57 protein-coding genes (2 of these 57 only partly in view) are annotated in these 54,692 nt (G+C 75.7%); 33 read left to right on the top strand and 24 right to left on the bottom strand.

Annotated features, from left to right (window positions below):
• Window positions 1-50: the end of a DUF2243 domain-containing protein gene (locus tag ACFQH9_RS07385; RefSeq protein ID WP_379565152.1), read on the top strand. Its footprint begins 469 nt before the window's first position; the window shows 50 of its 519 coding nt (coding positions 470-519); its start codon lies off the left edge, out of view; its stop codon occupies window positions 48-50.
• Window positions 47-1,081, top strand: a complete 1,035-nt coding sequence (locus ACFQH9_RS07380) for a cytochrome c oxidase assembly protein (RefSeq protein ID WP_379565151.1) — start codon at window positions 47-49, stop codon at window positions 1,079-1,081. Before ACFQH9_RS07385 ends, ACFQH9_RS07380 begins: the two co-directional genes overlap by 4 nt.
• Window positions 1,082-1,158: 77 nt before the next feature.
• On the opposite strand, the gene ACFQH9_RS07375 is transcribed toward ACFQH9_RS07380, so the two are convergent.
• The 5 genes from ACFQH9_RS07375 to ACFQH9_RS07355 all read right to left on the bottom strand — a co-directional run bounded on the left by ACFQH9_RS07375 (window position 1,159) and on the right by ACFQH9_RS07355 (window position 3,540).
• Window positions 1,159-1,377 carry an STAS domain-containing protein gene (locus ACFQH9_RS07375; protein WP_379565150.1) on the bottom strand — a complete coding sequence of 73 codons (219 nt, stop codon included), beginning with the start codon at window positions 1,375-1,377 and terminating at the stop codon, window positions 1,159-1,161.
• A 64-nt stretch (window positions 1,378-1,441) separates the two neighbouring features.
• Window positions 1,442-1,873, bottom strand: a complete 432-nt coding sequence (locus ACFQH9_RS07370; RefSeq protein WP_379565149.1) for a pyridoxamine 5'-phosphate oxidase family protein — start codon at window positions 1,871-1,873, stop codon at window positions 1,442-1,444.
• Between the two features lie 73 nt (window positions 1,874-1,946).
• Entirely contained in the window at window positions 1,947-2,966 is a 1,020-nt protein-coding gene (locus ACFQH9_RS07365; RefSeq protein ID WP_379565148.1) for an NAD(P)/FAD-dependent oxidoreductase, read from the bottom strand.
• Window positions 2,967-3,098: 132 nt separating this feature from the next.
• The gene (locus tag ACFQH9_RS07360; protein WP_379565147.1) at window positions 3,099-3,356 is read right to left on the bottom strand and encodes a hypothetical protein; all 258 of its coding nucleotides are present in this window, start codon (window positions 3,354-3,356) and stop codon (window positions 3,099-3,101) included.
• A gap of 16 nt (window positions 3,357-3,372) precedes the next feature.
• Window positions 3,373-3,540, bottom strand: coding sequence for a hypothetical protein (locus ACFQH9_RS07355; protein ID WP_379565146.1), 168 nt, complete (start codon window positions 3,538-3,540; stop codon window positions 3,373-3,375).
• Between the two features lie 218 nt (window positions 3,541-3,758).
• On the opposite strand from ACFQH9_RS07355, the gene ACFQH9_RS07350 reads away from it, so the two are divergent.
• Window positions 3,759-4,145, top strand: coding sequence for an STAS domain-containing protein (locus tag ACFQH9_RS07350; RefSeq protein ID WP_379565145.1), 387 nt, complete (start codon window positions 3,759-3,761; stop codon window positions 4,143-4,145).
• 143 nt (window positions 4,146-4,288) lie between these two features.
• The gene (locus ACFQH9_RS07345) at window positions 4,289-4,630 is read left to right on the top strand and encodes a hypothetical protein (protein ID WP_379565144.1); all 342 of its coding nucleotides are present in this window, start codon (window positions 4,289-4,291) and stop codon (window positions 4,628-4,630) included.
• Window positions 4,631-4,766: 136 nt separating this feature from the next.
• Here ACFQH9_RS07345 and nrfD read toward each other — a convergent pair whose 3' ends face one another.
• From nrfD to fdh, 3 genes are read right to left on the bottom strand one after another with little or no spacing between them, the layout of a single operon-like run.
• A complete protein-coding gene (nrfD, locus tag ACFQH9_RS07340) occupies window positions 4,767-5,828 on the bottom strand; it encodes an NrfD/PsrC family molybdoenzyme membrane anchor subunit (RefSeq protein WP_379565143.1) in 1,062 nt (353 codons plus the stop codon).
• On the bottom strand, window positions 5,825-6,868 hold the full coding sequence (locus tag ACFQH9_RS07335; RefSeq protein ID WP_379565206.1) for a 4Fe-4S dicluster domain-containing protein: 1,044 nt from the start codon (window positions 6,866-6,868) through the stop codon (window positions 5,825-5,827). The genes nrfD and ACFQH9_RS07335 overlap by 4 nt, the downstream gene beginning before the upstream one ends.
• Window positions 6,862-10,179, bottom strand: a complete 3,318-nt coding sequence (gene fdh, locus ACFQH9_RS07330) for a formate dehydrogenase (protein WP_379565142.1) — start codon at window positions 10,177-10,179, stop codon at window positions 6,862-6,864. Before fdh ends, ACFQH9_RS07335 begins: the two co-directional genes overlap by 7 nt.
• Before the next feature lie 208 nt (window positions 10,180-10,387).
• Here fdh and ACFQH9_RS07325 point away from each other — a divergent pair, with 208 nt between their 5' ends.
• The 6 genes from ACFQH9_RS07325 to ACFQH9_RS07300 all read left to right on the top strand — a co-directional run bounded on the left by ACFQH9_RS07325 (window position 10,388) and on the right by ACFQH9_RS07300 (window position 14,970).
• Window positions 10,388-11,212: a hypothetical protein gene (locus ACFQH9_RS07325; RefSeq protein ID WP_379565141.1), complete on the top strand. Its 825-nt coding sequence runs from the start codon at window positions 10,388-10,390 to the stop codon at window positions 11,210-11,212.
• Window positions 11,213-11,373: 161 nt separating this feature from the next.
• Entirely contained in the window at window positions 11,374-11,796 is a 423-nt protein-coding gene (locus ACFQH9_RS07320; RefSeq protein ID WP_379565140.1) for a phage holin family protein, read from the top strand.
• A gap of 9 nt (window positions 11,797-11,805) precedes the next feature.
• Entirely contained in the window at window positions 11,806-12,558 is a 753-nt protein-coding gene (locus ACFQH9_RS07315) for a DUF3618 domain-containing protein (RefSeq protein ID WP_379565139.1), read from the top strand.
• A gap of 105 nt (window positions 12,559-12,663) precedes the next feature.
• A complete protein-coding gene (locus ACFQH9_RS07310; protein WP_379565138.1) occupies window positions 12,664-13,980 on the top strand; it encodes an MFS transporter in 1,317 nt (438 codons plus the stop codon).
• Window positions 13,981-14,030: 50 nt separating this feature from the next.
• Entirely contained in the window at window positions 14,031-14,666 is a 636-nt protein-coding gene (locus ACFQH9_RS07305; protein ID WP_379565137.1) for a DUF2231 domain-containing protein, read from the top strand.
• Between the two features lie 37 nt (window positions 14,667-14,703).
• Window positions 14,704-14,970 carry a DUF6158 family protein gene (locus tag ACFQH9_RS07300; RefSeq protein ID WP_379565136.1) on the top strand — a complete coding sequence of 89 codons (267 nt, stop codon included), beginning with the start codon at window positions 14,704-14,706 and terminating at the stop codon, window positions 14,968-14,970.
• A 21-nt stretch (window positions 14,971-14,991) separates the two neighbouring features.
• Here the strand turns inward: ACFQH9_RS07300 and ACFQH9_RS07295 are convergent, their stop codons facing one another.
• Window positions 14,992-15,762 carry a hypothetical protein gene (locus ACFQH9_RS07295; RefSeq protein WP_379565135.1) on the bottom strand — a complete coding sequence of 257 codons (771 nt, stop codon included), beginning with the start codon at window positions 15,760-15,762 and terminating at the stop codon, window positions 14,992-14,994.
• A 34-nt stretch (window positions 15,763-15,796) separates the two neighbouring features.
• Here ACFQH9_RS07295 and ACFQH9_RS07290 point away from each other — a divergent pair, with 34 nt between their 5' ends.
• Window positions 15,797-16,081, top strand: a complete 285-nt coding sequence (locus ACFQH9_RS07290) for a sigma-70 family RNA polymerase sigma factor (protein WP_379565134.1) — start codon at window positions 15,797-15,799, stop codon at window positions 16,079-16,081.
• Window positions 16,082-16,201: 120 nt separating this feature from the next.
• The gene (locus tag ACFQH9_RS07285; RefSeq protein ID WP_379565133.1) at window positions 16,202-16,696 is read left to right on the top strand and encodes a DUF4383 domain-containing protein; all 495 of its coding nucleotides are present in this window, start codon (window positions 16,202-16,204) and stop codon (window positions 16,694-16,696) included.
• 98 nt (window positions 16,697-16,794) lie between these two features.
• On the opposite strand, the gene ACFQH9_RS07280 is transcribed toward ACFQH9_RS07285, so the two are convergent.
• The 3 genes from ACFQH9_RS07280 to ACFQH9_RS07270 form a co-directional block, all read right to left on the bottom strand.
• Window positions 16,795-17,481, bottom strand: a complete 687-nt coding sequence (locus ACFQH9_RS07280) for a hypothetical protein (RefSeq protein ID WP_379565132.1) — start codon at window positions 17,479-17,481, stop codon at window positions 16,795-16,797.
• Between the two features lie 379 nt (window positions 17,482-17,860).
• Window positions 17,861-18,430, bottom strand: a complete 570-nt coding sequence (locus tag ACFQH9_RS07275) for a hypothetical protein (protein WP_379565131.1) — start codon at window positions 18,428-18,430, stop codon at window positions 17,861-17,863.
• A gap of 224 nt (window positions 18,431-18,654) precedes the next feature.
• Window positions 18,655-18,882, bottom strand: a complete 228-nt coding sequence (locus tag ACFQH9_RS07270; protein ID WP_379565130.1) for a hypothetical protein — start codon at window positions 18,880-18,882, stop codon at window positions 18,655-18,657.
• Between the two features lie 103 nt (window positions 18,883-18,985).
• On the opposite strand from ACFQH9_RS07270, the gene ACFQH9_RS07265 reads away from it, so the two are divergent.
• Both ACFQH9_RS07265 and ACFQH9_RS07260 read left to right on the top strand, forming a co-directional pair.
• Entirely contained in the window at window positions 18,986-19,747 is a 762-nt protein-coding gene (locus ACFQH9_RS07265; protein ID WP_379565129.1) for a helix-turn-helix transcriptional regulator, read from the top strand.
• A gap of 185 nt (window positions 19,748-19,932) precedes the next feature.
• A complete protein-coding gene (locus ACFQH9_RS07260) occupies window positions 19,933-20,154 on the top strand; it encodes a hypothetical protein (protein WP_379565128.1) in 222 nt (73 codons plus the stop codon).
• An 11-nt stretch (window positions 20,155-20,165) separates the two neighbouring features.
• Here ACFQH9_RS07260 and ACFQH9_RS07255 read toward each other — a convergent pair whose 3' ends face one another.
• Window positions 20,166-20,504 carry a DUF3140 domain-containing protein gene (locus ACFQH9_RS07255; RefSeq protein WP_379565127.1) on the bottom strand — a complete coding sequence of 113 codons (339 nt, stop codon included), beginning with the start codon at window positions 20,502-20,504 and terminating at the stop codon, window positions 20,166-20,168.
• A gap of 74 nt (window positions 20,505-20,578) precedes the next feature.
• Here ACFQH9_RS07255 and ACFQH9_RS07250 point away from each other — a divergent pair, with 74 nt between their 5' ends.
• Entirely contained in the window at window positions 20,579-21,958 is a 1,380-nt protein-coding gene (locus ACFQH9_RS07250; RefSeq protein WP_379565126.1) for an MFS transporter, read from the top strand.
• Window positions 21,959-21,980: 22 nt separating this feature from the next.
• Here the strand turns inward: ACFQH9_RS07250 and ACFQH9_RS07245 are convergent, their stop codons facing one another.
• From ACFQH9_RS07245 to ACFQH9_RS07235, 3 genes are all read right to left on the bottom strand, one after another.
• Complete coding sequence (locus ACFQH9_RS07245) at window positions 21,981-22,481, bottom strand: class I SAM-dependent methyltransferase (RefSeq protein ID WP_379565125.1); 501 nt, start codon at window positions 22,479-22,481, stop codon at window positions 21,981-21,983.
• A gap of 1,364 nt (window positions 22,482-23,845) precedes the next feature.
• A complete protein-coding gene (locus tag ACFQH9_RS07240; protein ID WP_379565124.1) occupies window positions 23,846-23,986 on the bottom strand; it encodes a hypothetical protein in 141 nt (46 codons plus the stop codon).
• Between the two features lie 57 nt (window positions 23,987-24,043).
• Window positions 24,044-25,513, bottom strand: a complete 1,470-nt coding sequence (locus ACFQH9_RS07235) for a protein adenylyltransferase SelO (RefSeq protein WP_379565123.1) — start codon at window positions 25,511-25,513, stop codon at window positions 24,044-24,046.
• Between the two features lie 199 nt (window positions 25,514-25,712).
• On the opposite strand from ACFQH9_RS07235, the gene ACFQH9_RS07230 reads away from it, so the two are divergent.
• Complete coding sequence (locus ACFQH9_RS07230; RefSeq protein WP_379565122.1) at window positions 25,713-28,643, top strand: AfsR/SARP family transcriptional regulator; 2,931 nt, start codon at window positions 25,713-25,715, stop codon at window positions 28,641-28,643.
• Window positions 28,644-28,816: 173 nt separating this feature from the next.
• Entirely contained in the window at window positions 28,817-29,392 is a 576-nt protein-coding gene (locus ACFQH9_RS07225; RefSeq protein ID WP_379565121.1) for a GNAT family N-acetyltransferase, read from the top strand.
• A gap of 435 nt (window positions 29,393-29,827) precedes the next feature.
• Here ACFQH9_RS07225 and ACFQH9_RS07220 read toward each other — a convergent pair whose 3' ends face one another.
• A complete protein-coding gene (locus ACFQH9_RS07220) occupies window positions 29,828-30,841 on the bottom strand; it encodes a methyltransferase (protein WP_379565120.1) in 1,014 nt (337 codons plus the stop codon).
• A gap of 144 nt (window positions 30,842-30,985) precedes the next feature.
• On the opposite strand from ACFQH9_RS07220, the gene ACFQH9_RS07215 reads away from it, so the two are divergent.
• Together ACFQH9_RS07215 and ACFQH9_RS07210 are read left to right on the top strand one after the other, a co-directional pair.
• Entirely contained in the window at window positions 30,986-32,128 is a 1,143-nt protein-coding gene (locus ACFQH9_RS07215; RefSeq protein WP_379565119.1) for a helix-turn-helix transcriptional regulator, read from the top strand.
• 164 nt (window positions 32,129-32,292) lie between these two features.
• A complete protein-coding gene (locus ACFQH9_RS07210; protein WP_379565118.1) occupies window positions 32,293-33,765 on the top strand; it encodes an MFS transporter in 1,473 nt (490 codons plus the stop codon).
• 80 nt (window positions 33,766-33,845) lie between these two features.
• Here the strand turns inward: ACFQH9_RS07210 and ACFQH9_RS07205 are convergent, their stop codons facing one another.
• A complete protein-coding gene (locus ACFQH9_RS07205; RefSeq protein ID WP_379565117.1) occupies window positions 33,846-34,538 on the bottom strand; it encodes a VOC family protein in 693 nt (230 codons plus the stop codon).
• A gap of 247 nt (window positions 34,539-34,785) precedes the next feature.
• On the opposite strand from ACFQH9_RS07205, the gene ACFQH9_RS07200 reads away from it, so the two are divergent.
• Window positions 34,786-35,181, top strand: coding sequence for a YccF domain-containing protein (locus ACFQH9_RS07200; RefSeq protein ID WP_379565116.1), 396 nt, complete (start codon window positions 34,786-34,788; stop codon window positions 35,179-35,181).
• A 64-nt stretch (window positions 35,182-35,245) separates the two neighbouring features.
• Window positions 35,246-36,436: a DUF3500 domain-containing protein gene (locus ACFQH9_RS07195; RefSeq protein ID WP_379565115.1), complete on the top strand. Its 1,191-nt coding sequence runs from the start codon at window positions 35,246-35,248 to the stop codon at window positions 36,434-36,436.
• On the opposite strand, the gene ACFQH9_RS07190 is transcribed toward ACFQH9_RS07195, so the two are convergent.
• The gene (locus ACFQH9_RS07190; RefSeq protein ID WP_379565114.1) at window positions 36,420-36,782 is read right to left on the bottom strand and encodes a hypothetical protein; all 363 of its coding nucleotides are present in this window, start codon (window positions 36,780-36,782) and stop codon (window positions 36,420-36,422) included. The two genes, ACFQH9_RS07195 and ACFQH9_RS07190, sit on opposite strands and share 17 nt — an antisense overlap.
• 261 nt (window positions 36,783-37,043) lie before the next feature.
• Here ACFQH9_RS07190 and ACFQH9_RS07185 point away from each other — a divergent pair, with 261 nt between their 5' ends.
• Window positions 37,044-38,408: an amidase family protein gene (locus tag ACFQH9_RS07185; protein WP_379565113.1), complete on the top strand. Its 1,365-nt coding sequence runs from the start codon at window positions 37,044-37,046 to the stop codon at window positions 38,406-38,408.
• Between the two features lie 22 nt (window positions 38,409-38,430).
• Here the strand turns inward: ACFQH9_RS07185 and ACFQH9_RS07180 are convergent, their stop codons facing one another.
• Complete coding sequence (locus ACFQH9_RS07180; RefSeq protein WP_379565112.1) at window positions 38,431-38,616, bottom strand: hypothetical protein; 186 nt, start codon at window positions 38,614-38,616, stop codon at window positions 38,431-38,433.
• 272 nt (window positions 38,617-38,888) lie between these two features.
• Between ACFQH9_RS07180 and ACFQH9_RS07175 the strand changes: the two genes are divergently transcribed.
• From ACFQH9_RS07175 to ACFQH9_RS07125, 11 genes are all read left to right on the top strand, one after another.
• On the top strand, window positions 38,889-40,727 hold the full coding sequence (locus ACFQH9_RS07175; RefSeq protein WP_379565111.1) for a GAF domain-containing SpoIIE family protein phosphatase: 1,839 nt from the start codon (window positions 38,889-38,891) through the stop codon (window positions 40,725-40,727).
• Window positions 40,724-41,044 (top strand): STAS domain-containing protein, encoded by a 321-nt coding sequence (locus ACFQH9_RS07170; RefSeq protein ID WP_379565110.1) that lies wholly within the window; start codon window positions 40,724-40,726, stop codon window positions 41,042-41,044. Before ACFQH9_RS07175 ends, ACFQH9_RS07170 begins: the two co-directional genes overlap by 4 nt.
• 28 nt (window positions 41,045-41,072) lie before the next feature.
• The gene (locus ACFQH9_RS07165; protein WP_379565109.1) at window positions 41,073-41,942 is read left to right on the top strand and encodes a tryptophan 2,3-dioxygenase; all 870 of its coding nucleotides are present in this window, start codon (window positions 41,073-41,075) and stop codon (window positions 41,940-41,942) included.
• Between the two features lie 4 nt (window positions 41,943-41,946).
• Window positions 41,947-42,957, top strand: coding sequence for an amidohydrolase family protein (locus ACFQH9_RS07160; protein WP_379565108.1), 1,011 nt, complete (start codon window positions 41,947-41,949; stop codon window positions 42,955-42,957).
• Window positions 42,954-44,306 (top strand): kynureninase, encoded by a 1,353-nt coding sequence (gene kynU / locus ACFQH9_RS07155; protein WP_379565107.1) that lies wholly within the window; start codon window positions 42,954-42,956, stop codon window positions 44,304-44,306. The genes ACFQH9_RS07160 and kynU overlap by 4 nt, the downstream gene beginning before the upstream one ends.
• On the top strand, window positions 44,299-45,633 hold the full coding sequence (locus ACFQH9_RS07150) for an FAD-dependent oxidoreductase (RefSeq protein WP_379565106.1): 1,335 nt from the start codon (window positions 44,299-44,301) through the stop codon (window positions 45,631-45,633). The genes kynU and ACFQH9_RS07150 overlap by 8 nt, the downstream gene beginning before the upstream one ends.
• On the top strand, window positions 45,630-46,070 hold the full coding sequence (locus ACFQH9_RS07145) for a RidA family protein (protein ID WP_379565105.1): 441 nt from the start codon (window positions 45,630-45,632) through the stop codon (window positions 46,068-46,070). The genes ACFQH9_RS07150 and ACFQH9_RS07145 overlap by 4 nt, the downstream gene beginning before the upstream one ends.
• Window positions 46,067-46,657: a 3-hydroxyanthranilate 3,4-dioxygenase gene (gene nbaC, locus ACFQH9_RS07140; RefSeq protein ID WP_379565104.1), complete on the top strand. Its 591-nt coding sequence runs from the start codon at window positions 46,067-46,069 to the stop codon at window positions 46,655-46,657. The genes ACFQH9_RS07145 and nbaC overlap by 4 nt, the downstream gene beginning before the upstream one ends.
• A gap of 128 nt (window positions 46,658-46,785) precedes the next feature.
• The gene (locus ACFQH9_RS07135; RefSeq protein WP_379565103.1) at window positions 46,786-47,289 is read left to right on the top strand and encodes a hypothetical protein; all 504 of its coding nucleotides are present in this window, start codon (window positions 46,786-46,788) and stop codon (window positions 47,287-47,289) included.
• Between the two features lie 66 nt (window positions 47,290-47,355).
• Window positions 47,356-48,129 (top strand): bestrophin-like domain, encoded by a 774-nt coding sequence (locus ACFQH9_RS07130; protein ID WP_379565102.1) that lies wholly within the window; start codon window positions 47,356-47,358, stop codon window positions 48,127-48,129.
• Window positions 48,130-48,272: 143 nt separating this feature from the next.
• Entirely contained in the window at window positions 48,273-49,130 is an 858-nt protein-coding gene (locus ACFQH9_RS07125; RefSeq protein WP_379565101.1) for a universal stress protein, read from the top strand.
• Between the two features lie 6 nt (window positions 49,131-49,136).
• Here the strand turns inward: ACFQH9_RS07125 and ACFQH9_RS07120 are convergent, their stop codons facing one another.
• The 4 genes in view from ACFQH9_RS07120 to fdhF are tightly spaced (at most 13 nt apart) and all read right to left on the bottom strand, a layout consistent with a single transcriptional unit that may run on beyond the window.
• A complete protein-coding gene (locus tag ACFQH9_RS07120; RefSeq protein ID WP_379565100.1) occupies window positions 49,137-51,065 on the bottom strand; it encodes a molybdopterin biosynthesis protein in 1,929 nt (642 codons plus the stop codon).
• A 13-nt stretch (window positions 51,066-51,078) separates the two neighbouring features.
• Window positions 51,079-52,311, bottom strand: coding sequence for a molybdopterin molybdotransferase MoeA (locus tag ACFQH9_RS07115; RefSeq protein ID WP_379565099.1), 1,233 nt, complete (start codon window positions 52,309-52,311; stop codon window positions 51,079-51,081).
• On the bottom strand, window positions 52,308-54,068 hold the full coding sequence (locus ACFQH9_RS07110; RefSeq protein WP_379565098.1) for an NAD(P)H-dependent oxidoreductase subunit E: 1,761 nt from the start codon (window positions 54,066-54,068) through the stop codon (window positions 52,308-52,310). Before ACFQH9_RS07110 ends, ACFQH9_RS07115 begins: the two co-directional genes overlap by 4 nt.
• On the bottom strand, window positions 54,065-54,692 hold the end of the coding sequence (fdhF, locus tag ACFQH9_RS07105) for a formate dehydrogenase subunit alpha (RefSeq protein WP_379565097.1). It continues 2,315 nt past the right edge of the window; 628 of the gene's 2,943 nt are visible here — the last part of the coding sequence; its start codon lies beyond the right edge, outside the window; its stop codon occupies window positions 54,065-54,067. The genes ACFQH9_RS07110 and fdhF overlap by 4 nt, the downstream gene beginning before the upstream one ends.

Here is a 54,692-nt window from a genome sequence, read left to right as displayed (position 1 = left end):
TGGTCGTGGGCGTCGTGCTGCTGGCCCGCACCCGCGAGCGGCGCGCGTGACCGGGCACGGGCTCGTGGGGCCGGTCCCCGCGGGCCTGCTCGCCGCCGTCGCCGCGGCCGGCTACCTGGCGGCCGTCCTCGGGCGCCCGTGGCCGCCGACGAGGACGGCGAGCTGGCTCGCCGGGACCGCGGCCGCCGCGGCCGGCGCGCCGCTGACCGCGCACCCCGACCTGCGCGTGCACGTGCTCGGGCACCTCCTGCTCGGCATGCTCGCGCCGCTGCTGCTGGTGCGGGCGGCCCCGGTCACGCTCGCGCTCCGGACGCTTCCGCTGTCCCACGCCCGTGCGCTGGCCCGCGCGCTGCGCCGCGCCCCGGTGCGCGTGCTCACCCATCCGGTCGTCGCCGGGCTGCTCGACGTCGGCGGCCTGTGGGTCCTCCTCCGGTCCGGGGTGCACGCGACCGGTGGCCCGGCCGTGCACACCCTCGTCGCGGTCCACATGCTGCTGGCCGGCACGCTGTTCGCCGCCTCGCTCGTCGGTCCGGACCCGGCGCCGCACCGGGCCCGCCTCGGCGTCCGCGCGGCGGTGCTGGTCGCGGCCGTGGCCGCGCACGACGTCCTGGCGAAGACGGTCCTCGCCGACCCGCCGCCCGGGCTGCCCGCCGAGCAGGCCCGGGCGGGCGCGGAGCTGCTGTACTACGGCGGCCTGCCGGTGGAGCTGGCGCTGATGGTGCTGCTCGGCGTGGAGTGGTACGCGCGGGACCGGCGGGCCGCGCTCAGGCCTGCACGAGCCGCCAGCTCGTCGTCCCCCTGCCGCTCCTCGGGCAGCCCGGTCCGGCCGCCCAGCGGGCCGGCGCCCGGCGCAGCCCGACCAGCCGCTCCGCCGTCGCCCAGATCCGGGCGTGGAAGTCGCCGTCGCCGTCGCCCGGGGATCCGGGTATCCGGTCCCCGCCGTCGCGGGTCCGCCTCGTGCCGGACCGCCTCCGGCGTGCTGCACGTGGATCAGGGCGACGTCGTCGTCGTGCGCGTCACCGGTCAGCGCCGCGACGAGGCCGTCGCAGGCCGCGCCGGTGAGCGGCCGGGGCCGGCGTAGACCAGGCCGTCGTCGGGCGTGTGCACGGCGGAGAAGCGTCAGCAGGGCGTCGACCCCGGGTCCGCGGTCCGTCGGCCTCATCCCGTGAGCAGGGCGTCGTCGAGGGTGGGCCGGATGTCGAGCTCGTCCGTGAGCCGGGTCAGCTCGAGCGGGCGCAGGACGAGCCGACCGCCGGCGACGACGCGGACCGGCACCTGCCCGCGCAGCTGCCGGTTGGCGCGGACGAGCTCCGCCAGGCCGGCCGAGGCCGGGAACGTCACCTCGGTCAGGTCGACGACCAGCATCGCCGGGCGCACGGCAGGACCGCGAGGCCCGGTTCGGCGGACCGTGGGGCGGCGCGGACGCGCGGCGCGGTCCCGGTCAGCGCGCGACCAGTCGACGCCCGGTGAGGCGGGCGAGCGGGATGCTGATCGTGTGCCCGGTCCGGCTCGGAGGCCACGGCACGCGCAGCAGCCGGACCAGCGAGGCGAGGCGCGCGCGGTCGGTGACCTCGTAGGCCTCACCGATGCCGAGCACGCTCCAGCCGGTGTGGTCGCCGGCGTCGATCCGGTCCACCTGGAAGGCGACGACCGCGCCGCGGGTCGCGGCGACCAGGGTCGGCCCGCCCGCGGAACGGAAGACGATCTCCTCGCCGTCGAGCACGTAGGTGACCGGGTGGGCGGCGGGCATCGCGCCCTCGGTGTAGATCACCCGCCCGAGGTCGGCGGTCGCGAGCAGCCGCAGGCACTCGGCCCGGTCGATCTCCACGAGATCGGCCCGGCCCTCGGACACGGCCGTGGAGGACTCCGACACGGCCCGAATTCTCGTTCCCGACCGATCGTGCGGCAGGGGCCGAAAGCCCCTACTTGGTCAGGAGTGACTGCCGTCACAGGCCGTGCCGACGGTCCCCCGCCACCACCATCGCGACGCGCTCCTCGGACACCGCCGAGAAGGGGTCGCGGTACGCGGCGACGGCCTGCCGGGTCTCCTCGGCGATCAGGTCGGCGTTGATCTGCGCGGCCGCCCACGCGCTCGCCGCCGCGGCCGCCCCGACCTGCGCCGTCGGGTCGGTGACGTTGCCGGCCGCCCACACGCCCGGCACGTCGGTCCGGCCCGCGGCGTCGGTCCGGAGGTGCTCCCCCGCGCCGCTCGGGTGCTCGACGGTCCGCAGCCCGAGCGAGCCGAGGAAGCCCGCCCGCGCCACCATCCGCGACGCGACGGCCACGGCCTCGCGCGCCACGGTCCGGCCGTCGGCCAGGCGCACCCCGACCAACCGGTCGTCGACCACGACGAGGGACTCCACCGCCCCCTCGACGACGGTCACGCCGCGGGCCGCCAGCGCCTCCGCGGCCTCCCCCGCCGGCGGGGTCGACGTGTGGGTGAAGAAGGTGACGTCCGCGCTCCACTGCCGGAACAGCTGGGCCTGGTGCAGCGACATCGGCCCGCTCGCCAGCACGCCGATGGCGCGGTCGCGGACCTCCCAGCCGTGGCAGTAGGGGCAGTGCACGACGTCGCGGCCCCACCGCTCCCGCAGCCCCCGGACGTCGGGCAGCTCGTCGACCAGCCCGGTCGTCACGAGCAGCCGGCGGGCGCGGGTCGCGCGGCCGTCGCGCAGGACGACGCGGAACCCGTCGCCCTCGCGGACGACGTCGGCGACCTCGCCGCCCACGACCTCCCCGCCGTACCCGCGGACCTCCGCCCGGCCGCGCTCCAGCAGCTCCGCCGGGGGCATCCCCTCCCGCCCCAGCAGGCCGTGCACCCCCGACGCCGGCGCGTTGCGGGGCTCACCGCCGTCGATCACCGCGACGGACCGCCGCGCCCTCGCCAGCATCAGCGCGCCGTTCAGGCCCGCCGCACCCCCGCCGACCACCACCACGTCGTAGCCCGGTCCCAGCTTCTCGGTCACCTCGACCACCTCCGGCACCGACACTGCGCCGAGCCGGCACGCGATGGCAAACTTCCTTGCCAACCCAGCAACAGCCTCTCCGACCCACTCGCGGGAGCCCGGGGCGCGACTCGCGGGTAGCGGTGCGGGCGGTCAGCCGGTTGCGGCGAGTGCAGGGTGTGGGGTGGCGGGGAGGTGTTCGCCCGGGCAGCGCTGGACCCGGAGGCGGCGGCGGTAGCCGTAGCGGTTGTGCGGGAAGGGACGACCCCGCTCGTCGAGCACCTTCACCTGCCCGCAGCCCCTGCAGCGCCCGTACCCGACGGGCGAGTGCGCGGCCCCGGGGGACCTCCCCTCCCACGACTCCACCTGCGGAAACGCCTCCTCGCGCGAGATCCCGTCGTCCTGCCTCACGTCCTGCATCGTCACGTCAGGCATCGACACCGTCCCCGTGCAGCGACTCGAGGGCCCGGAGGATGTCGGGGTCGACCAGCGGTGTGGCGGACCGGTCGGTACGGGCCGGCGCGGCGGACGTCGCGGCGCGGGCCGGCGCGGTCGCGGTGGCCGAGGACGGGACGGAACTCAGGTCGGTGGGCATCTCGAACCTCCGATGAGGACGTGCGGTGACCAGCGGGCAGGGACCGGTGCTCACGGTCCTCCACCCGGCAGTCTGCATATCTACATCGTGCGCTATAGATATGCGCGCCGCAAGTGCCAGAGCGACGGCAGCGGACCAGCTCCGGGCGCGGCCGCCGACCGAGGCATGAACGACCCCGGTCGAGGGAATCCGACGGCAGGGACGAGGGAGGGGTTCGAGTGAGTGTGGTTGCCGCGCCCAGCCGGCCGGGCCGGTTGGCCATCTCCGGCCCACGGCCGGACGTGCACGTGATCGCCGTGGAGGGGGTGCTCGACCCGGTCGTCAGCACGCGGCTGCTGCGGCTGGTCGATGCGCGGATCCGGCTGCGCCGCCTCGGCACCGCCTCGACGACGCACATCGTCCTCGACCTGACCGACGTCGACTCGGCGACGACCTCCGCCGTCGAGACGCTCTCCCGCGCCGCGGACCTCGCCCGGCGGAACGGACTGGGCCTGCATCTGGTCGGGTTCGAGGCCGTCGCACGGCACCTTCCCCTGCCGGCACGACAGCTGGTCGGCCGGATGAGCCGCTACCCGGATCTCGACGCCGCGCTGGGGGCGCTGTGACCGCCCCGGCCGTTCCCGCCGTCGTCCCACCGTTACCCGCGGCGCGGCCGACCGGTCGCGTGCGTCGGCACACGCCGGTCAGATCGGGCACCCGAGGCCGCGTCCGGCACCACGTTCGACCCCGTGCGACCGGGGCGATCGAGGTGAGCTGCTGCGGCGCCGCCGTCCTGGTCCTGTGCCACGACGACCTCGGCGGCGGCCGCGAGCTCGCCGAGCGGGTCCGGCCCCGTCTCGTACCCCCGACGGCGGTGCTCGTGCTGGACCTGCACGGCCTGCGCCGCCTGCGTCCGGCGGCCGGACAGGTCCTCGCCGAGCTCGCGCATCGAGCGCGCCGCGCCGCGATCGCGGTGCGCGTCCTCGGCGACGACGAGCGCGTGCTCGCCGCCGTCCGCGCGGCCTGCGCCCACCCCGCCCTCGCGGACACGGTGGACATCAGGAACACGACCACGCCCGCCCCGCCCCCGCGCGCACCCCTGGAGCCGTGACTCTCCGAGCCACCGCACCGGAGCACTGTGGATCCATGACGCGAGGAGCGAGCACCTCAGACCGCGGTGTGGATCCCTCACGCAGGACCCGAAGACCTCGCAGCGCGTTGTGGATCCCCAACGCGGGAGCGCCGGGTCAGGTGGTCTTCGCCCCGTTCTTCGCGTCCAGCCGCTCACGCTGCGGCACCACGACGTACTTCGGGTCCTTGGTGGACGCCACCCCGGCCTCGAAGACCCCGAAGCGCTGCAGGGCACTGCCCGCGAGCAGCGCCAGGCCGGAGGCGGCGGCGCCGGCCCGGCTGCGGTGGGCGACGAGCAGGGTCCCGGCGAGGCCCGCCACGGTCAGCGCCTCGGAGGCGCGCCGCAGCCGACCGACGTGGCCCTCCCGGTACACCTCGCCGACCAGCCCGAGCCGGTGCTCCATCACCCGGGACGCGACGAGCTCCCCCGCCGCCCCGACCGCCGCGAACGCCCGCGCCGGTCCCGCCTCGGCGACCGGCGCGCAGAGCATGCCGAAGCCGCCACCGCTGGCCGCCGCGGACCCGACGAAGACGAACGGCAGCTCGTCGCGCACCTCGCTCCACCCGGGGACGGCGGTGTGCGACAACAGGACCGCGGTGTAGGACGCGACGCCGGGCGCCGTCGCCGCCGCGCTCACCCCGAGCGGTCGCGCGAGCCGCCGCAGCAGGCGGGCGGGCCAGGTGCCACGCCACCGCGCAGGCACCATCTCGGACACCGCGGCCGCGCCCGCGCCCGCGCCGAAGGCGCTGAGGATCCACGTGCCCACGCTCATCGGCGAGGTCGGCTTGAACACCCGCAGCATGTGGTGGAACCGCGCGGGCCGGCCCAGGTCGGAGACCAGGAAGTACAGGCTGGCCAGCAGCGCGCCCAGCGCACCGAGCCGGCTCGAGCGCCGCAGCGCGGGCCGGTTCGTCAGGTCCGCCCCCGCCGCGACGACCGACGAGCCCGCGGCCAGCCCGCCGCAGAACAGGTAGGCGGCGATCTTCCACTCCCACACCGGCGCCTTGAGCACCGGGCGCCCGTAGTAGGAGCGGAACTCCGCCTCGGGGACGACGGTCGGCTCGCCTCCACCGCCGCGCCCGCGCCGGCCCCGGCGCAACCCCTGGAACATGTGCGCCGAGCGCGCGGCGGAGCCGCCGGCGTCGCTGGGCAGCTCGGCGGGTTCGGGGCTCGTCACCGGCGTCCACCGCCCAGGAACGCGGCCACCCCGGCCAGCGCGAACGCCGCCGCGGCGGCCCCCGCGCGCCGCCACATCGACGGCGCGTACCGGGTGGGGACCTGCGGGTCCGGCGGCAGGCCGTAGACCTCGGGCTCGTCGAGCAGGAGGAAGAAGGCGCCGTCGCCGCCGACCCCGTCCTCGGGGTCCCGGCCGTACAGCCGCGCCTCGGACACCCCGAGCCCGTGCAGCTGGGCGAGCCTGCGGTCGGCGCGCTCGCGCAGCTCGTCGAGCTCGCCGAACTGGATCGAATCCGTCGGGCACGCCTTGGCGCAGGCGGGTTCGAGGCCGTCGCCCAGCCGGTCGTAGCAGAGCGTGCACTTGTTGGCGCGCCCGTCGTGCTCGCGCCGGTCGATCACGCCGTAGGGGCAGCCGGACACGCAGTACCCGCAGCCGTTGCAGATGTCCTGCTGCACGACGACCGTGCCGAACTCGGTGCGGAACAACGCGCCGGTGGGGCAGACGTCGAGGCAGCCGGCGTGCGTGCAGTGCTTGCAGACGTCCGACGCCATCAGCCACCGGAAGTCCGTCCGGCTCTCGGCCCCGGTGCGGTCGCCCGGGCGGGAGAAGGCGGGCATGCCCAGCTCCTGCGGTTCCGGGCGCCCGGGCGGGAGCGGGGTGGTGCCCAGCTCCGACCCGCCGCGGGGCGCTGCCTGCAGCCGCGGCTCGACCGCGCCCGCGGTCTCCGGGATCCCGCTCGGCCCGGTCGGCAGGCCCGCGAAGCCCGGGTCCTGCCGGCCCGTCGCCCGCGGCTGCTCGACGAACGCGACGTGCCGCCACGAGTTCGCCCCGAGCATCCCGGTGTTGTCGAAGGACATCCCGAGCAGATCCAGGCCGTCCTCCGGGACGGCGTTCCACTCCTTGCAGGCGACCTCGCAGGCCTTGCAACCGATGCACACGGAGGTGTCGGTGAAGAACCCGACGCGCGGCGGGTGGTCGAGGTGGCCCGCGTCGCCCGCCACGTCGTCGAGCGGCCCGGACAGCCGGTTGCGGCTCACGATCCCTCCTCGGTGTGCGCCACGCCGTGCGCCGTGGCGATCCGGGTGTTCGTCGCCGCGGTGATCCCCGCGGCGGCCCGCACCTCGGCGAGCAACGCGCGCAGCGCCGGTCCGCGCGGGCGCGGGCCGGGCCGGACGTCGCAGGTCGCGACCTTGCTCTCCTGGATGAACACGTTGGAGTCCTCGACGACGCCGAACAGGTCGTTGACGACGTCGCCGGACACCAGCCCGGTGTGGCCGAAGTGGTAGGGCAGCCACACCTGGTGCACCACCCGACCGTCGATCCGCAGCGGCGCGAGCCGGTCGGTGACCACCACCCGGGCCTGCACCGCCGCGCGGCTCGTGACGACGTGGGCGTCGCCGAGGTGCGTGAGCCCCCGCTCGCGGGCGAGCTCCGGGGACACCTCCACGAACAGGGCGGGCTGCAGCTCCGACAGGTAGGACAGCTGCCGGCTCATCCCGCCGGCCGTGTGGTGCTCGGTCAGCCGCGCCGCGGTGAGGACGTACGGGAACACCTCGGACCCGCGCTCGGGCGGCGCGGGGTTCGACGGGTTGTCCGGCCGGCCGTACACCTTGCGCGTCGGGTTGCCCTGCTGCCGGTACAGCGGGTTGCGCACCGGCGACTCGTGCGGCTCGTAGTGCGTCGGCAGCGGCCCGTCGAGCAGCCCGTGCGGCGCGAACAGCCAGGCCTTGCCGTCGGGCTGCATGATGAACGGGTCGTCGCCGCACAGGGCCTCCGGTCCCGTGGTGCCCTTCGGGGGCCGGTGCCCGGGCGGGGTGGTGCGCGGGAAGTCCGGGACGTCGTCCCCGGTCCACTCCCCCTTCGCCTCGTCCCACCACACGAGCTTCTTGCGCTCGCTCCACGGCCGGCCCTCGGGGTCCGCCGAGGCCCGGTTGTAGAGGACCCGCCGGTTCAGCGGCCAGGTCCAGCCCCACTCCGTCTCGTAGGACTCCTGCTCGGTGTGCGGCTTGCGCCGCGCCGCCTGGTTGACGCCGTCGGCGTAGACCCCGCTGTAGATCCAGCACCCGCAGGAGGTGCTCCCGTCGGCCTTGAGGCCGAGGTAGCCCGGCAGCAGCTCACCGGTGGTGAGGTCGTGGCCGTTGATCCGGCGCAGCACGTCGTCGGCGGAGGGCTCGGCCCACGGGACCGGGGCGGTGGGAGAGGTCTCGGTCGCGTAGTCCCACGCCAGCCTCTGCACCGGAAGGTCGCGCTCGTCCGTGGAGTCCGCCAGCCGCTCCCGCACCAGCCGGCCCAGGTGGTAGGCGAACCACAGCTCGGAGCGCCGGTCGCCGGTCGGCTCGACGGCCTTGGTGCGCCACTGCAGCATCCGCTGCGTCTGGGTGAACGTGCCCTCCTTCTCCACGTGCGAGGCCGCGGGCATGAGGAACACCTCGGTGCGGCACCGCTCGGGCACGATCTCACCGGTCTCGATCTCCGGCGAGTCCTTCCAGAAGGTCGCCGTCTCGATCTCGTTGAGGTCCCGCACCACCAGCCAGTCCAGGTTCGCCAGCCCGAGCCGCTGCAGCTTGCCGTGCGCGGAGCCGACGGCCGGGTTCTGGCCCATGACGAGGTAGCCGAACACCTTCCCGTCGATCATGTCCATGACCGTGCGGTAGGTGCCGTGGTCGCCGTCGATCCGCGGCAGCCAGTCGAAGCCGAAGTCGTTCTCCGGGGTGGCCGCGTCGCCGAAGTACTCCTTGAGCAGCGAGACCATGTACGCGTCGACCGCGTAGCCGTAGCCCTTGTGCCCGCCGGTCCGCTGGTCGGCCACCCACGTGTCCAGGTCCGTGTGCGTGACGTCCGGCATCGCCAGGTAGCCCGGCAGCAGGTTGAACAGCGTCGGGATGTCCGTGGACCCCTGGATGCTCGCATGCCCGCGCAGCGCGAACACCCCGCCGCCGGGGCGCCCGATGTTGCCGAGCAGCAGCTGGAGGATCGCGCCCGTCCGGATGTACTGCGCGCCGACGCTGTGCTGGGTCCAGCCCACGCTGTAGACGAGGGCCGTGGTCCGCTCGCGGTTCGAGTTGGCCGTCCACGCGCGACAGACCTCGAGGAACTGGTCCTGCGGCGTGCCGCACACCCGTTCGACCATCTCCGGCGTGTAGCGGGCGAAGTGCCGCCTGAGGACCTGGTACACGCAGCGGGGGTGCTGCAGCGTCGGGTCCTTCGTGATCTCGTCGGCCGCGCCCGCGACGCCCGCGCCGCTGGCCCCGGCCTGCATCGGCTCGGTCTGCTCCTTCGCCTCGGCCGAGTTCCCCTGCGGTGTGCTCTCGGCGGGCTCGGCACCCTCGTAGTACCAGCTGCCGCGGTCGTAGGTGCCGGTCTGCGGGTCGTAGCCGGAGAACAGCCCGTCGAGCTCCTCGGTGTCGGCGAAGTCCTCGCGGACCAGGAACGACGCGTTGGTGTAGGCCGCGACGTACTCACGGAAGTCCAGGTCGTTGTCCAGGACGTACCGGATGACGCCGCCCAGGAAGGCGATGTCCGAGCCGGCCCGGATCGGGACGTAGGTGTCCGCGACCGCGCTGGTCCGGGTGAACCGCGGGTCGACGTGGATCACGCGGGCGCCGCGGCCCTTCGCCTCCATCACCCACTGGAACCCGACCGGATGGGCCTCGGCCATGTTCGAGCCGATGATGACGATGCAGTCGGAGTTCGCGAGGTCCTGCTGGTAGTCCGTCGCGCCGCCGCGACCGAAGGAGGTCCCCAGACCGGGAACCGTGGCGGAGTGTCAAATACGGGCCTGGTTCTCGATCTGGATCGCGCCCATCGCCGTGAACAGCTTCTTGAGGAGGTAGTTCTCCTCGTTGTCCAGGGTGGCCCCGCCGAGGGCGGCCAGGCCGGTGGTGCGGTTGAGCCGCCGGCCCTCGCGGTCGACGTCCTGCCAGCCGCGTTCCCGCGCCGCGACCACCCGGTCGGCGATCATCTCCATCGCCTCGTACAGGTCCAGCTCGGTCCACTCGGTGGCGTACGGGGCGCGGTAGCGGACCTTGTCCAGGCGCTGCTCGCCGGTCACGAGTTGCAGGCTCGCCGAGCCCTTCGGGCACAGCCGGCCGCGGGAGATGGGCGAGTCGGGGTCGCCCTCGATCTGCACGACCTTCTCGTCGCGCACGTAGACCTTCTGCGCGCAGCCGACCGCGCAGAAGGGACACACGGACCCCGCCACCCGATCGGCCGAGGCCGTGCGGGGACGCAGGCCGACGTGCCTCGGCGACTGCGCGGCCGCGCCCCGCCCGAGCGGGTCGCTGCCGGTGAGCTGCCGGTACACCGGCCACGAGTCGAGGCCGATCGACCCCAGCCACGTCCGCACGCCCATGCGGCCCCCTTCTCTCGTCGTCGCATCGGTACCCGCGGCGAACCCGCCGAAACCGTCGCGTCGATCTTCCTCACCCGTCCCGACCGTCACCGTCGGCGGTGTCGCACTGCGCCATTCGGGTGGTTCGGGCCGGCGGCCCGCCCTTCGTGTGTCCACACCGGCCGCCCGGGTATCGCCGACGGCATCTGTCGACCGGAAGGAGCAGGCAGTGAGCGAGAGTACGAGAGAGACCGTGCGGGCCGAAGGGGCCGACGTCGGACGGACCGCCGCGGAGGCGGGCGGCCAGGTCGCCGGGACGGCCGCGGACCAGGCCCGGAACGTCGCGGGCGAGGCCCGCAAGCAGGCGAAGGACCTCGTCGGCGAGGCGCGGGGCCGGTTGCAGCAGCAGGCCGGGTCGACCCAGCGGCAGGCCGCGGACGGGGTACGCGGGGTCGCCGACCAGCTGCGTCAGATGGCGGGTTCCGGGGACGGCGGCCCGGTCGCCGACCTCGCCCACGAGGCCGCGGACCGGGCGGAGCGCCTGGCGTCGTGGCTGCAGGAGCGCGAGCCGGGCGACCTGGTCGAGGAGGTCCGGCGGGTGGCCCGGCGCCGACCCGGGGCCTTCCTGGCCGGGGCCGCCCTCGCGGGTGTCCTGGTCGGGCGCCTGACGCGCGGTGTGGTCGACCACGAGCGGGACACCTCCGGGTCGCAGCCGGGCCTGCCGGCCGACCGCGGCGTCGGTCAGGGTCTTCCGCCCGGCTACGGGGTCGCCGGGGAGGGGCTGCCCGGCGCACCGCCGGTCCCGCCCCCGCCGGTGTCGCCGGGGCCGACCTCCACCCCGCCCGTGCCGCCGGGACCGGGCACGATCGGGCAGGGCGGACCGCCGAACGCCCCCACCCCGCCGGCGGGCGGACCCGTGGTGCCCCCGCCGCACCCGGCCCCGGAGGGCGGGCCGGCGCACGCACCCCGGCCGGGCTCGACGACCGTCGGCGAGTACGTCGACGAGCTGGGCCGGCGCGGTGATCCGCGAGTGACCGACCAGGACGTCCGATGACGGCGCCCGGCGGCCCGCCGCCCGGCCGGCACTCGGCTCCGGACCTCGGGCGGTTCGACCAGGCCGCGCCGCCCGTCGCGCCGCCATCCACCGCACCGCCACCCACCGCACCGCCACCCACCGCACCGCCACCCACCGCGGCACCGCCGGCCGCTCCGCCGATGCCGGACCCGACCGCGGTGGGCGGACCCAGCGGTGACCCGCCCGACGTCTCCGGCGTCTCGGTCGGTGACCTGATGGGCCGGGTCTCGCGGGACCTCTCCACCCTGATGCGCCAGGAGCTCGCGCTCGCCCAGGCCGAGCTGAAGCAGGAGGCCCGCAAGGCGGGCAAGGCGGCGGGCGGGTTCGGCGCCGCCGGCTTCGCCGGCTACATGGTGCTGCTGTTCCTGTCGGTCGCCCTGTGGGCCGGGCTGAGCAACGTGATGGACAGCGGCTGGGCCGCGCTGATCGTCGCCGCTGTCTGGGCGGTGATCGCGGCGGTCGCCTTCGTGATCGGCCGGAACAACGCCCGGCGCACCCATCCCACCCCGGAACGCACCGTCGACACCCTCAAGCAGGTTCCCGACGCCCTCAAGGGCCGATAGGAGGACCCGATGACCACCCCCTACGGCACACCCGCCGATCCCACGCCGTACGGCACCGACGACCCGGACGCGATCCGCCGCCAGATCGAGCAGACCCAGAACCGGCTCAGCGGCGACGTCGACGCCCTGACCGAGAAGGTCACGCCCGGCCGCGTCGTGCAGCGCCGGGTCGACCGCGTCCGCGGCCGGGTGTCCGGCTGGCGCGACGCCGTCACGGGCAGCGACCCCGCCGGGTCCGCCCGCGACACCGCCCACCAGGCGGCCGGCGCGGCCCGCTCGCTGGCCGGCGAGGCCTCCGACCGCGCGAGCGCAGTGGCCGACCGCGCGAGCGCGATGACCGACACGGTGTCCGACAAGGCCTCGGACGCGGCGTCGACGATCGCCGACACCGCCCGCGACGCCCCGCAGATGGTGCGCCGCCAGGCCCGCGGCAACCCGCTGGCCGCCGGCCTGATCGCCTTCGGCGCCGGCTGGCTGGTGTCCTCCCTGCTCCCGGCCAGCCGCAAGGAGCAGGAGCTCGCCGGCCAGGCCAAGGACCGGGCGATGGAGGTCGGGCGCCCGCTGGCCCAACAGGCCGCCGAGAAGGCCAGGGAGGTCGGCGAGGACCTGCGCGAGCCGGCCCAGCAGGCCGTGCAGTCGGTCAAGGAGACGGCCGAGGACGCCGCCTCCACCGTGGCCGACGAGGGCCGGTCGGCCGCCGAGCAGGTCCAGGACCGCGCCCAGGACGCCGCCGGCACCGTCAAGGAGCAGGCCCGGCCGTGAGTCCGGGCCCGGGGCGGGTGACTCCGGGCGCGGTGGCGACCCCGGGCGGGGATGAGCACGGCCCCGCCCGGGTACCGCCCCTCCGGTGATCGGATCGGAGGCGACGTGACGCGGGTGGACGAGGGCGGACGGCGGCGCGGTGTGCTGCGCCGGATGACCCTGGCGACGGCCTGGGGCGAGGGCCTCGACGGCTACGACCTCGGTGTGCTGAGCGTCGTCCTCCCGCTGATCACCACGAGCCTCGGGCTCTCCCCGCTGTGGGAGGGCCTGGTCGCGGCCTCGGCGCTCGTCGGCATCTTCGTCGGGGCGCCGCTGGCCGGCCGGCTGACCGACCGCCTCGGCCGGCGCCGGATGTTCGTGCTCGACATCGCCGCCTTCGTGGTGCTGGGCGTGCTGCAGGCGGTGGTGACCGAGCCGTGGCAGCTGTTCGTCGTCCGGCTCCTGCTCGGCGCGGCCATCGGGGCCGAGTACGCGATCGGCGCGGCGATGCTCGCCGAGCTCGCGCCCTCGCGCGGTCGCGGCCGGCGGCTCTCGGGGCTGCTGGTCTCCTGGTACGTCGGGTTCCTGGTCTCGGTCGTGACCGCGTACCTGCTGGTGGACCTCGCCGGGCTGAACTGGCGGTGGGTGCTCGCGACGAGCGCCGTGCCCGCCCTCGTCGTCCTCGCCCTGCGCGTCGGGCTCCCCGAGTCGCCCCGCTGGCTCGTGCGGCACGGCCGCGTCGACGAGGCCCGCGAGATCGTGGAACGCCAGCTGGGCCCGGAGGCGTTCGCGGCCGAGGAGTACGCCGCCGAGGACCACGGCACCGACCGGCTCCGGCTCTTCCGCGGCGAGCTCGGTCGCCGGACGGTGTTCGTGTGCGTGTTCTGGGCGTGCAACGTCGCGCCCTACTTCGCGATCTTCACCTTCGCCCCGCAGGTCTTCACCGCGCTGCAGCTCTCGGACGAGCGGGCGAGCACGATCGCGGTCAACGCCCTGGCCGCGGTGGGGGCCGTGGTGGGCATGCTGAGCATCGAGCGGGTCGGCAGGCGCCGGCAGCTGATCGTGCCCTTCTGGATCATGGCGGTCAGCCTGGTCGTCGTCGGGCTGTGGAGCGGGGGCCCGGCCGCGCTGGTCGCGGCGTGCTTCGCCGTGTTCGCCTTCTTCAACGCGCTGCAGGGCAACCTGACCGCCGTCTACCCCATCGAGGTGTTCCCGACGGACGTCCGCTCGACCGGCGTCGGCATCGGGTCGGCCGCCAGCCGGGTCGGCGCCGCCGTGGGCACCTTCCTGCTCCCGGTCGGCATCACCGTCATCGGCGTGGGGCCGTGCATGCTGATCGGCGCCGCGGTGTGCGTGGCGGGTGCCGTCGTGTCGCACCGGCTGGCCCCGGAGACCACCGGCCGCACCCTCACGCGCACCGGCGGGGTCGGCTCGGTGGCGTGAGCGGAGGGTGCGGAGGCATGCCGCGCCGCCCGTCCGGGTAGGCCGCCGGTATGACCGCCGCACCGATCGTCCGGGCGCTGCGCGCCGCCGAATCCGTCCGGACCGGGGAGGAGGCCGCCGCGGCCGCCCAGCGCGGCGTGCGCCGGTTCCTCGCCGGCAGCCGGCTCGACGGGGCGCTGCGCGGCTCGTGGCTCGGCCATCCCGTGCACCCGTTGCTCGTGACGGTGCCCATCGGGGCGTGGGCGTCGGCCGCGCTGCTCGACGCCGTGGGGGGACAGGAGGAGGCGGCCCGCCGCGTCGTGGGCGCCGCCCTGGTCAGCCTGCTGCCGACGGCGGTGACCGGGCTCGCCGACTGGAGCGGGCTCGACGAGCGCCGCCGCCGGGTCGGGCTGCTCCACGCGGCCGGGAACGTGGTGTCCGGCGCCTTCCTCGGCGCCTCCTACGCGGCCCGCCGGCGCGGCCGGCACCGGACCGGGGCACTGTTGTCGCTGGTCGGCGCGCTGCCACTGGGGGTGTCCGGCGCGCTGGGCGGGCACCTGTCGTACGCCCAGGGGTCGGGCGTCGGGCGGTGGCCGGAGGCGTCCGCCGACGCCGGCGGGACCGAGCGGGACATCGTCGAGCCCGCCGCCGCTCCCCTGGACACGGGCGCCATCCCGGGCAGCGGACCGGAGGCGAACCCGACCTGAGCCGCATGTCCGCCGCCGCCGTGGGTAGCTGCGGGACATGACCGATCGATCCCACGGCGTCCCCCCGGCCGAGCTCGACGACGACGACCTGCGCCGGGAGATGACCCACCTGCACGAGACGCGCCACGACACCGTCCTCGGCGGCTCCGAGGACGCCCTCGAGGCGCACACCCGACGGATGCTGGAGCTCGAGGCGGAGTTCCTGCGCCGCTTCCCCGCCGAGGGTGCGCCCGACCCGCGACGCACCCGCGCCGGCAGCCGCGAGGAGGCCGGCCAGGCGGTCCCGGGCAGCGCGTCCGGCTGATCCCCCCGCCGCGCTGCGCCGTCACCCCAGCAGGTGGCGGCGCAGCGCCGGCAGCTGCCGGGTCTCGACGTCGTGCTCCCAGGCCGCGGCGACGTCCTCGGGCCGGTCGTCGCGCAGCAACCGGCCGAGGGTGTTGGTGTCCTTCCACGGCTCGGCCCGCGACCGCAGCGAGAGCACGAGCGTGACCCGGTGCCCGTCGGTGAGCAGCTCCGCGGTGTGCAGCAGCATCCGCCCCTGCAGCAGCACCGCCGACCCGACCCGCTGCGGCACGGCCACCAGCTCCGACGCCGGCAGCTCGCCCTGTGCCGCCCGCACCGCCCCGACGTCCGCCGGGCCCCGGTAGACGAGCGTGCTCCCGCCGTCCTGGCTGCCGTCGGCGTACAGCGGGACCAGCTCCACGAACGCCGGGCCGTCGCGGTGCAGGGCGATCGGCGGCTGCCCGGGACGGTAGAAGTTCACGCCCGAGCACGAGGTCGGGATCGGGTAGGGCTCCAGCTCCACCCCGGCGAACTCGCTCAGCCGGTCGAGCCGCTCCCGGTCGTGCACCATCTCCCGCACCTCGGGCACCCGGTCCTGCACCCGCCGCAGGTGGTCGAGCCCCAGGTGCCGCTCACCCGCCGGGGTCTCCGCCGCCGTCTGCGCGTGCAGCTCCCGGGCGTGGGCGAGCACCGCCGCCAGCCCCGCGTCGTCGTAGTCGGGGTGGTACCGGGCGAAGGCGAGGTCCGTGGCGGCCTCGGGCCCGCCGTCGCCGCCCGTCACCTCGGTCAGCGTCCGTCTCTCCAGCAGCTGCATCGGCGTCCCCCTGCCCGTCGCCCCCGGTCCCCCGGTGTGGGCCCGGCTGCCCGCGTCGGTCGCCGCGAAACCCCGCTCCGCCCGGTTCGGCGAGGCCGATCCCGACCTGGCACGGATCGAGGCGCGGAGCAGCGTGTGGCCGCTGCTGGAGCTGCTGCCCGAACGCGAGCGGCGGATCGTGCTGCTGCGGTTCTTCGGCAACAAGACCCGGTCCGAGATCGGCGAGCTGGTCGGGCGCTCCCAGATGCACGTCTCGCGGCTGCTCGCCCGGGCGCTCGCCACGCTCCCGCAGCGGCTGTCCGACGAGCCCGACCGGTGAGCGGTCGGCGCGCGGCCGACCCGGGTGGCCGGTGCGTCGCGGCATGGCGGGCGGTGCGCGGGGTACGCGACGACCGCAGGGTGCCGCGCACCCGCGCTCGTCGTCGCGAGGAGGAAGCCCATGTCCGACCGGTCAGCGGAGCAGGGTCCGGGGCACGCCCCCTTCCCGTGGGTGCAGCTGGGGGCACTGGTCCTCGGGGCCCTGCTGATGCTCTACGGGATGGTCGGGTTCTGGCCGGCCTTCTCGCCGCCCGGGCCCGACGGCCGGCAGTCGACGCTGCTCGGCCTCGAGGTCAACCCGCTGCGCAGTGCCCTGACCCTGGCCCTCGGCGTGATCGGGATGGTGTGCGCGACGCGGATGTCCTCCGCCCGCGGGTACGGGTGGCTGCTCGCCGTGGTGAGCGCCGTGTTCGTGGTGTTCGGGATCCTGGGCATCGCCGACCCCGCCGTCGACTGGCTGGGCATGAACGTCCCGTCCACCGTGGTCGCCGGGGTCTTCGTCCTGCTGGGTCTCGTCCTCGCGCTCGGTCCGGTGCGCCGCTCCTTCCCGGGCGGGAACCGCTACGAGCCCGCGGTCCACGGCGAGCCGGCCGACCGGGAGCGCAAGGGTCGCTGAGCGACCGGGCCCGGGGCCGTCCGCCATCCGGCACGGACCGTCCGCCACCCGGCAAGGACCGGCCCCGCCCGTCCGTCGGATCCGTCCGCGCCGCCCGGTCAGGGCGCCCGGACGAGGTCCGCGGCCGCCGCGTGCCGGCCGCTGCGCGAGCCCCGGTAGGCCCGCGCGCGCAGGTCGGCGAGCAGCGGCACCGGGTGCAGCCCCGGGAGCTGGTGCAGCACCGGGTCGAAGGCCACCGGGCCGGTCCGCTCCTCGCCGAGGACCAGGGTGGCCACGGCCCGGCGGTCGGCCGTGCCGATGCCGGCCGCGCCGACCGGCGCCTCCACCAGCCGGTAGCGCAGCGGGCGCGCCCGCACGGCGTCCGGCACCAGCCGCGGGTCCGCCGGCGGGTCCGGCTCCCGCGGCTCCGGCTCCACCAGCAGCCGCATCCGGCCCGCGGCGGTGTCGTACGGCAGCAGGGTGCTGTAGGTGGCCGTCCGCCAGCCCCGGGCCGGGGCGAGCAGCGTCCCGCCCGCGGCCGAGGTGGTGAACAGCAGGTCCAGGGCCTCGCGCGAGCCGTCCGGCTCGACGCGCACGGCCACGCCGAGGAGGTCGGGCAGGTCGCGCGGTGTGCCCGCGCCCTTCGACAGCCGCACGAGCACCCGGTGCGGACCGGGGCCGAGGGCCTGTGCGACGGCCGACCCGCCGTCGTCGACCAGCAGTTCGCCGCCGAGCAGCACGCCGCGGGGATGGAACGCAGGAGCTCGTCGCACCCGGGCGAGGGCGCGGAACACCGTCCGGATCACTCCGGGAGCGTGCCCGAACCCGAGCGTGGGAAACCGGCGTTCCCGCCCGTCGTGGCGTGGTGCCTGCAGACCCGGGCGCACCGCTCCCTCGGCGCCGTCGTGGGGACGTCGCCAGGGCCGCGGCGGTGACGGTCGCGCTCGTCCTGGTGCCGCGGGGGGTTGTGGTCACGGTGCACGGCGGGATCGGCGGGGTGCTGGCGACCGTCGCCCTGGCCGCCGTGCCCGCCGCCGTACCGAGCGTGGTCGTGCCGTGCCGCAGGCGCGCGGTCCTCCCCGACCCCGGGCTGAGGCCGGGCGCCGCCGGGGGGCGTCCGGAGCGGGTCCGGCCACGGCGGTGTCCGGGGCCGGCCCGACCCGGACGCCTCCGACTCACTCAGCCTCAGCCGCCGAGGCCGAGCACCTGGGCGGGACGGGCCAGCAGACCCGGCAGCTGCTGGCTGGGCCGCTGCTGCTCGCCGTGCACCGCGTTCACGACCACCAGGCCGGCGGTGAGGGCGGGGACCAGCCACTGGCAGACGCGCAGCCGGCGCTGGATCGCGCTCGTCCGTTCCTCGGTCTCCGGGGCGGGCTCGGTGGAGCCCTCGACGGGCTGGCCCTCGGCGGCCTGCAGCTTCTTGCCGAGCATCCCGCTGTAGGCCGTGACGGCCAGCGCCGCCAGGGTCAGGCCGCTCATCGCGGCGCTCGACGAGGCGACCCCCTTCTGCGCCACGATCCGGCTCTTGTTGCCCCAGCCGACGCCGACCTGCCCGACGACGTGGGTGCCGATGGCGGCGAGGTTCACCGGGCGCCAGCGCGCCCAGCCGGCGTTGGCGATGCGGAGCCGCTCCCGCGGGTCGGAGACGTGGGCCGCGGCCCCGTTGACGGCGACGGCCCCGGCGAGGCTGCCGCCGAACCAGGCGGCGAGGCCGATCTCGTGCAGGGTGCGGAAGACGGTGTTGCGCTGGGTCATCGGGATCGCTCCGGGGGTGGGAACCAGGTCCCCGCCCGGCTACCCGGCCCGGCGGTCCTCACACGGCGTCCGGCGGCGAGCGGGCCCGCCGCCGGGAGCCGACGGGTCAGGAGCGCAGGTCGGTCCAGGAGTGCTGGTCGGTCCAGGAGCGCAGGTCGGTCCAGGAGCGCAGGTCGGTCCAGGAGCGCGTCGGGCCAGGAGCGCGTCGGGCCAGGAGCGCCTTCTCAGGTGTCCACGCTTCCCGGGCCCGCGCCGCTCACGCTGCCGGGCCCGCCGGCGTCGGGGTCGGGGCCCTCCCCCGCGTCGCTCTGCGGGCCCTCGCCCGCGAGGATCTCGTCGCCGTGCAGGATCTCCTCGCCCCGCAGCACGGGGTCCTGGCCCCTGTCCTGTGCCCTGTCCTGGCCCCTCTCCTCGTCCCGGTCCTCGTCCGCCGGATCCTCGGGTCGCGTCATGGGCACGGCCTACCCGCTGTCCCTGGGGACAACCGGCGGAGGACCGCCGCCGCACCGCCGAACGGCCCTGTCGGCACCTCCGCCCGCCCCCGATCCTGGCGGGATGCCGAACCCGGGCCCGTGGCTCGACCTCGCGGCCGAGACGCTCCACGACCCGGCTCCCCGGTTCCCGGTGGAGCGCGTCGCGGCACAGCTCCTGGAGTCGTTCGAGCTCGTCGGCTGCTCCTTCAACGACCGCCCGCCCGCGCCCGGCGTGCTGCGCCTGTGGCCCGACGGCGGGTTCTTCGGCGGGCTGGACCGCGAGATCCGCGAGTGGACGGCCGCCTACGGCGCCTGGGAGCACCCGCTGCTGCGCTACTACTCGGCCACGGACGACCCGGAACCGGTGCACCTGGCCGACGTGCCGGAGCGGTTCGCGGACCGGCGGGTCCGCGGGGCCTGGCACGAGTTCGCGGGCCCGGGCGGCTTCGCCCACCAGATCCTGCTCCCCCTGGGGACGCCCCACGCGCACCATCGCGCCTTCTCGATCGTCCGCGCCGATCCCTTCACCCCGCAGGAGCAGGACTTCGCGCGGACGGTGTGGCGGCTCCTCGGTGGACTCGACCGGCAGGCCGCGGCGCTGGCCCGGGCGCGGTGCGAGGTCGCGACGCAGGTGCGGCTGACCCCGCGGCAGACGGCGGTCCTGGTCCTGGTGGCCGGCGGCCTCACCGCGGCGACGGTCGCCCGCCGGCTCGCGATCACCGAGCGCACCGTGCACAAGCACCTCGAGGCGGTCTACCACCGGATCGGCGTGCACGACCGCCTGTCGGCCGTGCTCTGGGCCCAGCGGTCCGGGTTGCTCGGCGGCGTCGGACCCGCGGACTGAGCGGACCCTCCTCCGGACAGGGACGCGCGCCACGGGCGGAGCGGTCGACGGAACCGGTCAGGAATCGAGAAGCTTCCGGCCCGCGGTCGCTCGTAGCGTCGGCGCCGTCACGTTCCCACGAACCCCGGCCGGACGGTCCCGACCTGCAGCGCGCAGGGATCGCCCGGACCGGCGAGGAGGCCCCGATGAACCCGCACAGCCCGCTCCGCCGGATCCACCGCTGGACGTCCCTCGTCTTCACGGCGACCGTCGTCGTCTGCTTCGTCGCGCTGACCGGGGCCCTGCCCGAGTGGGTCTTCTACGTGCCGCTGCTCCCGCTCGCCGTGCTGCTCGTCAGCGGTCTCGTCCTGTTCGTGCTGCCGTACACGCGCCGCGCCCGCCCGGCGGGCGACCGCACCGCGGCCTGAGGAGTCCCCCCTCAGCTCGCCACCGGCTTGAGCGGGTCGTGGCCGAGGCGCATGAGCTTGCGCCGCCAGGCCGCCTGGCCGGCCGTCGGCTCCAGGTCGTCGCGACGCTGGGACAGGACCCGGTCGACCACGCGGCGCATGCAGTCCGCGTCCTCGGGGGTGAGGTCCACGCGACGCTTGCGGAGGATCGCCAGCACCTCGCGGCCGGTCGGGGTGCCGGCCTGGTCGGGCTCCACCTCCGCGTCGACATCCGCGGAGTCGGCCCGCAGCCAGTCCTCCAGCTCCCGGGACGTCATGTTCACGACCCGGTGGAACTCGTCCCAGAGGGTGTCGTCGACGTGTTCGGCCATGTCCCGGGTCTACCCGCCGAGGCCCGGCTCACACGACCCCCGGCCGCCCGCACCGCCCGGCTACGGTTCCGCGGGTGGTACTGCAGCGGGGCCTGGCGTTGCTCGTGGCCGGGGCGTTCTTCATGGAGATCCTCGACGGCACCGTGATCGCCCCGGCGGCCCCGCACCTCGCGGCGGACCTCGGGGTGGCCCCGGTCGACGTCAACGTGGCGATCACCGCGTACGTGCTCACCCTCGGCGTCCTCATCCCGGTCAGCGGCTGGCTGGCGGACCGGTTCGGCGCGCGCCGGGTGTTCTGCACGGCGCTGGCGGTGTTCGTGCTGGCCTCCGCGGCGTGCGCGCTGGCCCCGACCCTGACCGCCCTCACCGCCGCGCGGGTGGCCCAGGGCGCGGGCGGGGCGATGATGGTGCCCGTCGGGCGGCTGGTCGTGCTGCGGACGACGGCGAAGACGGACCTCGTCCGGGCCATCGCCTACCTGACCTGGCCGGCCCTGCTCGCCCCGGTGCTCGCCCCGGTCGTCGGCGGGGTGCTGGCCGAGTACGCCTCCTGGCGGTGGATCTTCGTGATCAACGTACCGCTCGGGCTGGCCGCGCTGGCCGTGGCGCTGCGGATCGTGCCCGGCCTGCGGGCCGACACCCCTCCCCCGCTCGACCGGGCCGGGTTCGCCCTCACCGCGGTCGGCGTCGCGGCGCTGATCGCCGGACTGGAGGGGCTCGGCTCGGGGTTCTCGCCCGCGACGGCCGCCGCCCTGGTCGTCGCGGCCGGCGGCCTCGCGCTGGCCGTGCGGCACCTGCTGCGTGCCAGGCACCCCCTCGTCGACCTGCGGATCCTGCGGGTGGCGACCTACCGCGTGACGGCCGCGAGCGGGTCGGTGTACCGGGCGGTGATCACCGCGATCCCCTTCCTGCTGCCCCTGCTCTTCCAGGTCGGGTTCGGCTGGTCGGCGGCGCGGGCGGGCGCGGTGGTGATCGCGCTGTTCGTCGGCAACGTGGCGATCAAGCCCGCGACGACCCCGCTGATGCGCCGCTTCGGCATCCGGACCGTGCTGCTCGGCTCGATCGCGGTGGGCGCGGCCTGCCTGGTCGCGATGGCGTTCCTGCAGCCCACCACGCCGCTGCCGCTGCTGCTCGCCCTGCTGCTGGTCAGCGGGACCGCGCGGTCCATCGGGTTCACCGCCTACAACAGCGTCGCGTTCGCGGACGTCGACGCTCCGCGCATGACCCACGCCAACACGCTGCTGTCCACCCTGCAGGAGCTGGGCGCGGGCCTCGGCGTCGCGGTGGGTGCCCTGCTCGTGCGGCTCGGGCAGGCGGTGGGCGGCGTGCCCGCCGCGGCCGGCGCCGCCGGACCCTACCGCGTCGCGTTCGTGCTGCTCGCGGTACTGCTCGCGCTCCCCGCGGTGACGGCGCTGCGGCTCGCCCGGACCGCGGGCGACGCCGTCACCGGCCACTGATCTGCCCCCGGTCCGCGCCGGGTCAGGGTCGCCGGGCCGACACGGCGAGGCCGGCCGGCTCGACCCGCACGACGACGTCGGCGAAGCCCGCCGCCCGGAGGGCGCCGCCGACGGCGGTGGTGATCCGCTCCGGCGGCTGCGGACCCGCGGGCCCGAAGCAGACGTGCAGGCGCCCGCCGCTGCGGAGCGCGGAGTGCAGGACGGCGAGCTCCGCGGCGGGTGAGCGCGTCCAGAACACGTTGACGTTCACCGAGAACGCGCCGTCGAACTCCCCGGTCGGGAGGTCGAGCGCAGCCAGCTCGGCGGTGCGCACCTCGAGCAGGCCGGCCGCCACGTGGGCCGCGTTGCGCCGGAGCGTGCGCTGCGCGGCGACCGCCGACCGGTCGACGGCGAGCAGCCGCGCGCCGCGCCGGCACACCAGGTCCGCGGCCACGCCCGGGCCCGGTCCGATCTCGAGGACCCGCTCGCCGGGCCGGGGGTCCAGCAGGTCGACGGCCCAGGCGACGCGCTCGGGAACCGACACACCGGACATCCTTCCCGACGCCGCGGGCAGGTGTTCTCGGCGCAGGGCTGCAGCGGTGGCTCGGCCGTGACCCGCGGGGCCGTGGCGAGCGCCTCGGCGACCGTGGTGAGGACCTGCGCGAAGTCCGTCGGGAAGGTCAGCGGATCGACGCCCGGCGGAGCCGAACCGGCGCCATCGGGGCGTGGACCGCGGTGAGGCCCGAGCCCAGCGGCAAGATCGATAATCGTGGACGTGGACGGTCGGATTCCCGCCGTTCCGCTCACGGGCGGCTGATCACGGCGGGGCGGGCGGGCCCGGGATGATCGTCCGCGCCGCGACCCGAGCCCGGCGACAAGATCACTCGTCCTGGACGGGGACGGTCGGATTTCGACCGTTCCGCTCCACGACGGGTGATCATGGCGCGGGCCTGCCGGATAATCGCCGGTGCCGTCACGCGAGCTCGGCCTCAAGATCAGTCGTCTTGGACGCGGACGGTCGGATTTCGACCGTTCCGCTCCGCGACGGGCGATCATGACCGCCCTGGCGAACGGCCCGCCATGACCGAGCTCGGCGGCAAGATCAGCCATCCTGGACGGAAACGGTCGAATTCCGACCGTTCCGCTCCACGACGGGTGATCATGGCCGTCTGGCGAGAGGGGCGGGCCATGATCCGAGCCTGGCGCCACGATCAGTCGTCCCGGACGCGGACGGTCGGATTCCGACCGATCCGCTCCACGACGGGTGATCATGGCCGGCCGGCGGGAGGGGGCGGGCCGCGACCCGAGCCCAGCGACAAGATCACTTGTCCTGGACGGGGACGGTCGGATTTCGACCGTTCCGCTCCGCGACGGGTGATCATGGCCGGCCGGCGGGAGGGGGCGGGCCGCGACCCGAGCCCAGCGGCAAGATCACTCGTCCTGGACGCGGACGGTCGGATTTCGACCGTTCCGCTCCGCGACGGGTGATCATGGCCGGCCGGCGAGAGGGGCGGGCCGCGACCCGAGCCCAGCGGCAAGATCACTCGTCCTGGACGCGGACGGTCGGATTTCGACCGTTCCGCTCCGCGACGGGTGATCATGACCGGGGGAAGTCGCGCTGCGCCGAACAGGCGGCTTCTGCTCCTCCACGAGCCGGGGAACGTCGGCCGTGCGGCGCGGCAGCCGCACGGCTACCGGTTGCCCGGATCACGACGCCGGGTACGGAACCGCCATGGTGCCCGCGCCGACAGCATGATCGCCGGAATTGGAGCACACCCCGCGTCCAGCGCGGATCCCGCTCCACTCCCGGCGATCATGGCCCCGCCGGGTCGGAACGGCGGCCAGGCTCCGGCGGCCGCCGCGCCGGACCGAACTCAGCGCCGGACCAGACTCAGCGCCGGACCGGACTCAGCGCCGGCGCATCCGCGTGAGCATGTCGCGCGCCCGCTGGCGGTTGCGCGGGTCGGCGGCGAGACGCCGGCCCTGGTCGGTGAGCCGGCGACCGTTGGGACTCTGCAGGAAACGCTTGACCTTCTCGACGATCGGCATGGGACCCGGGTACCCGGTGACGCGGGAACCACGCACCAGGGGCGAAACCGGGCGGGCTCAGGTGCCGCAGAAGGTCCGGAAGGAGCCGAAGCTCGGCGGGGCCGGGAGGGCATAGGCCTCCAGGCCGGGGCGCTCCTCGAACGGGCGGGCGAGCACCTCGAGCAGCCGGTCCAGCGGAGCGCGGTCGCCCGCCACGGCGGCCGCCAGCGCCTCGTCGACCAGGTGGTTGCGCGGCACGTAGACGGGGTTGACCCGGTTCATCGCCGCGGCGGTCTCGGGTCCGGGACGGGCCGGCAGCACGGCCCGCCACCGCTCCGCCCAGGCGTCGAAACCCTCCCCGACCAGGGCCCGCGCCGGCTCCGGGTCGCCGGCCGCCGCACGCGACAGGGCCCGGAAGAAGGAGGTGAAGTCCGCCTTCTGCTCCTCCAGCAGCGCCATCAGGTCGTCGACGAGCGCCGCGTCCTCCCCCACGCCGTCGTCCAGCCCGAGCTTGGCGTGCATCCCGGCGCGCCAGTGCCGGTCGTAGCGGTCGGCGAAGGACAGCAGCACGTCCGTGGCGGCCTTGATCGCGGCGTCGGTGTCCTCGTCGAGGAGCGGGAGCAGGGCCTCGGCGAACCGGGCCAGGTTCCACTGCGCGATCCCGGGCTGGTTGCCGTAGGCGTAGCGGCCGCCGTGGTCGATCGAGCTGAACACGGTGGCGGGGTCGTAGGCGTCCATGAACGCGCACGGCCCGTAGTCGATGGTCTCGCCCGAGATCGTCATGTTGTCGGTGTTCATCACGCCGTGCACGAACCCGACGTGCATCCACCGCGCGAGCAGCGCGGCCTGCGCCTCGACCACGCCGGTGTAGAGGGCGAGGTACGGGTTGTCGGCCTCGGCCGCGGCCGGGTGGTGGCGGGCGATGGCGTGGTCGGCGAGCCGGCGCAGCAGGTCGGTGTCCCGGGTGGCGGCCGCGAACTGGAAGGTGCCGACGCGGATGTGGCTCGCCGCGACGCGGGTCAGCACCGCCCCGGGCTCCATCCGCTCCCGCACGACCTGCTCCCCGGTCGCGACGACGGCGAGTGCGCGCGTGGTCGGGATGCCGAGCGCGTGCATCGCCTCGCCGATCACGTACTCGCGCAGCATCGGCCCGAGCGGCGCCTTGCCGTCGCCCCCGCGGGCGAACGGGGTCCGACCCGAGCCCTTGAGGTGCAGGTCGCGGCGGTGGCCACGGGTGTCGAGCACCTCGCCGAGCAACAGCGCCCGCCCGTCGCCGAGGCGCGGGACGTACCCGCCGAACTGGTGCCCGGCGTACGCCATCGCCACCGACGCGGCGCCCTCCGGCTTGGCGTTGCCGGCCAGGACCGCGACGCCCTCGGGCGAGCGCAGCGCCTCGGCGTCGACGCCCAGCTCGGCGGCGAGCTCGTCGTTGAGCACGACGAGGGTCGGCTCCGGGGCGCGCGCGGCCTCCCACGGCACGCACAGCTCGCCCAGGTCACGGAGGTAGGAGTTGTCGAACACGAACAGCGACCCGAGCGCGAGACTCATGGGACCGAGGCTAACCCGGCGGGACCGGACCTAATCCCCGGATCGGTCCCGCCGCGGGCCTTCTGCCGCGTCGCCTCCTGCAGATCAAGCATGTTCGCTGAGGCCATCCTCACTTACACTGAGTGGTCGGGTGTAACGGATCCGCCCATGCGGCCGAAGTCAGGGCTGCGCTGGGGGGCGCATCGGGGAGGGCGACGGGGTGCAGGGCGACGGGCGCGACACGGCCGGACTGCGCTTCCGTAATCTCGGACCGCTCGAGGTGGACCGCGGCGGGGAACCGGTGGCGCTGGGCGGTGCCCGGCTGACCGCGGCGCTGTCGTTGCTGCTGGTCCACGCCGGGCGCCACGTCAGCGCGGACGCCCTGACCGAGGCCATGTGGGGTACGGAGACCCGGCCGCGCTCGCCGTCCACTCTGGACTCGCACGTCTGGCGGCTGCGCAAGGCGCTGGAGCCGCAGCGCGACCGGGGTGCCCCGTCGCAGGTCCTGCGGCACGAGGCGGGCGGCTACCGGCTGCTGGCCGACCCGGCGAGCGTCGACTCGCTGCGCTTCGAGCAGCTCGCCGCCGAGGCCGCGGACCTCCTCGCGGGCGGCCGTCCCGAGGAGGCACGCGACCGGGCCGAGCGGGCCGCCGCGCTGTGGCGGGGCCGCCCGTACCCCACGGTGGCGGACGAGCCGTGGGCCGCGGCCGCGGTCGCCCGGCTGGAGGAGGTGCACGGCCAGCTCCGCGAGGTGCTGGCCGAGGCGCTCCTGGCCACCGGGGCCCCGCACCGCGCGCTGCTCGAGCTCGAACCGGCCGTCGCGGAGACCCCGCTGCGGGAGCGCCTGTGGACGCTGCGCATGCTCGCCCAGTACCGGCTCGGGCGCGCCGACGAGGCCCTGCGCACCTACCGGCAGGCCCGCGAGCTGCTGCTCGAGGAGCTGGGCCTCGAGCCCGGTGCCGAGCTGCGCGAGCTGCACCGGCGAATCCTGGCCGAGGACCCCACCCTGGCCGGGCCGCCCACGGCGACCCCGGACCCTCCCCCCGACCCGCCGCCGTCCCCGGGTACCGAGCCGGAGGCGGCTCCCGTCGAGGTGCACCTGCCGCATCGCACGTCCGCGCTGGTCGGCCGGGGCGAGGACCTGGCCGCCCTGGCCGCGCTCGTCGCCGAGGCGCCGGTCGTGTCCCTGGTCGGGGCGGCCGGTTGCGGGAAGACCCGGCTCGCCATCGAGGTCGCCCGCGAGGCCGCGGCGGACTTCCCCGGCGGGGTGTGGTTCGTCGACCTCACCGCCGCCGCGAACGCCGATCACGTGTTGTCGACGATCTCCTCGGCGCTCGGGTACGCCCCGGCGGAGACCGGGCGCCCGCGCGACGCGCTGGCCGGCTTCCTGCGCGCCCGGCGGATGCTGCTGCTCCTCGACAACTGCGAGCACGTCCTCGACGCGGTCGCCGACCTGCTCGACGAGTGGTTCCGCGCCCCCGCCGAGCTCACCGTGCTCGCCACCAGCCGCGAGCCGCTCGAGGTCGACGGCGAGCGGGTCCACCTGCTCGGCCCGCTGCCCCTGCCCGGCGACGGCGGGGAGGTCACCGACTCCCCCGCCGTCGCCCTGCTGCTCGACCGGCTGACGGCGGCCGGCGCCGACCCCGACGACATGGGCCTGCTGACCCACGCGGTGCGGATCGCCGCCGCCGTCGACGGCGTCCCGCTGGCCCTGGAGCTGGCCGCGGCCCGGGCGCGGGCGTTCAGCCTGGAGGAGATCGCCCACCAGGTCACCGCCGACCCGAGCTCGCTGGCCCGGGTCGGGCGCGGCAGCGACCACCACCGCACGGTGCGGGCGGCGATCGAGCAGAGCTACGCGGTGCTGCCACCGGACGAGGCCGCGCTGCACCGGGCCGTCTCGGTGCTGCCGGGCCCGTTCACCGTTTCCGCCGCGCACGCCGTCGCCGGCGGCCCGGACACCGCCGACGTCGTGGCCCGGCTCGTGCACCGCTCGCTGCTCGTGCCGCTGGGTCCGGCGCGCCCCGGCGGCCCGTCGCGCTTCACCCAGCTCGCCACGATCCGTGGGCACGCGGCGCACACGGCACAGGCGGCCGGCGAGGTCGCGGAGCTGCGGGGACGCCGCGACCGCTGGACCGCCGGCGTGGTCGGGGCGAAGCCGCCGCTCGGGCACGCCGAGGAGGCGACCTGGTTCGACGCGCTCGACGACGACCTGCCCGCCCTGCGCGCGACCCTGCAGCACCGGCTCGTCGACGCCCCCTCCGCCGAGGGCGTCACCATGGCCGCCCGGCTCGGCACCTACTGGTACTTCCGCAGCAAGGCGATCGAGGGCCGCGCCTGGGCCGAGCGCGCCCTCGCGCACGAGGAGCGTGCCGACCGGCTCTCCCTCGCGCTGGTCCGGCTCACGCTCGCGCACCACCTCGCCTCCGGCGGGCGGGTCGATCTGGCCGAGCCCCACGTGCAGCGCGCCGCCCACCTGCTCGACGGCGACCTCGCCGGTGCGACGGCGAGCGGACCCGGAGCGGCCCTCGTCGCCGAGGTCCACACCCTGCTCGCGCACTCGCTGTTCGTCGCCGGCGCGCTCGAGCAGGGCCGGCAGGCGTCCCGGCGGGTCGCCGCGGCGGCCGCGGCCGGCGACCCGGAACTGCGCCTGCTGGCCGACCTCTGCGCGCTGATGGACCGCAGCTCCGCCGGCTCGATCGGTCCCGGCGAGCTCAGCGAACTGCACGACCGCGCGCAGGAGCGGGGCAACCGGCACGTCGCACTGGTCGTCTCCGGGGTGGCGGTGCTGGCCGCGATCCGCGGCGGCGACCTGGCGGCGGGCCTCGGCTGGTCCGACCGCATGATCACGCACCGGCTGCTGCTCGGGGTGTCCGACGGCCCGGTCGCCCTCGAGCTGCGCGCCACCCTCGCCGCCCTGGCCGGGGACCCGCGCAGCGCCGCGCGGCTCTTCGCGGCCGCGCGCACCCAGGCCCTGCGCAACGGCCTGCGCTGGCCCGCCGTCCCGACCACCCCCGAGCTGCTCGGGCGGGTCACGACCGCGCTCACCCGGGCCGAGGCGCAGCGGGCCCAGGCCGAGGGCGAGCGGCTCACGCTCGCGGACGTCGTCACCGACCTCGAGATGGCGGAGTCCGCCGCTTCCTGCTCGGGCTGACCCCGGTCCGGGGTGGTGCCGGCCGCCGCCGTGTGGTCCTCCCGGGCCCGGGCGATCGGTGGACAGCAGGACCCTCCGGCCGAGGGCCCGGTCGACCGACGGTGCGAGCCCACCAGCTGACCCACTCTTCAGGCCCTCGGGGAAATGCCCCGGGACCTGGAGAGGAAGAGTCGATGGACACCGCCACCAACCCCCCGCTCGACAGGACCGCGACCGGTCACGACGCCGCGCTCGACGCCCCCACCTGCTTCGTCCGCATCCGGGAGCTCGGCCCCGACGACGGCGACGTCGTCGACGTGGTCTTCGCCGGGCTGTCCCCGCGCAGCCGCTACCTGCGCTTCCAGAGCCCGGTCGCCGAGCTCTCGGCCGCCGCCCGCCGCAACCTGACCGCGCTCGACGGCCGTACGCACGTCGCGCTCGCGGCCTTCACCCAGGGCCGTCCGATCGGCATCGTGCGGATCATGGACCTCGGTGACGGGCGTGGGGAGCTCGCCGTCGAGGTCGTGGACCGCTGGCAGGGCCGTGCCGTCGGCACCCGACTGCTCCGGGCCGCCCGGGAGCGGGCCGCCGAGCTGGGTTACCGCGAGCTCGTCGGCGAGGTGCTCGTGGTGAACGCGGCCGCCTACGCAGCCGTGCGCCGCGTCTTCCTCGTCACGCGGGTGCGTCGCCACGGTGCGGAGCTGACGCTGTCGATGGCCGTCGAGGGCGAGCCTCCGTCGGCGGGCCCGCGGCCGGGGCTCGTCGCGTAGGAAGACCCACCCCTGCAGGATCCGATCGCTCGGCTCGGGGCTGCGCCCTCGGCGGCGGCCCCGTCGGGCACTGGCTCTCGTCGTCCACGGGCAGCAGGGTGGGCCTCCTCGACGGTCAGCTCCACGAGCGCCACGCCCAGCCCACCCGAGCTGGTGACTGACCGCCCTCCGCGAGCGCACCGACGCCGTCGTCGCCGCCCACCGTCCGTGATCCATCCCGCGGACACGGGAGGTGCCGGGCGGGATGCTGCTGGGTCGGCCGAGGCCGCCGCATGCCCGGACCAGGCGGCGATCGAGCTCGACGGAGCGCTCTTCGGCGGTGCAGGTGAGTGACACCAGGGCCTTGTCCGGTCTGCCTCACCCGTCAGGTCGGTGGGGTGGCGCCGTCCCGGCCTCGCGGCGCGTCGGGGGGCGTCGGTCTCGTGCGATCAGCGGTCAGGCGGTCTCCGCGACGATGATGCTCTGAGGTCCGGCCAGCGGGAGGTGGTCGACGAAACGCCAGCCGGTCGCCGCGAGCCAGTCCCGGGCCTCCGTCACGCTGTAGACGTCGCCGTCGCGCAGGTGCACCGCGAACTCGCCGGCCATGAGCGCCGCCTGCACCGGCCGGGTGTGGGTCGGGTCGGTCCAGAAGTCGGCGAGCAGGAGCCACGCCCCTTCGGGCGCAGCGGTGCGGAGACGACCCAGCAGCGTCGTGTTGGCGGTCGGCGACCAGTAGTGCAGGAGGTTCGCCACGAGGATCGCGTCGTGGCCGGTGGGGAGGTCCTGGGCGAACGCGTCGGCGACGACGACGCCCAGGCGTTCGTCGAGCCCCGCCTCGTGCGCGCGGGTGCGCGCGAGCCCGGCGGGGACCGGCAGCTCGACGACGGTGCCGCGCAGGTGCGGGTTGCGGCGCAGCGTGGCGACCGACCACGACCCGGTGCCGCCGCCGACGTCGAGGAGCCGCCGTCGGGTCGAGAAGTCGATCACCTGGCCGAGCGCGTTCGCGGGGCCGTCGAGGATCGCCTCGATGCCGGCGGACACGATCGCCTGCTGGTCGTCGTCGAGGTCGAACACCTCGCCGGGAGGTCCTTCGGCGAGCGCGGTGGCCAGCGACTCCCAGGCCGGGTAGCTGATCCGGTCCCAGAACCGCAGGAGCGCCCGCAGGTCGCCGGGGTGGCGGCCGGTGAGGTGGCGGTCGGCGGCGGGGCCGTTGCGGTAGAGGTCGTCGGCGCGCTCCAGCAGCCCGAGCGCGACCATCGCGTCGGCGCTGATCCGGGCCGCCCGACGGGTGAGCCCCGTCCGGGCCGCGAGCGCGTCGAGTGAGGCGGGCGCGTCGGCCAGGGCCTCGAAGAGACCCAGCTCGCTCGCCGCGAACAGGTGCTTGGCCGCCATGAACCCCGCCGCGAGCTGCAGGATCGGCTCGGGGCCCACGACTGGGGCCGGCGCCTCGGTCCGTTCGATCGTGCTCATCTCGGCTCCTTCCACCCGGTTCGGCACCTCGAGCGTGCGCCGGCTCCCTCGCGGTGGACATCCCAGATCTCGAGCCGATCCGACGGCGCCCCTCCCAGATTCCTGGGGAGTGACCGGCGCGCATCCCGCCCTTACCCTCGGCCGATGGACCGTGAGCGTGTCCGGCGGGCCCGCACCGAGGTACGCCACCTCGCCGGTGCGGGCCTGGACTGGGTGCGCCTGTCCGCGGCGGCGAGCGAGGTGATCGGCCGCCTCGTCCCGTTCGATCGCAGCTGCTGGCACACGGTCGATCCGGGCACTGTGCTGTTCACCGGCAGCGTCAACCGTGACATCGGCTGTTCGGGGACCTGGCTCGCCGAGCACGAGTACGTCGTCGAGGACGTGAACAAGTGGTGGTTCCTCGCGCGCAGCGGCCGCCGAGCCGGGGCCACCAGCCTCGCCACCCACGGTGACCTCTCGCGCAGCGCCCGCCACCGCTCGCACGAGGCCTACGGCATCGGCGACGAGCTGCGCGCCTCGTTCGCAGCTGACGGCACGTACTGGGGGGCCGCCGGCTTCCTGCGCGACAGCGACCGACCGTGGTTCACCGAGGAGGACGTGGCGGTGGTCGCGGCGCTGTCGGACGGGATCGCGGACGCGTTGCGGCGGACGCTGGTCGCCGTCGTCGCGACCGGGGTCGTGCCGGCCGACTGCGGGCCCGGCGTCGTCGTGTTCGACGAGCACGGGACAGCGGAGTCGGTCTCGGCCGCGGCGGAGCGGTGGATCGCCGAGCTGGTCGAGATCCCGGCGCCTGCCGTGCCGGGCGAGTCGACGATCGTGCAGGGGGTCGCTGCGCGCGCCCGAGCCCTGTCCGATCCGGATGCTCGACCGCTCGCGGCCCGCGCCCGGGTACGCACCAGGACCGGCATGTGGCTCGTGGTCCACGGCACGCCGCTGTCCTCCTCGTCGGGCCCGACGCGCGACGGGCGGGTCGCGGTGGTCATCCAGCCCGCCGGCCCGTTCGAGGTCGCGCCCCTCATCGCCCTCTCCCACGGCCTGACCGACCGGGAAGCCCGGATCACCCGCCTGTGTGTCGAGGGCCGGTCGACGAGGGCGATCGCGGCCGAGCTCCGGCTGTCGCCCTACACGGTGCAGGACCATCTCAAGTCGATCTTCGAGAAGACCGGGGTCCGCAGCCGCAACGAGCTCGTCGGGCAGATTTTCCTGCAGCACTACGCGAACCGGTGGGAGGAGGTGTCGGCAGCACCGCCGGGATGGACCGGGCAGGCGGCGCCCGAGTGGCAGTGAGACCAGCATGCGCGGGAGGGACCGACGGCAGGACGAGCGCTCATCTCGACGGCACGCCGCAAGGCGCCGGACCTCGCCGGCGACGAGCCCGCCTGGCCTGAGCCGATCCGGTCACCTGGGCCGGGCGAGGTGCCGGCGGCGCCGCGGGGTCCAGGCTGACGACCATGACGAGGACCGGAGGCGCCGGCGCCGCGCTGGCGACCGCGAAGGCGGCCGTGCTGCCGCTGGCCCTGGCGCAGTTCGTCGCCAGCTACGCCGCGTCGAACATGAACGTCGCGATCACCTCGATCGCCGACGATCTCGGCACGTCGGTCACCGGGATCCAGACCACGATCACACTGTTCACGTTGACCATGGCGGCCTTGATGATCCCGGGCAGCAAGCTCACCGACATCTGGGGCCGCAAGTTCTGCTTCCTGCTGGGCCTGGCCGTCTACGGGGCCGGCGCCCTGCTCGCCGCGCTCGCGCAGGGGCTGCCCGTGCTCATGATCGGCTACTCGCTGCTCGAGGGCGTCGGGTCGGCGCTGCTGATCCCGCCGATCTACATCCTCATCACGGTGCTGTTCGACGACACCACCGCCCGCGCTCGCTACTTCGGTGTGGTCAGCGGCGCGGCCGGGATCGGCGCGGCGGCGGGTCCACTGATCGGCGGCCTGATCACCAGCTACGTCAGCTGGCGGGCGTCGTTCCTCCTGCAGGTCGTGATCGTGGCGGCGATCGCGTGGCTCGGCCGCGGCATCGCCGACCCGCCGCTGCCCGAGCGGCGTCCGGCCTTCGACTGGCTCGGCGCGGTGCTCTCGGCGTTGGGGCTGTTCCTCGTGGTGTTCGGCGTGCTGCAGAGCGGGGCCTACGGGTGGGGCACGGCGACGAAGGACTACGCGATCGGCGGCACCGTGGTCGTCGCCGCGGGCGGGGTGTCCCCCGTGTGGATCTACGTCGGGCTCGGGGTGGTCGTGCTCGCCCTGTTCGCCCTCGCGGCCCGCGTGCGGGAGCGGAACGGCCGCTCGCCGCTGGTGTCGCTGCGGCTGTTCGCCGACCGCACCTCCAACCTGGGTCTGCTGACCCAGAACCTGCAGTGGCTGGTCCTGCAGGGCGCGTTCTTCGTGATCTCGGTGTTCCTGCAGCAGGTGCGGGGCTTCTCGGCGATCCAGACCGGCCTGCTGCTGATGCCCGCGACGATCGGGCTGCTGCTGTCCTCCGCGGCCGCACCGCGGATGGCCCGCCGGCACACCCAGCGCCGGCTGGTCCGCTTCGGCTTCTTCGTCACCACCCTCGGCATGGCCCTGCTGCTCGCGCTCGGCGGCACCCGGCCCAGCGTGTGGAGCTTCGTCCCGGGTCTGTTCCTCATGGGCCTCGGTGTCGGGATCATGCTCACCGCGTCGGTCAACCTCGTGCAGTCGGCGTGGCCGGAGGAGGTCCAGGGGGACATCTCCGGGGTCTCGCGCAGCGTCTCGAACCTGGGCTCCTCGCTCGGGGTGGCGGTCGCCGGTTCGCTCGTCGCGGGCGCGATCCCCGGCGGCGGCCAGTACTTCTCCGCGCTCGTCATCGTCGGCTCCTTCGCGGTGCTCGGCTGGATCGCGGCCCTGCTCATCCCGCGGAGGACGGCGCCGCGACAGGCCCAGCCGGTCGGCCGGTGATCACCGGCTCGGCGGCGGGCCGTTCGGCTCGCGGCCGTTCCGCCTCCCGGGCGCACGGCCGGCCGACCCGTGACGACCGCTCACTCCAGCGGGGTGCCGCCGACCTGCTCGGCCACCATGTGCGCGGCGTACCAGTCCGGCCAGTCCTCGTCGCGCCGCCCGGTGCGCCGCTCGTGCTCGGCGTGCGCGGCCTCGGCCCGGCGCAGCGCGCCCGCGAGGTCCGCCGTCGAGGTGAAGGTCGTCTCGGCGATGTCGACACGGCCGGGCAGCCGGGTCGTGACCTCCTGCAGCAGCCAGCGGTTGCCGTCGGGGTCGTGGAAGGTGGCGTAGGCGCGGTAGCTGTCGTGCCCGGCGCCGGGCTCGGTGACCCGGCCGCCCGCGCCGCCGCTCCGGTACTGCGCACCGGGCTCCTCGGGCCGGAACACCTCGGAGACCTCGACGCCCCGCTCGCGGAGCTCGTCGCGGGCCGCGCCGATGTCGGAGGCGACCAGGTAGAGGTTCTGCGCCGAGCCCGGCGCCGCCGGGGTCATCCCGGTGCCGAACTGGATCGAGCACGCCGAGCCGGGCGGGGTGAACTGCACGCACCGGAAGCCGTTGGCGAAGCGGACGTCGGCGTCGAGCCGCCACCCCAGGCCCTGGTAGAAGTCCTTCGCGAGGTCGACGTCGGAGACCGGGAGGACGACCACCTCGAGCTTCAGCTCGACGGTCGCGAGATCGGGCGCGAGATCCGCGGGCCCGCTCGCCGCCGCGCCGCGGGCGTCCGTCGTGCTCATGGCAGCCTCCTCGGGTCGCAGGGTGGCGTGGGTGTCACCGGTGAGCACCGGCGCCGCCCACCGTCGGGGGCCGGACCCGGCGCGGATAGGGCCGTCCGGCACTGCGTCAGCGGGTCCGTCGCTCCTGCAACATCACCGGAGTCCGTGACGACCTGTTCCCCGACGGAGCTGCGCGCGTCGTCCGTCCGGGGTGAGGGGCGCCGCGGCGACCGCGTGCAGGATCGCGGTGCGGCGACGGGAGGAACCCATGCGGACCCTGCTCAACATCATCTGGCTCCTGCTGTGCGGGATCTGGCTCGCGCTCGGCTACGTGATCGCCGGGATCGTCTGCTGCGTGCTGATCGTGACGATCCCGTTCGGCCTGGCGTCGTTCCGCATCGCCGACTTCGCGCTGTGGCCCTTCGGCCGCGAGCTGGTGCGGCGGCACGACGCGGGGGCGCCCTCGGCCATCGGCAACGTCGTCTGGATCATCTTCGCCGGGTGGTGGCTGGCGATCGCGCACCTCGCCACCGCGGTGGCGCTGGCCGTCACGATCATCGGGATCCCGCTGGCCCTGGCGAACCTCAAGCTGATCCCGGTGTCGCTTGTCCCCCTCGGCCGGGTGATCGTCGACAGCCGGTCGGCGCAGGCCACCGCCCCCTGAGCGGCGCGCGGCGGTCCGCAGCCGAGGTGTGACCGGGAGCAGGCGGGCTCGGTACGGTCGGGCGATGGCGGACCTGGGCTCGACGGCGAGGGCGGGGGCGGGCGCGCGGGAGGTCGCGGCGCGGATGGCCGAGGTCGCCGCCGCGTGGGTCGAGTCCCTCGATGCGGCGCAGCGGGCCACGGCGAGCGGGCCCGCGCCCACCGCGCACGAGGAGATCGACGCGGAGCGGCGGCGCTGGTTCTACACGCCCACCGACCACGGCGGCCTGACGATGCACCAGCAGCGGCCCGCCCAGCAGCGGGCGGCGATGCGGCTCGTCGCATCGGGCCTGTCGACCCCGGCCTACGTCACGGTGGCCACGGTGATGGGCCTGGAGAACGTGCTCGACCACACCGAGGGGTTCATGGCCCGCTTCGACCGCGAACGCGGCCGCGACCCCGGGATGTTCTACCTGCGGGTGTTCGGCGATCCCGGCGGAGCGGGGCCCTGGGGGTGGCGCTTCGGCGGGCACCACGTCTCGCTGAACAACCTGGTGGTCGACGGTGTGCTGGTCGCCTGCACGCCGTGCTTCCTCGGGGCCGACCCGGCCCGCTCCGCGCTGCTCGGCGGGGCCGAGCTGCGCCCGCTCGCCGGCGTCGAGGACCCGGCGCGGGAGCTGGTCCGGTCGCTGCGCCCGGAGCTCGCCGCCCGGGCGACGCTGCTGCCGCGGGCGCCGTCGGACATCGTCGCGGGCAACCGCACCCGGGTCTCCGAGGGCGATCGGGTGATCCCCCTCGCGGGCATCTGGCGCGGCCGGTTCGCCGACGACGACGAGCAGCGGCGCCTGCAGGCCGCCAGCGACGCCATCAACGAGGCCAGCGGGCTCGACGGCGCCGACCACGACGCCGTCGCGATCACCACCGCCCCGAAGGGCCTCCCCGCCGCCGAGCTCGACGCCGGCCAGCGGGAGCTGCTCCGGAGGCTGCTCGGCACCTACCTCGACCGGGTCCCCGCGGAGGTCTCGCCGCTCGCGCGGTACGACGACGACCACGCGCTCGACCAGGTGCACGTCGCGTGGGCGGGGTCCACCGCCCCCGGCGAGCCGCACTACTACCGGCTGCAGGGCCCGCGGCTGCTCGTCGAGTGGGACAACACCCAGCGCGGGGCCAACCACGCCCACTCCGTCTGGCGGGACCCGACCACGGACTTCGGCATCGACGTCCTCGCCGCGCACCTGGCCCGGGACCACGGCGGAGGGGTCAGCCCGCCGACGTGAGGATCACGGTCGAGCCGCTCACGGACGCGCACACCCCGGACGAGGCGCTGACGGAGGCCCAGGGGGTGCCGAAGGCGTCGACGTCGAACTCGACGTCCACGTGTCCGGCGCCCGTGCCGGCCGCGAGCCCGAGGCGCACGTCGGCCTTGTTCTCCCGGCCGAAACGGTGGCCGACCTCGAAGTCCCACACCTCGTCGGTGTGCAGGACCGCGCCGACCCGCGGCCGGCTCTCCCACTCGCCGGACCCGTAGGCCACGATCTCCAGGTCCCGGCGGGGGGCGAGGTTCAGGATCCGGAAGCGGCGCGGGTAGCCGGTGTCCTCGGGGGCCTCGAGCGTGGCGGTCATGGCGGGTGTCCTCTCGTGGGTCGGTTCGGCGACGACCCGACCGTCCCGCGGGGCGTGGCCCGGTCCCATCCGTCGGCCGCCCGAGCGGTCGCCCGACGCGTCCGTCGGTCGATCGGTGGACCTGCCGCCCTCCCCGCACGCGGGCAGCTCCGAACGCCGGCGGCCCGGACAGCGGCAGCCCCTGACGCCGGCGGCCCCTAACGCCGGCGGACCCGGACGCGAGCGGCCGGGTGGATCCCCTGCTCGGAGCGGAGGCGGGACATGACCGGCGCCCACGACATCCCCGGGACCTCGTCCCCGGCCGACGTACTCGCGGAGGCGCGCCGACGCGCCGACGAGGTCGCGCACCTCGGCGTCTTCCTCGCCGTGGCGGACCGGCCCGACGGGCGAGCGGACGGCGCGGCGGGGCCGCTCGGCGGTGTCCCGGTCGCGGTGAAGGACAACATCGACACCGCCGACCTCCCCACCACCGGCGCGACCGCGGCCCTCGCGGGCTCCCGGCCGGGGCGGGACCACCTCGCCGTGGCCCGGTTGCGCGCCGCGGGCGCGGTGGTGGTGGGCAAGACCAACCTGCACGAGCTCGCCTTCGGGATCACCTGCAACAACGCGCACACCGGGCCCGTCCGCAACCCGCACGACCCCGACCGGATCGCCGGCGGCTCCTCGGGCGGGTCCGCGGTCGCCGTCGCGACGGGCGTGGTGCCGGTCGCGCTGGGCAGCGACACCGGCGGCTCGATGCGCGTCCCCGCGGCCCACTGCGGCGTCGTCGGCTTCCGCCCCACGGTCGGCCGCTGGGGCTCGGGGCGGGTGGTGCCGCTCTCCCCGACCCGCGACACCGTCGGGGTGTTCGCCCGCACCGTCGCCGACGCCGCGCTCGTCGACCGCGTGGTCACCGACACCGGGCCCCGGGACGCGGGGCCGGGCCGACGGCTCCGGCTCAGCGTCCCGCGGACGGGGTTCTGGGAGGACCTGGACCCCGACGTCGCCCGCTGCGGGGCGGAGGTCCTCGACCGGCTCGCCGACGCCGGCGCCGAGCTCGTCGAGGTCGGCCTCGCCGCCCACGAGCTCGACGCGCGCTGCGGCTTCCCCATCGTGCTGTACGAGGTCGTCCGGGAGCTCCCCCGCTATCTCGCGAGCCTGCCCGGCCCGCAGCGGGACCTGTCCCTGGACGAGCTCGTCGGGCAGGTCGCCTCGCCCGACGTCCGGGCGCTCCTGGAGGGGGCGGCCGCCGACCCGGTCCCCGACGCCGCCTACCGGGACGCCCTCGCCGTGCGCGACCGGCTCCGGGAGGCGTACGCGACGGCGCTGCGCGGACCGGACGGGCAGCGGTTCGACGCCCTGGTGTACCCGACCGTGCCGCTGCCGCCCGCCCCGCTCGGCCACGACGCGACCACGCCGCACAACGGCCGGGACGTCCCGGTCTTCCTCACGAACGTCCGCAACACCGCGCCCGGCTCCGCGGCGGGGATGCCCGCGGTCTCGCTCCCGGCCGGCCGCTCCACCACCGGGCTGCCGATCGGGATCTCCCTCGAGGCGCTCCCGGGCGAGGACGCCGCGCTGCTCGCCGCCGCGCAGCGGGTCGAGGAGACGCTGCGCGGGAGCGGAGCAGGGACGGACCGGGGATGACCGCGTCGCGCGGCGGCCGGGGTCAGCTCCGGAACAGGCCGCCTGCCCGCTGCCTCAGCGCGCGCATCGCGCGGTCCCGCAGCTCGTCGGCGGCCTTGATGCCCGTCTGCACGAACGGGACGAGATCCCGGACCAGGTCCATGACCGCGCCCACGACCTCCTCCCGCCGCGGCGTCTGCGAGACCCACGCCCTCGGCATCAGCGCCACGTCGTCCACCTCCTCGGCTCCGCGAAGGTGCAGTCAACCCCGGGAGGCACCCCGGGCGCCATCCCTGCGCACCGTTGCTCCCGGAGTTCAGCGCGACGTCGGGTCGGCCCCTTCTCGCGTCCGGGGTCCGGATCGCTCCCGGCCGACGGCGGGGGCTGCCACACTGGTCCGCTCGACGGCGAGGCCCGTGCGGACGGGCGGCGGGTGGTGAGGGGCATGGCGGAGGAGCGTCCCGAGCCCGAGCGCCCGACCCCCGTCGCGCAGGTGTCCCCGTGAGCATCACGGACGCCCACGGCACGGCCCTGCAGCGGCTCGCGGTCGCGCTGCTCGGCGCCGTCGCCCCGGAGGCGATCGGCCGGGTCGCGGTCACGGTCTCGGTCGAGCTGCTCGAGGCCGACGCCGGGATCCTCTACGAGCGCGCCGATCCCGGCACGCTCACCTCCCTGTTCTGCACGGGGTGGCCTGAGGAGGTCGAGGGCCCCTACCGGCGTCTGCGGCTGCGGCGGGGCCGTCCGCTCTCCGACGCCGTGCTCGGCGGCTCCGCGGTGTGGCTCGAGAGCGCGCAGGACTGGCGCGCCCGCTACCCCGAGATGGCGCCGATCGGGACGGCGGGCGACCGCGAGGCGACGGCCTGCCTGCCGCTGCGCGTCGAGGACCGCGACCTCGGCGCGATCGTCTTCAGCTTCGACGCCCCGCACACCTTCCCGCCGCAGGAGCGGGCCTATCTCGAGGCCGTCGCCGCGCTGTGCGCGCAGGCGCTGGACCGCGCCCGGCTGCTGGTGGTCGAGCGGCACGCCCGCGCCGAGGCCGAGCGGCAACGCGACCGCATGGAGTTCCTCGCGCGCACGGCCCGGCTCATGGAAGCACCGCTGTCGGTGGAGGAACGGCTGCAGCGGCTGGCCGACCTCGTGGTGCCCGAGCTGGCGGACTGGTGCGCGGTGCACCTGGTGCGCGGGGACGAGGTGGAGCAGATCACCGTCGCGCACGACGACCCCGCGCGGGTCGACTTCGTGCGGCGGCTGCAGGAGCGCTACCCACCCGACCGGGCGGCCCCGGGCAGCGCGGTCGAGGTCAGCCGCAGCGGCCGGCCGGCGTTCTTCCCCGACATCCCCGACGAGCTCCTCGTCGCCGGGGCCGTCGACGGGGAGCACCTGGAGCTGATCCGGTCGATCGGGCTGCGCTCGGCGGTGGTCGTGCCGCTGGTGGTGCGCGGGCGCAGCCTCGGCGCGCTCACCCTCGTGCACGCGGAGACCGGCCGGCGGTTCGACGAGCTCGACCTCGCCTTCGCCCAGCGCCTGGCCGGGACCGCGGCCGTCGCGCTGGACAACGCGTGGCACTACGAGCAGCAGCGGCGCATCGCGCACACCCTGCAGGCGGCGCTGCTGCCGACGGTCCTGCCCCACGCGCCGGGGCTGCGGCTGGCGGCGCGCTACCGGCCGCAGACCGACGAGCGCAGCGAGGTCCAGGTGGGCGGCGACCTGTACGACGTCGTCGCCGCCCCGGAGCCCGGCCGGTGGGCCGCGCTGGTCGCCGACGTCTGCGGCAAGGGCCCGGACGCCGCCGCCCTCACGGCGCTGATCCGGCACACCGTGCGGGCCGAGGTCGCGCACGGCCTCGGCCCGGTGGAGGCGCTGCACCGGCTCAACCACGCGATGCTGCGCGAGGCCCGGCGGGACGCGCGGTTCGCGACCGCGGCGCACGCGCACCTCGACGTCGAGGCGGACGGCGGGGCCGCGGTGACGCTGGTCGGGGCGGGGCACCCCCCGGCGCTGGTGCGCCGCACGGGGACCGGCGGGGCAGGCGTCGAGGCGAAGGTCGAGGTCGTGCCCACCTCGGGGACCGTGCTCGGCGTGTTCCCCGATCTCGTGCTGCGCGAGACGACGCTCCGGCTGGACCCGGGGGACATACTGGTGCTGTACACCGACGGGGTGACGGAGGCCAGAGGCGTGGACGGCTTCTACGGCGTGGAGCGCGCGGCGGCGCTGGTCGGCGCCGCCGGCCCGTGGACCGCCGACACCCTCGCCGACGCGCTGCTCGCCGACGTCGTGGCCTTCCAACAGGGGGCGCTGCGGGACGACGTGGCGCTGCTCGTGGTCGAGGCGGCACCGTGAACGCGGCCCCCGGCACCGTCGAGGTCGCGCTCGACGGGGAGCTGGACATCGCCACCTTCGCCCGGGCGCTGCGCCGGCTCGAGGAGGCCGAGCGGGACGCACCGGGGCTGCTCGTCCTCGACCTCTCGCGCCTCGAGTTCGTCGACTCCTCCGGGGTGCGGCTCGTCCTGCTCGCCGAGCAGCGGGCCCGTGCCGAGGGCCGCCGGGTCGCGGTTCGGCTGGGCACGGGGCCCGCCCTGCGCGTGTTCGAGGCCCTCGGCCTGGTGGACAAGCTGGAGGTGCTCCCGCCGCCCCCGGTCGCCGAGCCCGCACCCTGACGGCACCGACCACGACCCGGGAGCAGCGATGACCCGGCACCACCGCACACCGACGGGCAACACGAGGTCGCTGGAGGCCGAGATCGTCCGGGACCTCCGGGCGACGACCTCCTACAGCTCCTACCTGTGCCTGGACCGTCTGCTCGACGCCCAGCACCCGCGCAGCGAGCCGCCGCACCACGACGAGATGCTGTTCATCATCCAGCACCAGACCTCGGAGCTGTGGCTCAAGCTGGTCCTGCACGAGCTGCGCGCCGCGATGCGCAACATCGCGGCGGACGACCTCGCCCTCGCCCTCAAGCAGCTCGCCCGGATCAAGCACGTGCAGCGCACGCTCACCGACCAGTGGTCCGTGCTCGCCACCCTGACCCCCGCCGAGTACGCCGAGTTCCGCCCGGTGCTCGGACGGTCGTCGGGCTTCCAGTCCCACCAGTACCGGGCGGTGGAGTTCGCCCTCGGCAACAAGAACGCCGAGATCATCGAGGTGTTCGGGCACGACCCGCCCGCCCGGGCGCTGCTGCGGGAGCTGCTCGAGGCGCCGAGCCTCTACGACGAGTTCCTCCGCTACCTCGCCCGGCACGGCCACGCGGTCCCGGTGCACCTCCTCGAGCGCGACGTCCGCCGCGCACACACCTTCGACGAAGGCCTGGTCGAGGTGTTCCGCCAGGTCTACGAGGCGCCGCACGACCACTGGGCCGAGTACGAGACGTGCGAGGAGCTGGTCGACATCGAGGAGAACTTCCAGCTGTGGCGCTTCCGCCACCTCAAGACCGTCGAACGGACGATCGGGTTCAAGCGGGGCACGGGCGGGTCGAGCGGGGTCGCGTTCCTGCGGGAGGCCCTGTCGTTGACCTTCTTCCCCGAGCTCTACGCGGTCCGCACCGAGATCGGGCACTGACGCCGTGGCCCCGGTGACGGACGTCCACACCCACTACGTCCCGCGGGGCTGGCCCGCCCTGCCCGGTACCGGCGCCCGGCCGTCGCTGCGGGTCGACGGACCCACCACCGCGACGATCATGCTCGGCGAGCGCCCGTTCCGGCGGATCACGGACTCGGCCTGGAACGCCGACGTGCGGCTGGCCGACATGGCCGCGCACGGCGTGGACCGGCAGGTCCTCTCCCCCACCCCGGTGTTCTTCTCCTACGACCAGGAGGCCGACGCCGCGGCCCGCACCGCCGCCGTCCTCAACGACCTGGCGCTGGGAATCGCGGCCGAGGCCCCCGGCCGGTTGCTGCCCTTCTGCCAGGTCCCCCTCCAGGACACCGACGCCGCGTGCCGGGAGCTGGACCGCGCCGTCGCCGCCGGGCACGTCGGCGTCGAGATCGGCAACCACGTCGGCGACCGCGACCTCGACGACGTCGGGATCGTGACGTTCCTGCAGCACGCCGCCGCCCTCGGCGTCCCGGTGTTCGTGCACCCCTGGGACATGCCCGTGTCGCTGCGGACCTCGCGCTGGATGGCGCAGTGGCTGGCCGGGATGCCGGCCGAGACCCACCTGTCGCTGCTGGCGATGGTGCTGGGCGGGGTGTTCGACGAGATCGGCCCCGAGCTGCGGATCTGCTTCGCCCACGGCGGCGGCTCGTTCCCCTTCTGGATCGGCCGGATGGACAACGCCTGGCGGGAGCGGCACGACGTCGTGGGCACGTCGGCGCTGCCGCCCTCGGGCTACCTGGACCGCTTCCACGTCGACTCGGTGGTGTTCGACGAGCGGGCGCTGCGGCTGCTGGTCGACACCGTGGGTACCGAGCGGGTCCTGCTCGGCACCGACTACCCGTACCCGCTCGGCGAGCAGGCCCCGGGTTCGCTGATCCGCGGCGCCGCCTTCCTGACCGACGCCCAGCGGGACCTGCTGCTGGGCGGCAACGCCGAGGCGTTCCTCGGCCTGCGCGCGGCCGGCGGGGCGGCCCCGTGAGCGACCCCGCGAGCGACCCCGTGGGCACCCCGGTGGGCACCGTGCTGCGGCCGGCCGGCGAGGCGCACGCCCTGCACCTCGACGCCGTCGACCCGCTCCCCGCGCGGCGCGCCGACTTCCACCTGCCGCCGGCCACCGCGGGCGGCCACGCCGAGGTCGCCTACCTGGCGGGCAACTCCCTGGGCCTGCAACCGCGCGCCACCCGGGCGGCGCTCGAGCAGGAGCTGGCGGACTGGGCCCGGCTGGGCGTCGAGGGCCATGTCGAGGCCGCGCGGCCGTGGAAGCCCTATCACGAGTTCCTGCGCGGGGGCGCCGCCCGGCTCGTCGGCGCCCTGCCGGCCGAGACCGTCGTCATGAACTCGCTGACGGTCAACCTGCACCTGATGATGATCAGCTTCTACCGGCCCACCCCGGAGCGGTACGCGATCGTCGTCGAGGACAGCACCTTCCCCTCGGACTCCTACGCCGTGCAGAGCCAGGCCCGGCTGCACGGGCTCGACCCGGCCGAGGCCGTGATCCGGCTCCGCCCGCGCCCGGGGGAGGACTGCCTGCGCACCGAGGACGTGCGGGACTTCCTGCGGACGGAGGGCCACCGGGTCGCGCTGGTGCTCTTCGGCGGGGTCAACTACCTCACCGGCGAGCTGATGGACATTCCTACGATCACCGCGGCGGGCCGGGCGGCGGGCGCCGTCGTCGGCTGGGACCTGGCGCACGCGGTCGGCAACGTCCCGCTGCGGCTGCACGAGTGGGGCGTCGACTGGGCCGCCTGGTGCCACTACAAGTACGTCAACGCGGGGCCGGGCGCGGTCGCCGGCTGCTTCGTGCACGAGCGGCACCTCGCCGACCGGAGCCTGCCGAAGCTGCAGGGCTGGTGGAGCAGCGACCCCGCCACCCGGTTCGCGATGGGCCCGGACGTCGACCCGGTCGACACCGCGGACGCGTGGCAGCTGTCCAACCCACCCATCCTCGCGATGGCGCCGGTCCTGGTGTCCCTGCGCCTGTTCGACGAGATCGGGATGGCGGCCCTGCGCGAGCGCAGCCTCCGGCTCACCGGGTACCTCGCCGCGCTGCTGGCCGCGGTCTGCGCGGAGCAACCGGCGCGGGTGATCACCCCCGCCGACCCGGAGCGCCGGGGCTGCCAGCTGTCGGTGCGGGTCTGCGGCGTCGCGGCCGAGGAGGTCTGCGCGCGGCTCCGCCACGAGCACGGGGTGATCGCGGACGCGCGCCCGCCGGACGTCGTCCGCTTCGCGCCGGTGCCACTCTACTGCACCCACCACGACGCCTGGCGGGCCGCGACCGCGCTGGCCGCGGTCCTCGCGTCGGCCGCCGGGAGGACGCACGATGGCTGAGCCGACGTGGGCCGGGGCGCCGGTCGAGCGGGTCGCCGTGGTCGGGGCCGGGCTCGCCGGGTGCCTGCTCGCCGCCTTCCTGGGCCGGCGCGGCATCGGCGTCGACCTCTACGAGCGGCGCGCCGACCCGCGCACCGCCGGCGCCGAGCGCGGCCGCTCCATCAACCTCGCGATCTCCGCCCGCGGGCTCGACGCGCTCGACCGGGTGGGGCTCGCCGACCAGGCGCTGGCCGAGGCTCTCCCGATGCGGGGCCGGACCCTGCACCCGGTGCGGGGGCCGCTGGGGTTCCAGTCCTACTCCGCGGACGGGACCCGGGCGATCAACTCGATCGGCCGGGCCCGGCTCAACCACGCCCTGCTGGACTGCGCCGAGAAGACGGCCGACGTCGCGCTGCACTTCGAGCACCGGCTCATCGCCGTCGACCCGGCCACCGGCGGGCTCACCTTCGCCGACGGCACCACCCGGCGGGCCGACGCCGTGATCGGGGCCGACGGTGTCTGGTCGGCCGTCCGCCGGTCGGTCCAGTTCACCGAGGGCTTCGACTTCCGGCAGGACTTCCTGCCGCACGGGTACAAGGAGCTCGCGATCCCGCCCACCCCGGCCGGGGACTTCGCGCTGGACCCGGGCTCGCTGCACATCTGGCCGCGCGGGTCGTCGATGATGATCGCGCTGCCGAACACCGACCGCTCCTTCACCTGCACGCTGTTCTGGCCGAAGGAGGGGCCCGGCGGGTTCGCCGCGCTGGACACCCCGGCGGCGGTGAGCGGGTACTTCGCCGCGCACTATCCCGACGCCGTGCCGCTGATGCCGACCCTCGCCGAGGACTTCCTGCACAACCCGGTCGGCTCGCTGGTCACGATCCGGTGCGCGCCCTGGGTGCGCGGCCGGGTCGCGCTGCTCGGCGACGCGGCGCACGCCATCGTCCCGTTCTTCGGGCAGGGCGCGAACTGCGCCTTCGAGGACTGCGTGGAGCTCGACCGCTGCCTCGACGAGACCGGCGGGGACCTGGCGGCGGCGCTGCCGCGCTACCAGGAGCGGCGCAAGGCGAACGCCGAGGCCATCGCGGACATGGCACTGGAGAACTTCGTCGAGATGAGCGACCGGGTGACCTCGCCGGTGTTCCGCTGGACCACGCGGGCCCGGCACGCCCTGGAGCGCGTCGTGCCGGGGTACGTGTCCCGCTACGAGCTCGTGTCCTTCACGACGCTGCCCTACGCCCGGATCGAGGGCCGCCTCCGCCGCCAGGACCGGATCGCCGCCGGGGTCCTCGCGGGTGCGGCCGGTGGCGTCGCCGCCGTGGTGTCGCGGAGGAGAGCCCGATCATGAGCGACGCCTACCTGGTCCCGGGCCGGGCCCGCCCGCGCGGCCGGTTCCCGCACGCCCGCCGGGCCGGCGACCTGCTCTACGTCTCGGGGACGAGCAGCCGGCTGCCGGACGGCTCCTTCGCCGGCGCCGAGGCCGACGAGACGGGCACCACCACTCTCGACATCCGCGTGCAGACCCGTGCCGTGATCGAGAACGTCCGCGAGATCCTGCGCGCCGCCGGCGCCGGGCTGGAGGACCTGGTCTCCGTCACGGCCTATCTCGTGAGCATGAACGACTTCGGCGGCTACAACGAGGTCTACGCCGAGTACTTCGACGAGACCGGCCCGGCGCGCACGACCGTCGCCGTGCACCAGCTCCCCCATCCCCACCTGCTGATCGAGATCTCCGCCGTGGCGTACCGCCCCGTCCCGGGGCCCGTCCGAAGAGAGGACACATGACCGAGATCAGCGCGCCCGTCCGGTTCGACGGCTGGCTCGACGAGCACCGCCACCTGCTGCGGCCGCCGGTGGGCAACAAGCAGCTGCACGAGGGGGCCCAGGACCTGATCGTGATGGTCGTCGGCGGGCCCAACCAGCGGCAGGACTACCACGTCGACCCCTACGAGGAGTGGTTCTTCCAGATCACGGGCGACATCGAGGTGCACCTGGTCACGGACGAGGGCCCGCGCACGGTGCACATCCGGGAGGGCGAGGCGTGGCTGCTCCCGGCCGGCGTCCCGCACTCCCCGCAGCGGCCGCAGGAGGGCTCGATCGGCCTGGTCGTTGAACAGGTCCGCAAGGCCGGGACGCTCGAGAAGTTCCAGTGGTACGCCCACACCGCGGACTCGGCGACCCTGGTGCACGAGGTCGAGCTGCAGGTCACCGACATCCGGGCCGACCTGCCGCCGGTGTTCGCCGAGTTCTACGAGCACACCCTGCCCACGCTGCGCGACGCCGACGGCGCACCGCTGTCCCGGGAGGCCCTGTCCCCGGTCCGCACCGCCGCCGGGCGGCCCGCGCACGCCGAGCCGGCGGGGACCACCTGAGGTGGGCGATCCGGCCGGACCCGGCCCGCGACGAGGGTTCAGAGCGCCGCCGAGGGGGAAGACCGGGGCCGGTGGTGCGGCCGGAGGACCACCGGGTTGTTGAGCCGACAGCAACTGGAGCGGGGCCGATGCTCGAGCAGGTCAGTGCGACCACGACACAGCCGACCGCCGGTCTCCCGCCGGGCAGACCGGGCTTCACCGTGACGGCGAACGCCATCGCGTGGCGGCTGGTCGCCGACGGCGCGGCCGCACCCCCGTCCGACCAGGTCCGCAGCCTGCTCGCGGAGTGGCTGCGGACCGCCGACTGGCCGAACACCCAGTCCGCGCTGATCGGGAAGGCCGTGACCGAGGCCGTCCTCGCGCTGCACCGGTGCCGGGGCCCCCTGCCCACGGGGTCGAGCGGCGGGCTGCGGATCGAGACGACCACGGTCCGCGAGGGCCGGACCCGCCGGCTGCGGATCGTCGTCGCCGACGGCTGCGGGGGTGGGAGCGCACCGGACGTGACCGGGCTGCGGGAGCTGGTGGACGACGTGACCGTCGGGCCGCCCGGCCTGCCGGAGTCCCTCGGCACGGACGGCGCGACCCCGGGCACGGCCATCACGATGACGACCCACGCCGTACCGCAGTGGTGAGCCCCGCGGCGCACGCCGCGCCGGGACGGAGGTAATCCTCGCGAGATCGGTTCCGAGCAGGGCCGCATGATCCCGTGGCTGGCCGACGTCCCCCTCGCGCTGCTCACGGCCGCGATCTTCCTGTCGGTGTACCTGGCCGCGGCCCTCGTCCTCGCGGTCCTGCTGCTGGTGCGGCGCAGCGGTCGCGGGGCCGCGCTGGGTCCGCTGAGCCCCGGGCTGCTCTCCCCGATGGGGTTGATCTTCGGTCTGCTGGTCGGGTTCCTCGTCGCGGACGTCTGGGCCGACCGCGGCCAGGCGGCGAGCGCGGTCGGCGAGGAGGCGAGCGCGCTGCGCGACGTCGACCTGCTCAGCGGCGCGTTCCCCACCGCGCAGCCGCGGATCCGGCAGCTGCTCCGGGACCAGATCGACGCGTACGTCTCCGCGGAATGGCCGCAGATGTCCGGTGGCCGGGCCACGCTGACCGTCGCCCCCGCCGGGCTCGTCGAGGTGCAGCGCGTCGTGCTGGACCTGCCCGTCGACACCGAGGGACGACGGGTGGCGCAGGACCGTCTCGTCACCGCGGTGGACCGCGCGCTGGAGGCCCGCCGCACCCGCCTGGCGCTGAGCACCTCCGTCATCGACCCGCTCCGGCTGATCGCGCTGTACCTGGTGGCGGTGACGACCCTCGCCGCGATGGCGTGCGTCCAGGCCGACCGGCTGCGCCGGGCGGCGACCGCCCTCGCCCTGCTCGCGACCGCCATGGCGATCGCCCTGACGCTGCTGGTCGCCCAGGGCGCCCCGTTCACGGGCTACTTCGCGATCCCGCCGGATCTGCTGGTCCAGGTGCGCCCGGCGCCGTGACGGCGGGTCCCGGGGCGCCGGGCCGTGTCCGGCTCGGGGCCGAACACCGCGCGCCGCCGGGACCTTCGTCGCTGGCGACGGCGGCGGCACCGGTCGAGCCTGGACGCACCCACGCCGTCCGCGACCCGCCCCGAGGAGTCCCGATGACCGCCCCCATGACCGCACCACACGCCGGGCCCGGGCCCACGGCCGAACGCAACGGCGTCACGGTCGGCGTCGACGGCACGGACGCGGGCATCCGGGCGGCGTGCTGGGGCGCCGCCGAGGCCGCCGCCCGGAACGCCACGCTCACGCTCCTGCACGCCGCCCCCTACGCGGTGGGATCGACCGGGCCGCTGCACGCGCACGCCTTCCGGATCCTCGCGCGGGCCTCCGCGGCCGCCCGCCGGCACGCCCCGCAGGTCCCGGTCCGCACGGTGCTGCTCGAGGAGGAGCCGCACGCCGCCCTCCTCGCGGCCTCACGGGAGACCGGCCGGCTCGGCGGGCTGCTCGTCGTCGGGCTCGCCTACACGGGTCGGCCGACGGACGCGCTGGTCGGGTCGCTCGCCCTGGACCTCGCCTCCCGGGCCCGCGGTCCGGTCGTCGTCGTGCCCCGGCAGCGGACGGCCACCGGCCCGGTCGTGGCGGCCGTGGGCGTACCCGCCGCCGACGTCGCCGTGGTCGCCCAGGCCCACCGGGCGGCGGCCCGGCGCGGCGTGCCCCTCGAGATCCTCCACGCCGCCCGCAGGCCGGCCGAGGCCGAGGAGGCGCGGGCCGCGCTCGAGCGCCTGCTGCGCCCGCCGGCCGAGGCGGAGCCCGGGGTCACCGCGACGCTGCGCGTGGTGTCCGAGCGGCCCTACGAGGCCGTGGTCCAGTGCTCGGACCGGGCGAGCCTGCTCGTCGTCGGCGTGGGCCGGGGTCGCCGGCACCTGCTCGGCTCGACCACCCGCACGGCGATCCGGCTCGCCGGCTGCCCGGTGCTCGTCGCCGTCCCCGAACCGGAACGGGCCGGGGCGCAGTAGGGCGGATCAACGCACCCGCCGGCCGGTCTCCGCGCAGCTGTACCCGCCGAGGGCCTCGACCGCGGCCCTGAAGTCCTCGCGGTCCAGCAGCGCCCACAGCGGTGCGGTCAGCGGGTCGGACAGCGCGTCCGTCCGCACGACCAGGTCGTAGGGCTCCTCCGCCACCGGGACGAAGTCCAGCCCGAACGCCCGTGCGGCCGCCAGGATGCCCAGCCCGGCGTCGACGCGCCCGGCGGCCACCGCGGCGGCCACGGCGAGGTGCGTGTGCTCCTCCCGCGAGTAGCCCGACACCGCCGCCGGGTCGATGCCGTGCCCGGCCAGCTGCTGGTCGAGCAGGACCCGGGTGCCCGCGCCGCGCTGCCGGTTGACGTACCGCAGGCCCGGGCGGGTCAGGTCCGCGATCCCCCGGATCGCCAGCGGGTTGCCCGGCGCCACGATCAGGCCCTGCTCGCGGTGGACCAGCCGGATCACGGCCACGTCGGTCTCCGGGCCGAGCAGCCGGTCGAGGTAGGGCAGCGTGTACTCGCCGGTCGCGGGATCCAGCAGGTGCGAGCCGGCGAGGTGGCACAGCCCGTCGCGCAGCGCGACGAGCCCGCCGAGCGAGCCGACGTTCGACGAGGCCAGCGTGATCAACGGGTCCGCGGCGCGCAGCCGGGAGGCGGCCAGGTCGAGCACGAGATCGTGGGAGCCGATCACCACCATGGTCCGGTCGATCTCGCCCGGCCCCCGCAGCAGCTCGACGCGCACCCGCTCCCCGGCGTGGTGACCCTCGACCCCCGAGGGCACCATCAGCAGGCCGTCGGCGCGCACCAGCGAGGTGAGCACCCCGGCGCCGCGCGGCAGCGGGGTGGCCACGATCTCGCCCCGGACCCGGCCCAGCCGGACCCGCACCCAGTCGTCCATGCCGATCGCGCTGGGCAGCTTGCGGGCCAGCCGCGCGGTCGTCGTCGGGCGTTCGGCCGGGGCGGCCCCCTCCAGCCCGGCCAGCATCGGCGCGGCGAAGATCTCGAAGGTGAGCGCGGCGGAGACGGGGTAGCCGGGCGCCCCGAGCACGGGTGTCGCGGGCTCGCCGGCGACCGTGCCCAGCACCACCGGGTGGCCCGGCCGCACCGCGACGCCGTGCACCGCCAGCGTGCCCGCCTCCGCCACGACCCGTGCGGTGTAGTCGTCGCGGCCCGCGCTCGACCCGGCGATCAGGACGACCAGGTCGGCGTCGCCCGCGGCGGCGCGCAGCGCGGCGCCGATCTCGGCCGGGTCGTCGCGCACGATCTCGGTCACCCGCGCCGTGCACCCGATCTCGCGCGCCTGGGCCGCGAGCATGAGCGAGTTGGTGTCGAGGATCTCCCCGGGCGCGGGCTCGGTGCCGATCGGCCGGATCTCGTCCCCGGTGGGCACGACGACCACGACCGGCGCGCGCCGGACGTCGAGCTCGGTCACCCCCGCGGCGGCACAGGCGGCGACGTCCACGGCGCGGAGCCGGTGGCCCTCCGGGAGCAGCAGCTCGGCGGCGCTGATGTCCTCGCCGATCGAGCGGACGTGCTGGTAGGGCGCCACCGCCGCGCGCAGCTCGGCGCCCCCGTCGGCGGTGCGGTGCACGTTCTCCCGCATGACGACGGCGTCGTAGCCGGCGGGCAGCGGGTCGCCGGTGTCCACCACCTCGAACCGGTCCGGGTCGAGCACGACCGGGGTCGTCTCGGCCGCGCCGACGGTGTCGTCCGCGCGGACCGCGATGCCGTCCATGGCCGCGGAGTCGAAGGCGGGCGACGAGCGCCGCGCCCAGACCGGCTGCGCGGTCACCCGCCCGACGGCCTCGGCCACCCCGACCCGGACCACCTCGACGCGGGGCGGGCAGCCGGCGGCGGCGCGCGCCTCGGCCCAGGCGGCCAGCGCGAGGTCCGCGGGAACGTCCGAGAGATAGGGGCTGCGCGCGGTCATCGGTCCAGGATGCTCACCGGTAGAGCGTGACCTCGACCTCGGTCCCGGCGTCCAGCCCCGTCGCGGGTTCGGGCACGACGACGTACCCGTCCGCCCGGGTGAGCACCGACAGCAGGGCGGACGGCCCGAACAGCGGCTCGGCCGCCCTGCCGTCGGTGCCGTCGACGAGCCGCACCTGCACGACGTCCAGCCGGCCCGCGGCCGACGCCAGGTTCCGCGCCAGCCGCGCCCGCCGGGCGGGTTCGGGCGGCGGGTCCTCGCACCCGGCCAGCCGCCACACCAGCGGGACCCCGACCAGGCGGAAGACGACCAGCGCGGAGAGCGGGTTGCCGGGCAGCCCGAGCACCGGGACGCCCCCGCACTCCGCGAGCAGCGTCGGCTTGCCCGGCTTGATCGCCAGGCCGTGGCACCACACCGTGCCGAGCGCGGCCACCGCCCCGGCGGTCTCGTCCCGAGCCCCGACCGAGGACCCGGCCGAGATCACCACCAGGTCGGCGTCGACCAGCGCCTCCGTCAGCCGCTCCCGCAGCGCCCCCGGCTCGTCGGTCACGATCCCGGCCTGCACCGGCTCGCCGCCGGCGTCGGCGACCAGGCCGGCCAGGGCCGACGCGGTGGCGTCGCGCACCTGCCCGGCGGTGAGCTGCGCGGTGTCCGGGGGCACCACCTCGTCGCCGGTCGAGATGATCGCCACCCGCGGCCGGGCGTGCGCGGCGACGCTGGTGACCCCGGCCGCCGCGAGCATGCCGAGGTCGGGCGCGCGCAGGGGGCGCCCGGCGGGGACCAGGGCCGTACCGGCGGCGACGTCCTCGTCGGCCCGCACCACCCCGCCGCCGGGCGCGACGGGCCGGGTCACCTCGACACAGCCCGGCAGGGTCTCGGCGGTGAACTCGACCATCACGACGGCGTCCGCCCCCTCGGGCAGCACCCCGCCGGTGGGCACGGCGACACAGCCGCCGGGTCGCACCGCCACCTCCGGCGCGGCCCCCATCCGCACCGCCCCGAGCAGGTCGAGGTAGCTCGGCAGGCCGTCGGAGGCGCCGTAGGTGTCCGCGGCCCGCACCGCGTACCCGTCGACGGTGGAGCGTGCGAAGCCGGGCAGCGGGGCCGGGGCGACGACGTCCTCGGCCGGCACCCGGTGCAGCGCGGCCGCGAGCCCCACCGACTCGGCCTTGGTCCGCCGGGCGGGCCGGAACTCCGCCAGGGCCTCCGCCACCGTGCGGGCGGTGAAGAACTCCCGGCCGCTCACCGGTCCGGCTGTCCCGTCTCCCCTTCCGGCCGGGGTTGGTCGCGGGCCGCCGCGCCGCCCTTGTCCAGGCCCAGGACCGACACCACCGGGCCGAGCGCCACCTGCCCCAGCCCGCAGATCGAGGTCTTGCGCATGGCCTCCTCGAGCCGCAGCAGCTCGGCGCGGCGGCCCTCGTCGAGCGGCGCGCCGGCGTCGAGCACCTCCCGCAGCAGCCCGTGCGCCTTCGTCGACCCGACCCGGCACGGCACGCACTTGCCGCACGACTCGTTGCGGAAGAAGCGCAGCACGTTGGTCGAGGCGGCGAGCAGGTCCGTGCCCTCGGCGAGCACCACCAGCGCCCCGGAGCCGAGCATCGTGCCGGCCTCGGCGAGCGGCCCGAAGTCCAGCGCCAGGTCGAGCCGGTCCGGCCCGATGAAGTTCGACGACGCCCCGCCGGGCTGGACCGCCCCGACCCGGACCCCGTCGCGGACACCGCCGGCCTGCTCGATCAGCTCACGGACGGTGGTCCCCATCGGCACGCAGTACACCCCGGGCCGCGCGACGTGGCCGGAGACGGCGAAGAACTTCCAGCCGACGGACTCCCCCACGCCCTGCTCGGCCCACCAGTCCGCGCCGCGCTGCAGGATCACCGGGACATCCGCGAAGGTCTCCACGGAGTTCATCAGGGTGGGCCGGCCGTGCAGCCCGTAGTTGCCGGGGAAGGGCGGCTTGTTGCGCGGCTCCCCGCGATGGCCCTCCATGCACTCCAGCAGGGCCGTCTCCTCGCCGAGGATGTAGCCGCCGGGCGAGACGAACACGTCGAGCTGCAGCCGCCGGCCACTGCCGCAGGCGTCCGGGCCGATCACCCCGGCCTCGCGCAACGCCTCGATCTCCGCGCGCAGCACGTGCTCCTCGGGGCCGTACTCGTGCCGGATGAACACCCAGCCCTGCTCGGCCCCGACCACGGCCATGCCCAGCAGCAACCCCTCCAGCACCAGGTGCGGCTGGTCGGCCAGGATCTGCCGGTCCTTGAACGTGCCCGGCTCGGACTCGTCGGCGTTGCAGATCGCGTAGGTCACCCCGCCCGGCTCGGCGCCACGGACCAGCTCCCACTTCTTGCCGGTGGGGAACCCGGCGCCGCCCATACCGCGCAGCCCGGAGGCCGACAGCGTGGCCACGACCTCGTCCGGGTCGAGCTCGCCGGCCAGCAGCGCCCGCAGGGACCGGTAGCGCTCCGCCACACCCGAGCCGGCCGGGTACGGGTCGTTGGGCCACGGCCCGCGGCGGCCCGACGGCGTCGGCGCGGCCCGGCCGACCCCGGTCGACCGGGCGGCCGCGACCAGCCCGTCGACCTCCGACACCGGCCCGGGCCGCTCGTTGACGGCGGCGGCCGGGGCGACGTCGCACCGGCCCAGGCAGGAGACCTCGACCAGCTCGACGTCGGCCGCCTCGCCGAAGCGTTCGCGCAGCTCCGCGAGGCGTTCCTCGCCGCCGGCCAGCCAGCAGGACAGGTCGTGGCAGACGTGCAGCGCCACGGCGGTGGGCGGCGTGGTGCGGAAGTGCGGGTAGAAGGAGATCAGGCCCTCGATCTCGTACCGCGGGCGCCGCACCTCCCGCGCCAGCTCCTCGAGCTCCGCCCGCGGCAGCCACCCGAGCCGCGCCTGGATGGCGTTGAGCGCGGGGATCAGGGAGGGCCCGGGGAACTTGCCCGCCCGGGCCTCCACCCCCGGTACCCGACGCGCGCGGGCCGCCGACGCCCGCTCCGAGCCGACCGTCATGCGCGCACTCCCACCGGCTCGACCTCCACGGCGCAGAACTTGAACTCCGGGATCTTGCCGAACGGGTCGATCTCGTCGATCGTCAGCAGGTTCGCCGCGGCCTCCCGGAAGTGGAACGGGATGAAGCAGTTGCCCAGCTGCTCGCGGTGCGAGATCCGCACCTGCAGCTCGATCACGCCGCGCCGGGACCGCACCCGGCACAGCTCCCCGTGCGCCAGCCCCCGGTCCGCCGCGTCCTTCGGGTGCAGGTACACCTCGGCGACGGGCGAGATGGTGTCGAGCGCGAACGAGCGGCGCGTCATCGAGCCGGTGTGCCAGTGCTCGAGCAGGCGGCCCGTGTTGAGCACCAGCGGGTACTCCGCGTCGGGCAGCTCCTTCGCCGGCAGCCACTCGGCCGGGACCAGGTGGGCCAGGCCGTCGTCGGTGTTGAAGCGCTCGTCGAACATGACGATCGTGCCGTCGGTGTGCTCGGGGTCGGCGTTCGGGTAGAGCTTGCCGGAGAGCCCGAGGTTGTCGTGGCGCAGGTTCGCGTAGGAGGGCATCAGGGCGACCATCTCGTCGAACACCTCGCTCGGCGAGGAGTACGCCCAGTCCAGGCCGATCCGGTTCGCCAGGTCCTGGATG

It is taken from the genome of Pseudonocardia lutea (genome assembly GCF_042658055.1).
GTDB lineage: Bacteria > Actinomycetota > Actinomycetes > Mycobacteriales > Pseudonocardiaceae > Pseudonocardia > Pseudonocardia lutea.
Note: the sequence above shows the minus strand (reverse complement) of the source record. Positions and strands in the feature narration are given on the sequence as shown.

Bases quoted from the DNA above. Each gene is read 5' to 3' on its own strand.
- ACFQH9_RS07200 (WP_379565116.1), top strand. From the start codon at position 34,786: ATGCGGACCCTGCTCAACATCATCTGGCTCCTGCTGTGCGGGATCTGG.
- ACFQH9_RS07205 (WP_379565117.1), bottom strand. From the start codon at position 34,538: ATGAGCACGACGGACGCCCGCGGCGCGGCGGCGAGCGGGCCCGCGGAT.
- ACFQH9_RS07255 (WP_379565127.1), bottom strand. From the start codon at position 20,504: ATGGCCGAACACGTCGACGACACCCTCTGGGACGAGTTCCACCGGGTC.
- nbaC (WP_379565104.1), top strand. From the start codon at position 46,067: ATGACCGAGATCAGCGCGCCCGTCCGGTTCGACGGCTGGCTCGACGAG.
- ACFQH9_RS07210 (WP_379565118.1), top strand. From the start codon at position 32,293: ATGACGAGGACCGGAGGCGCCGGCGCCGCGCTGGCGACCGCGAAGGCG.
- ACFQH9_RS07225 (WP_379565121.1), top strand. From the start codon at position 28,817: ATGGACACCGCCACCAACCCCCCGCTCGACAGGACCGCGACCGGTCAC.
- ACFQH9_RS07190 (WP_379565114.1), bottom strand. From the start codon at position 36,782: ATGACCGCCACGCTCGAGGCCCCCGAGGACACCGGCTACCCGCGCCGC.
- ACFQH9_RS07305 (WP_379565137.1), top strand. From the start codon at position 14,031: ATGACCGCCGCACCGATCGTCCGGGCGCTGCGCGCCGCCGAATCCGTC.
- ACFQH9_RS07285 (WP_379565133.1), top strand. From the start codon at position 16,202: ATGTCCGACCGGTCAGCGGAGCAGGGTCCGGGGCACGCCCCCTTCCCG.
- ACFQH9_RS07215 (WP_379565119.1), top strand. From the start codon at position 30,986: ATGGACCGTGAGCGTGTCCGGCGGGCCCGCACCGAGGTACGCCACCTC.
- ACFQH9_RS07120 (WP_379565100.1), bottom strand. From the start codon at position 51,065: ATGACCGCGCGCAGCCCCTATCTCTCGGACGTTCCCGCGGACCTCGCG.
- ACFQH9_RS07130 (WP_379565102.1), top strand. From the start codon at position 47,356: ATGATCCCGTGGCTGGCCGACGTCCCCCTCGCGCTGCTCACGGCCGCG.
- ACFQH9_RS07110 (WP_379565098.1), bottom strand. From the start codon at position 54,068: ATGACGGTCGGCTCGGAGCGGGCGTCGGCGGCCCGCGCGCGTCGGGTA.
- ACFQH9_RS07195 (WP_379565115.1), top strand. From the start codon at position 35,246: ATGGCGGACCTGGGCTCGACGGCGAGGGCGGGGGCGGGCGCGCGGGAG.
- ACFQH9_RS07145 (WP_379565105.1), top strand. From the start codon at position 45,630: ATGAGCGACGCCTACCTGGTCCCGGGCCGGGCCCGCCCGCGCGGCCGG.
- ACFQH9_RS07220 (WP_379565120.1), bottom strand. From the start codon at position 30,841: ATGAGCACGATCGAACGGACCGAGGCGCCGGCCCCAGTCGTGGGCCCC.
- ACFQH9_RS07270 (WP_379565130.1), bottom strand. From the start codon at position 18,882: ATGACGCGACCCGAGGATCCGGCGGACGAGGACCGGGACGAGGAGAGG.
- ACFQH9_RS07315 (WP_379565139.1), top strand. From the start codon at position 11,806: ATGACCACCCCCTACGGCACACCCGCCGATCCCACGCCGTACGGCACC.
- ACFQH9_RS07125 (WP_379565101.1), top strand. From the start codon at position 48,273: ATGACCGCCCCCATGACCGCACCACACGCCGGGCCCGGGCCCACGGCC.
- ACFQH9_RS07265 (WP_379565129.1), top strand. From the start codon at position 18,986: ATGCCGAACCCGGGCCCGTGGCTCGACCTCGCGGCCGAGACGCTCCAC.
- ACFQH9_RS07235 (WP_379565123.1), bottom strand. From the start codon at position 25,513: ATGAGTCTCGCGCTCGGGTCGCTGTTCGTGTTCGACAACTCCTACCTC.
- ACFQH9_RS07135 (WP_379565103.1), top strand. From the start codon at position 46,786: ATGCTCGAGCAGGTCAGTGCGACCACGACACAGCCGACCGCCGGTCTC.
- ACFQH9_RS07260 (WP_379565128.1), top strand. From the start codon at position 19,933: ATGAACCCGCACAGCCCGCTCCGCCGGATCCACCGCTGGACGTCCCTC.
- ACFQH9_RS07320 (WP_379565140.1), top strand. From the start codon at position 11,374: ATGCCGGACCCGACCGCGGTGGGCGGACCCAGCGGTGACCCGCCCGAC.
- ACFQH9_RS07295 (WP_379565135.1), bottom strand. From the start codon at position 15,762: ATGCAGCTGCTGGAGAGACGGACGCTGACCGAGGTGACGGGCGGCGAC.
- ACFQH9_RS07300 (WP_379565136.1), top strand. From the start codon at position 14,704: ATGACCGATCGATCCCACGGCGTCCCCCCGGCCGAGCTCGACGACGAC.
- ACFQH9_RS07185 (WP_379565113.1), top strand. From the start codon at position 37,044: ATGACCGGCGCCCACGACATCCCCGGGACCTCGTCCCCGGCCGACGTA.
- ACFQH9_RS07150 (WP_379565106.1), top strand. From the start codon at position 44,299: ATGGCTGAGCCGACGTGGGCCGGGGCGCCGGTCGAGCGGGTCGCCGTG.
- ACFQH9_RS07240 (WP_379565124.1), bottom strand. From the start codon at position 23,986: ATGCCGATCGTCGAGAAGGTCAAGCGTTTCCTGCAGAGTCCCAACGGT.
- ACFQH9_RS07165 (WP_379565109.1), top strand. From the start codon at position 41,073: ATGACCCGGCACCACCGCACACCGACGGGCAACACGAGGTCGCTGGAG.
- ACFQH9_RS07275 (WP_379565131.1), bottom strand. From the start codon at position 18,430: ATGACCCAGCGCAACACCGTCTTCCGCACCCTGCACGAGATCGGCCTC.
- ACFQH9_RS07355 (WP_379565146.1), bottom strand. From the start codon at position 3,540: ATGCCCACCGACCTGAGTTCCGTCCCGTCCTCGGCCACCGCGACCGCG.